Origin of the sequence: Chryseobacterium sp. ZHDP1, assembly GCF_018603435.1 — a bacterium.
Lineage (GTDB): Bacteria > Bacteroidota > Bacteroidia > Flavobacteriales > Weeksellaceae > Chryseobacterium > Chryseobacterium indicum.
The window spans coordinates 3,402,621-3,460,291 of the sequence record NZ_CP075682.1 but is presented as its reverse complement, the minus strand read 5'-3'; the positions used below and the strand labels follow the sequence as shown (position 1 = coordinate 3,460,291).

51 protein-coding genes (2 of these 51 cut by a window edge) are annotated in these 57,671 nt (G+C 36.0%); 32 read left to right on the top strand and 19 right to left on the bottom strand.

Features of this window, described 5'->3' with window-relative positions; translation table 11 throughout:
* Nucleotides 1-714, bottom strand: the 5' end (the start) of a protein-coding gene (mfd, locus tag KKI44_RS15780; protein WP_214588244.1) for a transcription-repair coupling factor. The gene continues 2,658 nt to the left of window position 1, outside the view; only the first 714 of its 3,372 coding nucleotides appear in the window; its start codon is at nt 712-714; the stop codon falls past the left edge of the window.
* Between the two features lie 231 nt (nt 715-945).
* Between mfd and KKI44_RS15775 the strand changes: the two genes are divergently transcribed.
* The gene (locus KKI44_RS15775; protein WP_214588243.1) at nt 946-1,335 is read left to right on the top strand and encodes a hypothetical protein; all 390 of its coding nucleotides are present in this window, start codon (nt 946-948) and stop codon (nt 1,333-1,335) included.
* A 56-nt stretch (nt 1,336-1,391) separates the two neighbouring features.
* On the opposite strand, the gene KKI44_RS15770 is transcribed toward KKI44_RS15775, so the two are convergent.
* Nucleotides 1,392-1,733, bottom strand: coding sequence for a hypothetical protein (locus KKI44_RS15770; protein WP_214588242.1), 342 nt, complete (start codon nt 1,731-1,733; stop codon nt 1,392-1,394).
* Between the two features lie 119 nt (nt 1,734-1,852).
* Here KKI44_RS15770 and KKI44_RS15765 point away from each other — a divergent pair, with 119 nt between their 5' ends.
* The 18 genes from KKI44_RS15765 to KKI44_RS15680 all read left to right on the top strand — a co-directional run bounded on the left by KKI44_RS15765 (nt 1,853) and on the right by KKI44_RS15680 (nt 24,905).
* Nucleotides 1,853-2,116 (top strand): hypothetical protein, encoded by a 264-nt coding sequence (locus KKI44_RS15765; RefSeq protein ID WP_214588241.1) that lies wholly within the window; start codon nt 1,853-1,855, stop codon nt 2,114-2,116.
* Between the two features lie 131 nt (nt 2,117-2,247).
* Nucleotides 2,248-3,762, top strand: coding sequence for a GH3 auxin-responsive promoter family protein (locus KKI44_RS15760; protein WP_214588240.1), 1,515 nt, complete (start codon nt 2,248-2,250; stop codon nt 3,760-3,762).
* 69 nt (nt 3,763-3,831) lie between these two features.
* Complete coding sequence (locus KKI44_RS15755) at nt 3,832-4,194, top strand: hypothetical protein (protein WP_087708697.1); 363 nt, start codon at nt 3,832-3,834, stop codon at nt 4,192-4,194.
* 95 nt (nt 4,195-4,289) lie between these two features.
* On the top strand, nt 4,290-5,525 hold the full coding sequence (locus KKI44_RS15750) for an MFS transporter (RefSeq protein WP_214588239.1): 1,236 nt from the start codon (nt 4,290-4,292) through the stop codon (nt 5,523-5,525).
* A 90-nt stretch (nt 5,526-5,615) separates the two neighbouring features.
* Entirely contained in the window at nt 5,616-6,260 is a 645-nt protein-coding gene (locus tag KKI44_RS15745) for a hypothetical protein (protein WP_214588238.1), read from the top strand.
* A 30-nt stretch (nt 6,261-6,290) separates the two neighbouring features.
* On the top strand, nt 6,291-8,381 hold the full coding sequence (locus tag KKI44_RS15740; protein WP_214588237.1) for a T9SS type B sorting domain-containing protein: 2,091 nt from the start codon (nt 6,291-6,293) through the stop codon (nt 8,379-8,381).
* A gap of 82 nt (nt 8,382-8,463) precedes the next feature.
* The gene (locus KKI44_RS15735) at nt 8,464-10,806 is read left to right on the top strand and encodes a T9SS type B sorting domain-containing protein (RefSeq protein WP_250902079.1); all 2,343 of its coding nucleotides are present in this window, start codon (nt 8,464-8,466) and stop codon (nt 10,804-10,806) included.
* A gap of 162 nt (nt 10,807-10,968) precedes the next feature.
* Nucleotides 10,969-12,564, top strand: a complete 1,596-nt coding sequence (gene dnaB / locus KKI44_RS15730; protein WP_214588236.1) for a replicative DNA helicase — start codon at nt 10,969-10,971, stop codon at nt 12,562-12,564.
* Nucleotides 12,565-12,597: 33 nt separating this feature from the next.
* Nucleotides 12,598-13,074: a ribonuclease HI gene (gene rnhA / locus KKI44_RS15725; protein WP_214588235.1), complete on the top strand. Its 477-nt coding sequence runs from the start codon at nt 12,598-12,600 to the stop codon at nt 13,072-13,074.
* A 162-nt stretch (nt 13,075-13,236) separates the two neighbouring features.
* The gene (locus KKI44_RS15720; protein ID WP_214588234.1) at nt 13,237-15,489 is read left to right on the top strand and encodes a T9SS type B sorting domain-containing protein; all 2,253 of its coding nucleotides are present in this window, start codon (nt 13,237-13,239) and stop codon (nt 15,487-15,489) included.
* A gap of 110 nt (nt 15,490-15,599) precedes the next feature.
* Nucleotides 15,600-16,226, top strand: coding sequence for an NAD(P)H-dependent oxidoreductase (locus tag KKI44_RS15715; RefSeq protein WP_214588233.1), 627 nt, complete (start codon nt 15,600-15,602; stop codon nt 16,224-16,226).
* A gap of 30 nt (nt 16,227-16,256) precedes the next feature.
* Nucleotides 16,257-17,828, top strand: coding sequence for an L-aspartate oxidase (nadB, locus tag KKI44_RS15710; protein ID WP_214588232.1), 1,572 nt, complete (start codon nt 16,257-16,259; stop codon nt 17,826-17,828).
* An 18-nt stretch (nt 17,829-17,846) separates the two neighbouring features.
* Complete coding sequence (locus KKI44_RS15705; RefSeq protein WP_214588231.1) at nt 17,847-18,488, top strand: hypothetical protein; 642 nt, start codon at nt 17,847-17,849, stop codon at nt 18,486-18,488.
* Nucleotides 18,489-18,498: 10 nt separating this feature from the next.
* Nucleotides 18,499-19,359 carry a carboxylating nicotinate-nucleotide diphosphorylase gene (gene nadC / locus KKI44_RS15700; RefSeq protein ID WP_214588230.1) on the top strand — a complete coding sequence of 287 codons (861 nt, stop codon included), beginning with the start codon at nt 18,499-18,501 and terminating at the stop codon, nt 19,357-19,359.
* A gap of 209 nt (nt 19,360-19,568) precedes the next feature.
* Nucleotides 19,569-22,298 (top strand): TonB-dependent receptor, encoded by a 2,730-nt coding sequence (locus tag KKI44_RS15695; RefSeq protein ID WP_214588229.1) that lies wholly within the window; start codon nt 19,569-19,571, stop codon nt 22,296-22,298.
* 91 nt (nt 22,299-22,389) lie between these two features.
* Entirely contained in the window at nt 22,390-22,821 is a 432-nt protein-coding gene (locus KKI44_RS15690) for a hypothetical protein (protein WP_214588228.1), read from the top strand.
* A 32-nt stretch (nt 22,822-22,853) separates the two neighbouring features.
* Nucleotides 22,854-23,846 carry an aspartate-semialdehyde dehydrogenase gene (locus KKI44_RS15685; protein ID WP_214588227.1) on the top strand — a complete coding sequence of 331 codons (993 nt, stop codon included), beginning with the start codon at nt 22,854-22,856 and terminating at the stop codon, nt 23,844-23,846.
* Between the two features lie 54 nt (nt 23,847-23,900).
* Nucleotides 23,901-24,905, top strand: a complete 1,005-nt coding sequence (locus KKI44_RS15680) for a cation diffusion facilitator family transporter (RefSeq protein WP_214588226.1) — start codon at nt 23,901-23,903, stop codon at nt 24,903-24,905.
* A 30-nt stretch (nt 24,906-24,935) separates the two neighbouring features.
* Here the strand turns inward: KKI44_RS15680 and KKI44_RS15675 are convergent, their stop codons facing one another.
* Nucleotides 24,936-25,352, bottom strand: a complete 417-nt coding sequence (locus KKI44_RS15675; protein ID WP_214588225.1) for an exosortase F system-associated membrane protein — start codon at nt 25,350-25,352, stop codon at nt 24,936-24,938.
* Complete coding sequence (xrtF, locus tag KKI44_RS15670; RefSeq protein ID WP_214588224.1) at nt 25,339-25,869, bottom strand: exosortase family protein XrtF; 531 nt, start codon at nt 25,867-25,869, stop codon at nt 25,339-25,341. Before xrtF ends, KKI44_RS15675 begins: the two co-directional genes overlap by 14 nt.
* A gap of 48 nt (nt 25,870-25,917) precedes the next feature.
* On the opposite strand from xrtF, the gene KKI44_RS15665 reads away from it, so the two are divergent.
* From KKI44_RS15665 to KKI44_RS15640, 6 genes are all read left to right on the top strand, one after another.
* Nucleotides 25,918-26,934 carry an aminoglycoside phosphotransferase family protein gene (locus tag KKI44_RS15665; RefSeq protein WP_214588223.1) on the top strand — a complete coding sequence of 339 codons (1,017 nt, stop codon included), beginning with the start codon at nt 25,918-25,920 and terminating at the stop codon, nt 26,932-26,934.
* A gap of 35 nt (nt 26,935-26,969) precedes the next feature.
* Nucleotides 26,970-27,374 carry a GxxExxY protein gene (locus KKI44_RS15660; protein ID WP_214588222.1) on the top strand — a complete coding sequence of 135 codons (405 nt, stop codon included), beginning with the start codon at nt 26,970-26,972 and terminating at the stop codon, nt 27,372-27,374.
* A gap of 93 nt (nt 27,375-27,467) precedes the next feature.
* Nucleotides 27,468-27,878: an RNase adapter RapZ gene (locus KKI44_RS15655; protein ID WP_214588221.1), complete on the top strand. Its 411-nt coding sequence runs from the start codon at nt 27,468-27,470 to the stop codon at nt 27,876-27,878.
* 116 nt (nt 27,879-27,994) lie between these two features.
* Nucleotides 27,995-28,708, top strand: coding sequence for a nucleotidyltransferase family protein (locus KKI44_RS15650; protein WP_214588220.1), 714 nt, complete (start codon nt 27,995-27,997; stop codon nt 28,706-28,708).
* Between the two features lie 7 nt (nt 28,709-28,715).
* A complete protein-coding gene (locus tag KKI44_RS15645; RefSeq protein ID WP_214588219.1) occupies nt 28,716-29,468 on the top strand; it encodes a TIGR00730 family Rossman fold protein in 753 nt (250 codons plus the stop codon).
* Between the two features lie 58 nt (nt 29,469-29,526).
* Complete coding sequence (locus KKI44_RS15640; RefSeq protein WP_235132554.1) at nt 29,527-29,997, top strand: DUF6702 family protein; 471 nt, start codon at nt 29,527-29,529, stop codon at nt 29,995-29,997.
* A 64-nt stretch (nt 29,998-30,061) separates the two neighbouring features.
* On the opposite strand, the gene KKI44_RS15635 is transcribed toward KKI44_RS15640, so the two are convergent.
* The 3 genes from KKI44_RS15635 to KKI44_RS15625 all read right to left on the bottom strand — a co-directional run bounded on the left by KKI44_RS15635 (nt 30,062) and on the right by KKI44_RS15625 (nt 34,946).
* Nucleotides 30,062-30,571 (bottom strand): hypothetical protein, encoded by a 510-nt coding sequence (locus KKI44_RS15635; protein ID WP_214588217.1) that lies wholly within the window; start codon nt 30,569-30,571, stop codon nt 30,062-30,064.
* Between the two features lie 75 nt (nt 30,572-30,646).
* On the bottom strand, nt 30,647-32,038 hold the full coding sequence (locus tag KKI44_RS15630; RefSeq protein ID WP_214588216.1) for a DUF5689 domain-containing protein: 1,392 nt from the start codon (nt 32,036-32,038) through the stop codon (nt 30,647-30,649).
* Between the two features lie 34 nt (nt 32,039-32,072).
* Entirely contained in the window at nt 32,073-34,946 is a 2,874-nt protein-coding gene (locus KKI44_RS15625) for a carboxypeptidase regulatory-like domain-containing protein (RefSeq protein ID WP_214588215.1), read from the bottom strand.
* 251 nt (nt 34,947-35,197) lie between these two features.
* Between KKI44_RS15625 and KKI44_RS15620 the strand changes: the two genes are divergently transcribed.
* Nucleotides 35,198-36,388: an endonuclease gene (locus tag KKI44_RS15620; protein WP_214588214.1), complete on the top strand. Its 1,191-nt coding sequence runs from the start codon at nt 35,198-35,200 to the stop codon at nt 36,386-36,388.
* A 48-nt stretch (nt 36,389-36,436) separates the two neighbouring features.
* Nucleotides 36,437-36,859 carry a DUF6146 family protein gene (locus KKI44_RS15615; protein WP_214588213.1) on the top strand — a complete coding sequence of 141 codons (423 nt, stop codon included), beginning with the start codon at nt 36,437-36,439 and terminating at the stop codon, nt 36,857-36,859.
* Between the two features lie 49 nt (nt 36,860-36,908).
* On the opposite strand, the gene KKI44_RS15610 is transcribed toward KKI44_RS15615, so the two are convergent.
* Nucleotides 36,909-37,505: a superoxide dismutase gene (locus KKI44_RS15610; protein WP_214588212.1), complete on the bottom strand. Its 597-nt coding sequence runs from the start codon at nt 37,503-37,505 to the stop codon at nt 36,909-36,911.
* Between the two features lie 498 nt (nt 37,506-38,003).
* Complete coding sequence (gene rho / locus KKI44_RS15605; protein WP_214588211.1) at nt 38,004-39,854, bottom strand: transcription termination factor Rho; 1,851 nt, start codon at nt 39,852-39,854, stop codon at nt 38,004-38,006.
* Between the two features lie 146 nt (nt 39,855-40,000).
* Between rho and KKI44_RS15600 the strand changes: the two genes are divergently transcribed.
* The 3 genes from KKI44_RS15600 (at nt 40,001) to KKI44_RS15590 (ending at nt 43,442) form a co-directional block, all read left to right on the top strand.
* Nucleotides 40,001-40,390, top strand: coding sequence for a DUF4293 family protein (locus KKI44_RS15600; protein ID WP_076391587.1), 390 nt, complete (start codon nt 40,001-40,003; stop codon nt 40,388-40,390).
* Nucleotides 40,391-40,525: 135 nt separating this feature from the next.
* The gene (locus KKI44_RS15595; RefSeq protein WP_214588210.1) at nt 40,526-41,446 is read left to right on the top strand and encodes a M28 family peptidase; all 921 of its coding nucleotides are present in this window, start codon (nt 40,526-40,528) and stop codon (nt 41,444-41,446) included.
* 157 nt (nt 41,447-41,603) lie between these two features.
* Nucleotides 41,604-43,442: an ABC transporter ATP-binding protein gene (locus KKI44_RS15590; RefSeq protein ID WP_214588209.1), complete on the top strand. Its 1,839-nt coding sequence runs from the start codon at nt 41,604-41,606 to the stop codon at nt 43,440-43,442.
* Nucleotides 43,443-43,630: 188 nt separating this feature from the next.
* Here the strand turns inward: KKI44_RS15590 and KKI44_RS15585 are convergent, their stop codons facing one another.
* The 3 genes from KKI44_RS15585 to KKI44_RS15575 form a co-directional block, all read right to left on the bottom strand.
* Entirely contained in the window at nt 43,631-45,427 is a 1,797-nt protein-coding gene (locus KKI44_RS15585; RefSeq protein WP_214588208.1) for a hypothetical protein, read from the bottom strand.
* Between the two features lie 167 nt (nt 45,428-45,594).
* The gene (locus KKI44_RS15580; RefSeq protein WP_214588207.1) at nt 45,595-46,569 is read right to left on the bottom strand and encodes a helix-turn-helix transcriptional regulator; all 975 of its coding nucleotides are present in this window, start codon (nt 46,567-46,569) and stop codon (nt 45,595-45,597) included.
* Between the two features lie 397 nt (nt 46,570-46,966).
* Nucleotides 46,967-47,971, bottom strand: coding sequence for a helix-turn-helix domain-containing protein (locus KKI44_RS15575; RefSeq protein WP_214588206.1), 1,005 nt, complete (start codon nt 47,969-47,971; stop codon nt 46,967-46,969).
* An 889-nt stretch (nt 47,972-48,860) separates the two neighbouring features.
* Here KKI44_RS15575 and KKI44_RS15570 point away from each other — a divergent pair.
* Nucleotides 48,861-49,211 carry a winged helix-turn-helix transcriptional regulator gene (locus KKI44_RS15570; protein ID WP_214588205.1) on the top strand — a complete coding sequence of 117 codons (351 nt, stop codon included), beginning with the start codon at nt 48,861-48,863 and terminating at the stop codon, nt 49,209-49,211.
* Nucleotides 49,212-49,363: 152 nt separating this feature from the next.
* Here KKI44_RS15570 and KKI44_RS15565 read toward each other — a convergent pair whose 3' ends face one another.
* The 6 genes from KKI44_RS15565 to rsfS form a co-directional block, all read right to left on the bottom strand.
* Entirely contained in the window at nt 49,364-50,944 is a 1,581-nt protein-coding gene (locus KKI44_RS15565; protein ID WP_214591209.1) for a hypothetical protein, read from the bottom strand.
* A gap of 315 nt (nt 50,945-51,259) precedes the next feature.
* Nucleotides 51,260-51,916 carry a phosphatidylserine decarboxylase family protein gene (locus KKI44_RS15560; protein WP_214588204.1) on the bottom strand — a complete coding sequence of 219 codons (657 nt, stop codon included), beginning with the start codon at nt 51,914-51,916 and terminating at the stop codon, nt 51,260-51,262.
* A 4-nt stretch (nt 51,917-51,920) separates the two neighbouring features.
* Nucleotides 51,921-52,793 (bottom strand): phosphatidate cytidylyltransferase, encoded by an 873-nt coding sequence (locus tag KKI44_RS15555; protein ID WP_214588203.1) that lies wholly within the window; start codon nt 52,791-52,793, stop codon nt 51,921-51,923.
* A gap of 24 nt (nt 52,794-52,817) precedes the next feature.
* Nucleotides 52,818-53,399, bottom strand: a complete 582-nt coding sequence (locus tag KKI44_RS15550; protein WP_214588202.1) for an LUD domain-containing protein — start codon at nt 53,397-53,399, stop codon at nt 52,818-52,820.
* A 136-nt stretch (nt 53,400-53,535) separates the two neighbouring features.
* Nucleotides 53,536-55,548, bottom strand: a complete 2,013-nt coding sequence (gene ftsH, locus KKI44_RS15545; protein ID WP_214588201.1) for an ATP-dependent zinc metalloprotease FtsH — start codon at nt 55,546-55,548, stop codon at nt 53,536-53,538.
* 23 nt (nt 55,549-55,571) lie between these two features.
* Nucleotides 55,572-55,934 carry a ribosome silencing factor gene (rsfS, locus tag KKI44_RS15540; RefSeq protein ID WP_214588200.1) on the bottom strand — a complete coding sequence of 121 codons (363 nt, stop codon included), beginning with the start codon at nt 55,932-55,934 and terminating at the stop codon, nt 55,572-55,574.
* 86 nt (nt 55,935-56,020) lie between these two features.
* Here rsfS and KKI44_RS15535 point away from each other — a divergent pair, with 86 nt between their 5' ends.
* Nucleotides 56,021-56,734 carry a biotin--[acetyl-CoA-carboxylase] ligase gene (locus KKI44_RS15535; RefSeq protein WP_214588199.1) on the top strand — a complete coding sequence of 238 codons (714 nt, stop codon included), beginning with the start codon at nt 56,021-56,023 and terminating at the stop codon, nt 56,732-56,734.
* On the opposite strand, the gene KKI44_RS15530 is transcribed toward KKI44_RS15535, so the two are convergent.
* Nucleotides 56,728-57,671, bottom strand: partial view of an LptF/LptG family permease gene (locus tag KKI44_RS15530; protein WP_214588198.1) — the 3' portion only. It continues 169 nt past the right edge of the window; 944 of the gene's 1,113 nt are visible here — the last part of the coding sequence; the start codon falls outside the window, past its right edge; the stop codon is at nt 56,728-56,730. The two genes, KKI44_RS15535 and KKI44_RS15530, sit on opposite strands and share 7 nt — an antisense overlap.

The following is a 57,671-nucleotide window of genomic DNA, read 5'->3' as shown; positions in this document are numbered from 1 at the left end:
CGTTACCGTAAAATTCATATTGGAAACTAGCTGAAAATCCTTCACTTTGTCAATCGAAAGCTGAGTTTCGATATCAAAAGTTTTAATACTTTCCACTTCATTTCCGAAAAATGTGATCCTGTATGGTTTTTCATTGGAGAACGAAAAAACATCAACAATTCCTCCTCTTACGGAAAATTCTCCTGGCTCTGAAACAAAATCTGCCTGCTGGAAATGATAATGATTCAGCAATTCATCCACAAAATCAAAATCCAGCTGATCGCCAACTCTTATATGATGCGAAATCGCTTTAAAATCTTCCTTTTTTAAAACCTTTTCAGACAAAGCTCCCGCATATGCAACAATAACACGCGGAGATTTTCCGGATGTGATTTTATTGATAACCTCTGTTCTCAGAACAAGATTGGCGTTCTGCGTTTTTTCCACCTGATACGGTTCCAGATGAGTCGCCGGAAAATAGAGTACTTTATCTTTTCCCAACAGATCTTCCATTTCTGTGTTCGCGTATAAAGCGTCTTCCTTATCATCCAGAATATAAAGAATGGTTTTCTTTTGGGTAAGAAATAATTCGGCTACAAAAATAGAAACCGAAGAACCCGCGCTTCCTTTTACAGAAATATGTTGATTATTTTCCAGTTGAATAAAAATCTCTTTTCCGAATTCTTTCTGAAGAAGCTCTGGAAGAAATTTTTCGCTGATGGTTTTTAATTGCATAGATAATTTGGTATGAACGCAAAAAGCGATTTCGGGAGTTTTCCGAAACCGTTTTGGCTGTACAAAGATAAGGATAAATATTTTTCTTTTAAGAAGTTGGAAAGTTTTTAAACGCTTCAAAATTCTTAATTTTTTACTAAAATTTTAAATTAAAAGTTAAAAAAAATTTACTCCTACCACATGGCACTTTGTTTGGATAAACCCTTCTACAACCACTAAAGAAATATTATTATGAAAAAAGCAATCAGAATTTTAGGAGCATTCCTGTTACTATTCTTTGTAGTCACGACCGTTTCATGCAGCGACGACGATGATCCTGCCAACAATGACTTTTTCGCAGGAACCTACAAAGGAAGTGTCGGTTATAGCGACAGCGACAACAACATCAGTTCCAATGACGGAAGTGTATTTGTAACAAAAATTGCGAGCGGAACAAAGTACAACTTTGCATTCTCCAACGGAATTCCGGATCTTAACGGAGTAGAATTTAACAAACAGGGTGATAACACGCTGGTTATGGTAGGATCTACTGCAACATCGTACATCAGGATTGATAATAACGATCTGAAAATTTTATACATAAAAGATGGAAAAACCTGGACAGCGAACTGCACCCGATAAACCAACTTTTCATACATATGTTAGAACCTGCTTTTTCTTCGGAGAAAGCAGGTTTTTTATTTTAAAGGAAGTAAATTGGGATTATTGAAATCCAATCTGACATACTTATCTGTATTTTTGATGATAAGTTCTGTTGATTGTTCAGGCTTAATAATTGAATCTCCAACACTTATGTATTGATCCAAACTTTCAGAAATCATGATACTGTCTTTTTCATAAACAATGTAATGAATGCCGTGGTTATCATAGTTAACAAACTTCTTTGCAACAACAGATTTTATCTCTTTTTTCTCTATTTCTTCTTCATACGTTTCATCTTTGTACAGAGATTTATAAATGATTACAAATCCGATAGCAAAAATTACGACTAAAGTATTTTGCGCCTGCCTTTTCATCATATCAAATGTATCATTTAATCTTTTTTTAAGCTGTAATAAACTTTAGTTAAGTTTAAAAAAATAGATTTTTCAGTTGGAATTTTCTCTACCTTTGATTCAACAAAACAAACAAATTCTCTATGAAAAAATTTTTAACTGCAATGTCTATCGTTTTAGGACTTGGACTTGCTTCCGCTCAACAGACGGCTCCGGCTGCAACAAAAGCTCAAACGGTAAAAACAGTAAAGCCAGCTAAACCTGCTCCGGCAGCTACTGTAAAACCTGCAACAGCGCCAACCGCAGCAAAAATGAAAAAAGACGGAACTCCGGATAAAAGATACAAGGAAAACAAAAAACTGAAAAAGGACGGTACTCCTGATAAAAGGTACAAGGAAAACAAGTAAACTCAACATTATTAGTTGTTATTTTCATAATCAAATTTCGAAGAACCGATGCACACTCATTCATCGGTTTTTTTTGTGTCTTATTTTCTGAAAATGACCGCCAGTTGTTCAGTTATTTATAAATTTGAACCATGGTAAACTTCCTAAAGAAATATGCAGCTTTGATCTGGGCGAAAAACCACGTCCGGAAAGCAGAAGAGTTCAAAAAAAATGCGGAAAACGATCAGGAAAAGCTTCTCTTATCCTTAACGGAAACGGCAAAAAAAACGCTTTTCGGAAGAGAACATGATTTTGAAAACATCAAAACGGTAAAAGATTTTCAGGAACGTGTTCCGGTTTCGGATTATGAAGACCTTAAACCCTATATTGAAAGGGTAAAAAAGGGACAGGCAAATATTCTCTGGACCGATACTCCTGAATATTTTGCCAAAACTTCAGGAACGACTTCCGGCTCAAAATACATCCCGATTTCAAAAGAAGGAATGCCTTTTCAGGTAAAAGGAGCTCAAAGTGCGCTGTTTCATTATATTGCCAAAAAAAACAACGCCGATTTTGTACAGGGAAAAATGATCTTTTTACAGGGAAGTCCTGAACTGGAAGAAGTGTACGGAATAAAAACCGGAAGACTTTCGGGAATCGTAGCCCATCATATTCCCGATTATTTACAGAAAAGCAGACTTCCAAGCTGGGAAACCAACATTATAGAAGACTGGGAAATGAAGGTGGATAAAATTGTAGTGGAAACGGAAAAAGAAAATATGACGCTGATTTCCGGAATTCCGCCCTGGCTGATTATGTATTTTGAAAAGCTGATTGAAAAACACGGCAAAAAGATAAAGCAGATTTTCCCGAATCTTCAGTTGATTGTTACAGGAGGCGTTAATTACGAACCTTACCGCGATAAAATGGAAGAACTTTTAGGAGGAAAAGTAGATATTGTTCAGACTTTTCCTGCTTCCGAAGGTTTTTTTGCATTTCAGGATGACTATACGAAAGAAGGCTTATTGCTTTTAACCAATCATGGAATTTTCTATGAATTTATTCCGCTGGAAGAATACGGGCGCTTCGACTCCGTTCAGCATACCACAAAAAGACTGACGCTAAAAGATGTTGAACTGAATAAGGATTACGCATTAATTTTAACAACCAATTCGGGACTTTGGGCGTATTCCATCGGAGATGTCGTGAGATTTATTGATAAAAATCCGTACAGAATTCTCGTGAGCGGAAGAACGAAACATTTCACCTCGGCTTTTGGAGAACACGTTATTGCTTTTGAAGTGGAAGAAGCCATGAAAGCCACGCTGGAAAAATATCCTGCACAGATTACAGAGTTTCATCTCGCGCCACAGGTAAATCCCACTGAAGGACTTCCTTATCATGAATGGTTTATTGAATTTGAAAAAGAACCGGAGAATTTAAATTTGTTCAAGAGCGAACTTGATGACCAGCTCAGAAAGCGCAATACGTATTATGATGATTTAATTTCAGGAAATATTCTGCAGAAACTTCACCTCACAGCTCTGAAGAAAAATGCTTTCCACGAATATGCAAAGTCTCAGGGAAAACTGGGCGGACAAAACAAAACGCCAAGACTTGCAAATGACAGAAAAATCGCCAATTTATTAGAAATTTATAAACTTTAGGCACATTTTTTTGATTCCGGAAACGTATATTCGAAAAAAATTATAAATTTGGAAAACTAAAAAATAATAATGAAAGCATCTGTACTTTTAAAATCATCTTTATTAACGTCGTTATTTGTAATTTCATCTTGTGCAACCACAAAATATAGTATGGATACTGCTAAAAATGATTATTCTAATCTGGAGGCAGGAAAAGTATATACTGTAATGATGAGAGATGGTTCCAAAAATCAAAAAATGTTATTCCGTAACGTGGAAGGAGATAATCTTATCGGAACGAAAGGAAAGAAAGACAGTACAGTAGTAACTATTCCTAAAGCTAATGTTGCAGCCGTGAGAGACAGCAGAAAAGCAAGAATTACAACCGGAGCCACTATTATCGGAGCAGCGGGAGTTGCAGCTTTGGTATTCAGTGCTTCAAGAGCAGACTAAAATAGATTTTATCTTTTAAGTCTCATTTAATTTTTCATTTAAAAAAATGACCATAACAATAGCCTCAAGTTAATATTTGAGGCTATTTTTGTCGGATGATTTCATTTACCCCGCTTCAGACATTGAAAAATGTCGAATTCAGAAACCTTCTTACAGGCAGATTTTTTATTGTTTTAGCTTTCAGAATGCTCGCTACTTTACTCGGATGGTGGGTGTATCAGTTAACAAAAGATCCTTTTTCAATCGGTTTAATCGGACTTTCGGAAGTAATTCCTGCCGTAAGTTGCGCTTTGTATGCCGGTCACGTTATCGATATGAATGAAAAAAAACGGCTGCTCCTGATCTGCAATTATGTATACATTTTTTTAATCAGTCTTTTGCTGATCCCTGCTTTTTTCAATGTTAAAATGCATTTTTCGGGACATGAAATCACATACTTCATTTATGGGGTTATTTTTTTTACAGGTATTGCAAGAGCCTTCATCGGACCGATTATTCCTGTAATGATTCCTAAAATCGTAAAAAAAGAAAATCTCCCGAATGCTGTTACTTTAAATCAGGCAATATTTCTGATCTCTTCTGTTTGCGGTCACGCTGTCGGCGGTTTTCTCATCGGCTATTTCGGTGTAAAATGGACGCTTGTTGTTATTATTTCTCTGATCTTTCTGGCTTCTTTATTCTTTTTTCAGTTAAAAAAACAACATTCCGAATACAAAAAAGAGAATATTAACGTTATGGATAGTATGCGGGCGGGAATTTCTTACATTTTTAAAACCAAAGAAATTCTCGGAGCGCTGTGTCTGGATATGTTCGCCGTCCTTTTTGGGGGAGCCGTTGCCATGATTCCGGTGTATGCAACAGATATTCTGAAAGTAGGAGCGGAAGGATTCGGGTTACTGAATGCCGCATCCGACATAGGTTCAATGTGCATCATTACCATTTTATCGGTTATTCCGCTAAGAAAAAATCAGGGTAAAATTTTGCTTGGTGTGGTTACAGGTTTCGGGCTTTGTATTATCGGTTTCGGACTTTCGAATTTATACTGGCTTTCATTCCTTTTCCTTGTGATGAGCGGAATGCTGGACGGGATTTCGGTAGTGATAAGAGGAACTATTGTTCAGCTGAAAACGCCGGACAATATCAGAGGAAGGGTTCTGAGTGTGAATTCTATCTTCATTATGTCCAGTAACGAAATGGGACAGTTTGAGAGCGGATTATCTGCAAAATTACTGGGTGTTGTACGTTCTGTAGTGTTCGGAGGAACCATGACAGTTTTGGTTGCACTGATCGTAGGAACAACAAATCCAAAATTGAGAAAAATGCAATATTAGAGTAATATAAGCGTTTTTATTAAATAAATCTTAAAAACTTCAAATTAAAGTTAATAATTTTTTATATTTGTCTACAAAATATTTTCTATTATGGTAAAAAAATTATCTATTCTCCTTTCTATGGTGGTGGCTGCCTACGGCTTTGCTCAAACCTCCGCTGAGAAAGGACTGGAGACTCAGATTGCAAAATTAGAGTCTGCTAAAAAAACTGAAGACTTTCAGCAGTCCAAAGAGTATTTCATGAAATATGTGAACACACTTTCCAGAGGTACTGAAACAAAAAAAGAAGACTGGAGAGCATATTATTACACTGCATTATCATTAGTAAGAGCAGAAATCAATGCTCAGAGACAAGGTAATGTACAAAATATTGAAGAAACTTCAGGGCTGGCAGAAAAATATCTTGCCGGAGTATTTCTGAAAAATCCGAATAATGCTGAAGCCAACATTCTTTTGTCTCAAATTTATCTACTTAAATCATCAGACAATTCCGCGGACAGTGTTGCCAATTTAGCAAAAGCGAATGAATATCTTGCTAAAGCAGAATCTGAAGACAAAAACAATCCAAGGATTGATGTAATAAAAGGTGAGATTGCGTTTACTTCCAACAAAGAATTGGCAAAAACTTATTTCAATTCTGCTGCGGCTAAATTTAAAACGTATAGTAAAAAATCTAATCTCGACCCGAACTGGGGGAAAGAAGACATCAGTTACTATCTTTCTATTCTTAAATAATCTGTCATAATCAAGATAAATTCGACTATTATGAAAAAAATCTACCTTATATTACTGTTAATCTTTTCTCAATTCTTCTTTGCCCAGTCCGATTGTGCCACTGCAATAAGAGTATGCGGAAACTCAGATATTTCTTATTTCCCTACAGGTTCGGGAAGCGTGGACGACCAGGTAAATGCCAACGGAAGCTGTTTAAGTGGGAACGAACACTATTCCGTGTGGTATGAATTCACTGTTGCAACAGCAGGAACATTAACTTTTACTATTACTCCGCAGGCGCCTTATACCGCAGATTATGATTTTGCTGTGTACGGACCTAATAAAACATGTGCTACAAAAGGTGCTCCGATCCGTTGTAATTACGCGGGTGCGCAGCCTTTTCCAAACCAGACCGGATTACAGGTTGGCCTTACGGCTAATTCAGGAGCGTGGAGTCCTGCGATGAATGTTCTTCCGGGAGAAACTTACTATCTTATTGTTGATAACTGGTCCGGAGCAAATGCGGCAATGGCTTTTTCATTAACATGGGGAGGTACCGCTACATTAACTTCGCCATTCAACGATCCGGCAATTCAGCCCAATCCGTTTAATCCTATAGGAATCCCGGGAGCTAATGCTTCAGATCCTAGAATCATCGAGGTATGTGATATTTCAGCACCTTACAACTTCCAGACTAATAGTGCTAATATTGTTAACGGTAACCCTAACTTTTATGTAAAATACTACAAAACGTCTAACGATGCTTTAGCGGATACCAACGCAATTACTTCACCAATTATTGTTAATACGACCAGTACTTATTATTATACAATCCGTTATCAGGATCCAACGAATCCTAATAACCCTACTAATAAATGTTTCAACGTTAATGCATTCAAGTTTAAAGATGTTACCTTTAAAGCAACAAATGCGAGTTTAACAGCATGTAATAACAACAATAACGGAGTTGCAGTGTATAACCTTACCACAACAACATTATATACTCCAAACCCGAATTATACATACGTTACAAAGTATTATCCAACATTTACAGACGCTACTAACGGAACTAATGAGATTTTGAATCCTACAGCTTACACTTCTGCAACAGGAGATGTTTATGCAAAGATTACAACCAACTTAGGATGTTCTGATATTGCAAAAATTACATTAAACTTTTACCCGGTAGTTGTAGTTACAGATGTCACATTAAGATCTTGTTATATTGATACAAATCCTGCAACAGCTTCTTTCGACCTTACTTTAGCACCTGTAACGACGCAGGCAGGAACAAAAACATATTATCCGTCTCTTACTGATGCTATCAACGGAACCAACGCGATATTAAATCCTAGTACTTATATTGCTCCAAACGGTGTAGCTTATATAAAAGTGACCAATGGAAACGGGTGTTATGCAGTAGCAAAAGTAACACTGGTTGTTCTTCCTCCGGTATATTCTAGTGTGCTTGAAGATAAGATTATCTGTATGGAAAATAAGACGACATTAGATGCAGGTCCTGGATTTACAGCTTACAAATGGAGTACAGGAGCTACAACACAGGCTATTAACAATGTAACTGTAGGAACGTATTGGGTTGAGCTTAAAACAGGAAACTGCGTTACAAGACAGACTGTAAAAGTTTACCCTTCTGAACAACCGGTAATTTCCAGCATTGATATTACAAACAATACAATAACTGTAAATGTAATCGGAGGAACTGCTCCTTACAAATATTCTTTAGACGGAATCAAATGGCAGGATTCTAACGTTTTCGAAAATGTTGCCAGAGGAGACAATATGGTTTATGTAAAAGACGGCTATAACTGCGATCCGCTTACGGTAACAGTAGTTGTTCCGAACTTAATCAATGTAATTACTCCAAACGGAGATGGTGTAAATGACGTGATCGACTACTCTGCTTTAGCCGGAAAACAAGGTCTTGTACTAAGTATTTTCGACAGATACGGAGTAAAAGTAGGTCAGGCTGATAAATCTAACGGATACAAATGGGACGGAACCACAAAAGGTAAAAAAATACCTACCGGAACCTATTGGTATACTGTAGAATGGAAAGAGAATGATAAAAAGAATACCCCATTCAAATTCTCAGGATGGGTAATGGTAAAAAACAGAGAATAAATATTGCTAACAGATAAAAAACCGCTTTTCTCAAGCGGTTTTTTTCACATCATAAAGTTTAATTTTTTTTAAAATCTTTCTAATGAAGAAATTATTACTGCTGACTATCTTATTCTTGTCGCAAATGGTTTTCTCACAATCAGATTGTATTTCAGCAATTCCTGTTTGTGGAAATTCAGACATTTCTTATAATCCGAGTAGCTCAGGAACTGTTCAGGAAGCTACTTCCGCAAGCTGCCTGGATGTAGAACACTATTCCGTATGGTACTATTTTACTGCTGCTACAACCGGAACCATAGAATTCACGATCACCCCCAATACCGTTCCGGGAGTAACGCATTATGACTATGATTTTGCCGTTTACGGACCTAATATCAACTGCGCCACATGGGATTTCGGGAATGCTATTAAATGTAACTTTTCAGGACTCAGTGGTCCTACAGGATTAAGTTCAACCATCACGGGAAGCCAATGGGAAACTCCGCTGAATGTAATTGCAGGAGAAACTTATTATCTGCTTATTGATAACTATATTCCGAGTAATCCATACGGATTTTCTTTAACGTGGGGAGGAACTGCTTCTTTAACTTCAGCATTCAACAATCCTGCTTTAACGCCGAATCCGTTCATTGCACCGGGAACACCTGCTGCAAACCCTTCTGATCCGAACGAAATTCTTAAATGTGCTTTACCATCCATGTTTGATTTCAGCACATTGTCTGCAGGAATTATTAACGGTAATCCGAACTTTTCTGTAACATATCATTTAACAAGTAACGACGCCATTACGGGAACAGCACCTATTACAACTCCGATAATGGTAAATGCTACCACCTATTATTACAGAATTAAATATGTAGATCCCAACAACGCAAATAACCCTGTAAATGGTTGTTTCCAGGTTGGAAAATTCAAATTCAGATCGGGTAATATCGTTGTAAATAATGCCACCATCACTTCGTGTAATTATGATAATACAGGAATCGGTTATTTTGATCTAAATTCTGCAAACGTATACGGACCAACCAATGTTGTGAAAAAATACTATCCTACAATGGCAGACCTTACCGCAGGAACCAATGAAATTACCACTCCTTCTTCTTATGCATCACAGGCTCCAAAAACAGTTTTTGTAAAAGTTACAACTACTGAAGGATGTAGTGCCAATGCAGAGATTACCCTGCAGTTTTTACCTGCCCTTGCTGTCGTTCCGGCTACAGTAAAAGCTTGTAACAACAATAATGCAGGAACAGGCGTCTTTGATTTAACAGCTCCTGATGTTTACCCTACATCTACAAACGTTACTAAAAAATATTATCCTACATTAGCGGACCTTAATGCAGGAACCAACGAAATTACAAATCCTGCGGCTTATACTTCTGCAGCACCGAAAACAGTGTATGTAAGAGTAAGAAATCCTCAGGGATGTACAGGTTACAACCAGATTAGTTTACAGTTTAATCCGGTAGTAACAGTAAATGATGCTTCTATTGAAGAATGTTATATCGAATCTAATGTAACCACAGCATCATTTAACCTGACAACGCCAAGTGTAACTACACAGACAGGACAAACGAAGAGATATTACAAAACTCAGGCGGACGCCATTGCAGGAACCAATGAAATCTTAAATCCTACAACATACATTTCAACAACAGGAGTAGTGTATGTAAAAGTAATCAGCATAGAGAACTGTTATGCCATTGCGAAAATCAACCTGAAAGTTTTACCTCCGGTACAATCCGCTGTTCTTAAAGACAAGATCATCTGTATTGAAGATAAAACAACACTAGACGCAGGACCTGGTTTTGATGCTTACGAATGGAGCACTGGAGCAACAACACAATCTATTTCAAATGTACCTGCAGGAACATATACTGTAAAACTGAAAACAGGAAAATGCTGGACATTACAGCAGGTAAAGGTTACTGCTTCGGTACAACCAGTTATTACAAGTATAGATATCAATAACGATTCATTTACAATCAACGTAACAGGAGGAAAAGCACCTTATAAATATTCTATCGACGGAGTAAACTGGCAGGATTCCAATGTATTCACAGGTCTTCCGAGAGGTGAAAATAAAGCTTATGTAAAAGATGCTTATAACTGTAGCCCGATTAGCGTTCAGGTAACTGTTCCTAATCTTCTGAATGCGATCACACCAAACGGAGATAACAAAAACGACTACATCGATTATTCTGCTTTGGCTTATAAAAAAGATCTCGTTTTCACGGTTTACGACCGATACGGAAACATGATTTATAAAGCAGACAAGATCCGAAATTACACCTGGGACGGAACTTCCGGTGGTAAGAAAATTGTTACAGGAACATACTGGTACACGATTACGTGGACAGAAAATGACAAAAGCAATACACAGACGAAATACAGCGGCTGGGTTTTGGTTAAAAACATTCAGTAATAATTCAATCTGATTTTCAGAACATTAAATCACCTCAGTTTTGAGGTGATTTTTTTTGCTCTTCGCAAAACCCTTCTGGATAAAGGTTTCAAAAGTTATCCACAATTTTTTGTTAGTTACTCCGTTTCATTTGCTTTTCAAAAAAACTATCTTTGCACTATTATGGCGCAGAAAGAAACATTATCTTCTTTGACGAACGGAAATTTTGCAAAAGAACTCTCCATTGCAGACGGGAAAATGCCTCCCAATGCTCTGGATTTTGAACGATTGGTGATTGGTACTTTTTTAATTGATAAAAAAGGACTCGATCATTCGATAGATTTGCTTACCCCTGAAGTTTTCTACGATCCGAGACATCAGGTCATATTTTCTACCATTTTAAAATTATACGAAGGCAACCAGCCTGTCGATTTAATGACGATTATTCAGGAGCTTAAAAAAGAAGGCAAGTTAAGCTCTGCCGGCGGAGACAGCTACATCATCGATCTTACGATGGGAGTAAGTTCTTCTGCCCATATTGAATATCACGTCCGCGTTATTCTTGAAAAATATATTCTTCGAAGCTTAATCAATGTTTCGGCAAACGTAATTGACGCATCCTATAAAGAATCAACAGACGTTTTTGAACTTCTGGATAAAGCCGAACAGTCTTTTTTCGAAATCACAAACGGAACCATTAAAAAAGGATTCGATACTGCCAATTCATTGGTAAAACAGGCAATCGACACCATTAAATCTCTAAAAGATAAAGAAGGACTTTCCGGAGTTCCTTCCGGTTTCCGCGATGTAGATAAAGAAACCGGAGGATGGCAAAACTCCGACCTTATTATTATTGCAGCACGTCCGGCGATGGGGAAAACAGCATTCCTTCTGTCGATGGCAAGAAATATTGCAGTGGGACACAAAATTCCTATGGCTCTATTCTCGCTTGAGATGGCATCGGTACAGCTTATCACAAGGATGATTGCTTCCGAAACAAGAATTTCATCAGAAAAACTCAGAAAAGGAACTTTGGATGATGAAGAATGGGAAAGACTCTTCTCCAATGTTTCCGAACTGGAAAATGCCCCTTTATATATTGATGAAACACCTTCCCTGTCTATTTTCGACTTCCGCGCCAAATGCCGAAGACTTGTCATGCAGCATGGTGTAAAGCTCATCATGGTCGATTATCTTCAGCTGATGACTGCCGGAAGCGGCGGAAAAGGAGGAGGAAACCGTGAACAGGAAATTTCCATGATTTCACGATCTTTAAAAGCCATTGCCAAAGAACTTAATGTTCCTGTCATTGCACTTTCGCAGCTTTCCCGTAGTGTGGAGACACGTCCGGGGAAAAGACCTCAGCTTTCCGATCTAAGGGAATCCGGAGCAATTGAGCAGGATGCAGATATTGTATCTTTTATTTTCCGACCGGAATATTATAAAATTACGGTTTGGGACAACGATGAAGAAGGACAGGAAACCTCAACAGAAAATCAGGCGGAATTGATTATTGCAAAACACAGAAATGGTGCAACTGCCGATGTGCGTTTATCTTTCTTAAAACATTTTGCGAAGTTCGGTGATATTGAGGCTGCTTTTGACGGAGGAATGAGCGGAGGACGATATCCTTCCAACTTTGGAAAGCAGGAACCTAGCGGTTTTGATAAAATTAAAACAACAATTCAGCCGGGTGCAGCTTTTGATCTTCCGGACAGTTCAAAACTTTCAGGATCTTCAATGAATGATTTTGATGATGACGACGATTTTCCTTTTTAAATTCAGGACTAAGATTAAGGTTAAGATTTAAAAATGAAAATTGAAATATACACCGACGGAGCCTGCAGCGGAAATCCCGGAAAAGGCGGGTACGGAATTCTCATGCGCGTCCCTGAAAAAAATTATCAGAAAACATTTTCTAAAGGCTTCCGGAAAACCACCAACAACAGGATGGAACTTCTTGCTGTGATCACCGCTTTGGAAAAACTGAAATCTCCGGACAACGAAATTCATATTTATACAGACAGCAAATATGTTGCGGATGCCATTAACCAGAATTGGTTAGCCGGATGGATCAAAAGGGGCTGGAAAAACGTGAAAAATCCTGATCTGTGGAAAAAATTTGTCGTATTATACAATCTGCATAAACCAAAAATGCACTGGATAAAAGGTCATGCCGGTCACTTTGAAAACGAACTGTGCGACAAACTTGCCGTAACCGCTGCTGCTTCAGATAATTTAGAAATCGATACTTATTTCGAAAATCCTGAAAGCAACACTTTATTTTAATTAACAATTACAGCTAATCTTCAGAAAAATTTTCAGCATTCTTTCAGTTTCTTTACCATTTATTATAAAATAAATACTAAATAAGGCAAATTTAATATTAAATACATATTATTTAATTAGGATTTAATATATTTACACGTCTAATTTTAAGTATGCTAATAAATGAATAAAAAACTACTCCTTTATTTATCCCTCTTCTTATTTTGCTGCTTCGGAAAAATTTCGTCGCAAACCTATCAGCTTACCGGAAATCCTGTAAACACCACAGGCTGGAACATCGTTCCTTCTGCGGTTGTAAATACAGACTTTATACAGCTTACCGCAGACCAGATCAGTCAGGTAGGAGGTATAAAATTAGACTCTCCTATCAATCTTAAATATTGTGATAAATGGAGAGTGGAATTTGATTTCAGAATCGACGGAAACGGTACAGCTGCCTACGGAAGAGGAGATGGTATTGCTTTTTGGTATCTGGCAAATCCACCCGCTTCTTACACATCTGGCGGAGGATTAGGAATTCCTGCAAACTCTACCGGCTTAATGGTGGGATTTGACATTTTTAATAATACCACAGAAGCACAGATGAGTAAAGTCCATATCTTATATGGAATAAACAACACGGCAGGATCAAATATCGAATACAATACAACTCCCGGAAGTACATTTCACTCTCCGGATCTGAATCCTACGCAGCCTTTCGTCGGAACTACTTTCAGACACGTTGAAGTAAACGGACAGGTAAATCCTGCAGCTCCTGCAAGCTGGATCATTACGCTTAAAATCGACGGAACTACCATTGTAAGCCAATCATTTGCCCCTTCCGGAGCTGCAGCTACCATGACGACCGGCTATTTTGGCTTTTCTGCTTCTACAGGAGGAGCGAGTGCAAGACAATCAATTAAAAACGTAAAAGTTTATATAGACAAAGTTGCGCTTAACCAGACGTTGGTAACAGATACTTTCTGTCCGAATCCTGCAACAGGACAAGGAACGGTAAATTTAACATCTTATCAGGGACAGTTTGTAACCAATCCTGCCAATTATACGTTCTCATACAGTGTAGGCGGAACTCCGATTACGAATCCTACCAACTATCAGTTCAGCGCAAATACTTCAGTTTCTGTTTTAATTAAAGACAATACAGGATTGCTTTGTGATAATCCGGACGGTAAAATTCAGTTAAACCTTTCTCCTTTCACAGCAACCCCTGCAACACTTACGGAATGTAATAACAACAATACAGGAACAGCCACATACAATCTTACGCTTGCGAATGTGAACGAACCAACGGGTTCTACCAAGAAATATTATAAAAATATGGCGGATCTAAACGCCGGAACCAATGAAATTACCAATCCTACAACCTACACTTCTGCTGCGGGAACCGTATATGTAAAAGTAACCACTCCTCTTGGCTGCCAGGGTTCTGCTGCAATTACCTTAGCATTTTACCCTCAAATTGCTACAACAGACGCTACTCTGGAATCATGCTTTATCGATAATGCACCGACAACGGGTTTATTTAATCTTACACAGGCAATTGTAACTTCTGCGACGGGAGTTACAAAGAGATATTTTAAAACACAAGCGGATGCTTTAGCCGGAACCAATGAAATTCTGAATCCTGCAGCTTACGTAAGCACATCATCCGTAGTGTATGTAAGAATTACGAATGTGACCAATTGCTGGACACTTGCAAAAATTACATTAAAAGTTTTAGCGCCGATTTATTCTTCTGTATTGAAAGATAAAATCATCTGTATTGATGCTAAAACAACTTTAGATGCAGGAACCGGATTCGACAGTTACTTATGGAGCACCGGAGCAACCACACAATCTATCACGAATGTAACGCCCGGAATTTATTGGGTACAGCTGAAATCAGGAAGATGTACAACACAGCAGACTGTAATCGTAAATCCTTCGCAGCAACCAGTAATTGCTACAATTGATATTAAAAACAACACGATTACCGTGAATGTGAAAGGAGGAAAAACACCATACCAATATTCTTTGGACGGAATAAACTGGCAGGATTCTAACGTCTTCACAGGTCTTGCAAGAGGTGAAGTTGTAGTGTATGTAAAAGATGCCTACAATTGTACACCTATTCATGTTCAGATAACGGTTCCTAATCTCCTGAATGCCATTACTCCGAATGGAGACAACAAAAACGATTACATCGATTATTCCGCATTAGCATATAAAAAGAATTTAGTATTCACGGTGTATGACAGATACGGAAATAAAATGTACGAAGCCGACAAAATCCGAAACTACAAATGGGACGGAACTACGGGAGGCAAAAAAGTAATGACAGGAACTTATTGGTACACCATTACCTGGAATGAAAATGACAAAAACAGTACTCAGACGTCTTACAATGGCTGGGTTCTGGTAAAAAATATAGAATAACACTTTTTAAAGATCATTCGAAAAACGGATGATCTTTTTTTATGCCTTATTTAGAAGAAATATTTTATTTTAAACTTATTTAATTCGCATTCAATTCTTAAATTTGAATTATGAATTATTTAGAGGCTTTAAGCAGAAGATACTCTGTAAAAAAATTTAATCACGAAATTATTCCTCAGGAAACCCTGCATAATATTCTTGAATCCGGAAAATTATCGGCAAGTTCTCTTGGTCTTCAGCCTTACGAAATTCTTATCGTGGAAAGTGAGGAGATGAAGCAGAAATTAATTCCTGCATTCTACAATCCGTCACAGATTTCCACCTGTTCTCATCTCGTTGTTATTGTTTCCAAAAAAATTGTGGACGACAATTACATTAACGGTTATTTCCGGCATATTTCTAAAGTAAGAGAAACACCGCTGGAAAAACTGGATCTTTTTAAAAACAGCATCAATCAGCATATTAATCAAAAAACACAGGATGAAATTTTCAGCTGGGCAGAAAAACAGTCTTACATCGTTCTGGCGAATCTCATGTATGCAGCCGCAATAGAAAATATAGACACCTGTCCAATGGAAGGCTTCCGTCAGGAACTTATCGAAGAAATTCTGGAGATAAATACTGAAACCGAAAAAGTAAGCGTAACGCTCGCTTTAGGCTACCGTTCGGAGGAAGATCATTTTCAGCACATGAAAAAAGTAAGAAAACCAAACGAAAAATTGTTTAAATTTATTTAACTATTTAGACAATTGTCTTAAACTAAGGATATGATAAAAGCGGATGTATTAGTAATCGGTTCCGGAATTTCGGGACTTTCCTATGCCATAAAAGTTTCTGAGCAGCTTCCTGATGCCAAAATAATCATCGTAACAAAATCGGACGAAGATGAAAGCAACACCAAATATGCACAGGGTGGTCTTGCAGTAGTTACAGATTCTAAAAATGATAACTTCGAAAAACACATTGCCGATACAATGCGTGCGGGAGACGGCGAAAACAAACGCGATGTGGTGGAAATGGTAGTTAGGGAAGCTCCTGCAAGATTCAATGAAATTGTAGACTGGGGTGCGAATTTTGACAAGAAAAACGGCGAATTTGCTTTAGGAAGAGAGGGAGGACACACCGAAAACCGAATTGTACATCACAAAGATATCACAGGTTTTGAAATCGAAAGGGCACTTTTGCAAACCGCAAAAAGCAGTCCGAATATTGAGATTCTCGATCATCATTACGTAATTGATATCATTACGCAGCATCATGTTCCCGGAAAAGAATTAAATGAAGGCGATATCCATTGCTACGGAGCCTATATTCTGGATGAAAAATCCAAAACCATTAAGAAAATAACATCAAAAATAACACTTGTTGCAACCGGAGGAGCAGGACACGTTTACAAAAATACCACCAATCCGACGATTGCAACAGGAGATGGAATCGCTTTTGTGGCAAGAGCAAAAGGAAAAGTTTCCAATATGCAGTACTATCAGTTTCACCCGACCGCTCTGTACAGTAAGCTCGATGGAATGTTGTTTTTAATTTCGGAAGCCGTTCGTGGAGACGGAGCCAAATTAAGAACAAAAAGAGGTGAAAAATTCATGCATAAATATGATGAACGTGAAGAACTCGCCTCCAGAGATATCGTTGCAAGAGCCATTGATGCAGAAATGAAAATCACCGGAGACGAATTTGTAGGGCTCGATTGCCGTGAAATGGATCATGAAAAATTTCTTGAACATTTCCCGAATATTTATAAAAAATGCAAAGACGAAGGAATTGATCCTTTCAGCCAGCTTATTCCCGTTGTTCCCGCCTGTCATTATCTGATGGGAGGAATTGAGGTTGACCGCGACGGTCAGTCTTCCATCAGAAATCTTTTCGGAGTGGGAGAATGTACCAATTCCGGACTTCACGGAGCCAACAGACTAGCTTCCAACTCTTTATTGGAAGGATTAGTTTTCGGACACAATGCTGCCATGAAAACCGTTGAACTTTTAAACGAAAATAATTTCAACTTTGATGATCTGAAAGCCGTTCCGGAATGGAATGAAGAAGGAATGAAAATCATGGATGAGATGGTAATTATATCTTACCTCAGAAAGCAGCTTCAGGAAATGATGAGCGATCTGGTAGGAATTGTACGAAGCAACCGCCGTCTGAATATGGCTTTGCAAAAACATCAGGAAATCGCTGCCGCAGTGAACGAAATTTACCACTACTCTATTCTTTCGCCACAGTTGTCAGAGCTTAGAAACTTAACAACCGTTGCCCACCTCATCATTACCCAGTCTATGGAAATGACGGAGAATAAAGGTGCGTTTTATAATAAAGATCTGGCTTAAGAATAGCAAATACGGAGTATGGAAATCTTCAGTCTGAGAATTTTAACCATCATGAATCTTTTAAACTTTTTAAGAGTCATGTTGATTTTTATCGTTCTCATTGTACTTGGTTTTCTTATTTTTGGAAGCAAGCATCATGATGAAATCTATTTTCTGGGCTGGATGTTCATTTTAGCGGCTGTATCTTTTGGGGTTCGATTCTTTAATTATATCAAGAAAATTATCATTTCAAGAGCAAAATATCCTCTTCCATTAAATCTATTGTGCAATATACTTACAATGGGAAAATCTTATTATTTCGGAAAAGATCAATTCGATCTGGATGAAATTATAAATGATAACAAACTTCCTCAGACATTTTATTATATCAACAATCATCAACATCCGATTTTAGAATTTAAAAGAGATAAACTTCTTTTTCATGGGACAGAATATCAGTGGAAAAATATGAACTGGAAATATTTTCTGTACATAGAAAATCCTGATGCTTACAAACCGCGAGGAAAATATTTAATAGAATTTACAGCAACCAATCAAGACAATATCCGAATAAAAAATAAAATTGAATTCGAAAAAATAAAAGCTGATGAAAATGAAGTAATTTTGCTTTTTGTGATTCACGATTTGTTATTCGGAACAAAAGCATCTTATTATTACTAAAATTAAAAATATGAAAAGACCGGCATACGTAACCGATAAAGTTTTAAAACAGTTTATTAAAAACGCTCTTGAAGAAGATATTCAGGATGGCGATCATTCTACGCTTTCCACTATTCCCAAAGATTTGGAACAAAGTGCAAAACTACTGGTAAAGCAGGATTGCATTCTTGCCGGAGTGGAACTGGCTGAAATTATTTTTAAAACTTTTGATAAAAATTTAAACGTTGAAATTTTCGTAAAAGATGGTGATGCTGTAAAGGTAGGAGATATTGCTTTTATTGTAACCGGAAGTGCAAGATCTATTCTTTCAACGGAAAGACTGGTCTTAAACTGTATGCAGCGAATGAGCGGAATTGCAACATTAACGCATGACTGGGATTCCAGGCTCATCGGTACAAAAACAAAACTTCTGGACACCAGAAAAACAACTCCAAACTTCAGGGTATGCGAAAAATGGGCAGTTGCCATTGGCGGCGGAACCAATCACCGATACGGACTTTATGACATGATCATGCTGAAAGACAACCACATCGATTATAACGGAAGCATTACCAATGCCGTAAAAATGGCAAAAGACTACATCAAAAAGAATAAGAAAAAGCTTAAAATAGAAGTTGAAACCAGAAATCTGGATGAAGTTCAGGAAGCTATTGATGCGAAGGTAGACCGAATCATGCTGGATAATATGGACGTAAAAACTATGAAAAAAGCAGTAAGCTTAATTAATGGTTCCTGCGAAAGTGAAGCTTCGGGAGGAATTACCCGCGATCAGCTTAAAGAAATTGCTTCTACAGGCGTTACCTACATCTCTGCAGGAGCACTTACTCACTCAGCAGAAAATATAGATTTAAGCCTCAAAGCCGTGAAATAGCATTGAATTTTTGTTAAAAATGATCCCCTTTTGTTAAAAAATCAATAATGTGATTTTTTTCATGCGAAATATCAATTATTATTCAATACATTGTAAACCAACATTTTAAACCTTATTAAGAACCTTTAAAAATTAACATACAGTTAATATTAGTTAAAATAAATTTCCTCAATTTTGCAGAAAATTAAATCTAACTATTACTAACGATTATGAAATTAATCAACAAATCAATGCTAACTGCGATAATTACATTATCTACAGCTAGCGTTTATTATGCTCAACAGGTTAAAGACACTGTAAAAGATACAAGGTCTAAAGACATTGACGAGGTAGTGTTAATTGGAGTTGCTGATATCGCAAAAGATAGAAAAACTCCTGTAGCAGTTTCAACAATCAAAGAAGCACAAATCGTTGAAAGATTAGGAAATCAGGAATTCCCTGAAATCTTAAATACAACTCCATCTGTATATGCAACAAAAGCTGGTGGAGGTTTTGGAGATTCTAAAATTAACATTAGAGGATTCGCACAGGAAAATATTGCCGTTATGGTAAATGGTGTTCCTGTGAATGATATGGAAAACGGAGCTGTTTATTGGTCTAACTGGGCTGGACTTTCCGATGTAACTTCTGCAATGCAGGTACAAAGAGGTCTTGGTTCTTCAAAATTAGCTATCGCTTCCGTTGGAGGTACAATTAACGTTCTAACAAGAGCTGCTGATAAAAAACAGGGAGGAATTGTTTCTCTAGGTCTTGGTAATAATGATTATCTAAAAACATTATTTGCTTACAATACTGGTAAATCTGCAAAAGGATGGTCTTCTTCATTCTTAATGAGCAGAACTGCCGGATCAATGTATGCAGACGGAACTGAATTTGAAGGATATAACTATTATTTTGCCTTAGGATATCAGCCAAATAAAAAGCATGATTTCCAGTTTACAATTACGGGAGCTCCTCAATGGCACAATCAGAGAACAACCTATTCTACTATTCAAAATTACATCAAATATAATTCTGATAATGACGGAACTCCTAACAGAAGATATAATGCAGATTGGGGCTGGAGAAATGGTGACGTTTTATCAAACAGAGTAAACTACTATCATAAACCAGTAATGTCTTTAAACTGGGATTGGAATATCAGTTCAAAATCTAAATTAAATTCAGTATTCTACGCTTCTTTCGGTAGAGGTGGCGGAACAGGTGATTTAGGTAGAATTCCAACAGGTGTAGGTACTGCAACAGGAGGAGTAAATTCTTTCGTTGATGCAAACGGACAAATTGCATATGACAGAATTTTCGCTACAAATGCAAATGTTAATATGAATACTTCAGCTGCGGGTGCTACTTTAGTAAGAAGATCATCAATTAACTCCCATAACTGGTTTGGAGCGATTATTAGTTTCAATCATAAAATTAATGATAACTTAAACTTCACAATCGGTACAGACGACAGATATTATTACGGATATCATTATCAGGTAATTTCTGATCTTTATGGTGCTGCAGGATACAAAGATAATACTAACAAAAACTTTTATACTTCGCCAGGAAACTTATATACTGTAACTCCTAGAGTAGTTTCTAATGCTTTTAAGGCTGAGCCTACTTTCAATCCGTTCGGAGGAAAGAGAAATAGTATGGATGATATGGTAGGATATAATAATGATGGTGAAGTTCTATGGTATGGAGGATTCGGTCAGTTAGAATATTCTAGTGATAAATTATCTGCATTTGTTTCAGGAGCATTATCTAACCAGTCATTCCAGAGAATCGATCACTTTATCATCGATGGAGTTACCCTTTTAAATGGTCAGCAAGCAGGTTTCAGAAACTCAGCAACATCTACTGCTATTGCTCAGCCAACCGCTACAAATCCATTATTGTATGAAAAAACAGGCTTTAAAGATATTGTAGGATATAATGTAAAGGCAGGTGCTAATTATAACATTAATGATCAGCACAACGTTTTTGTAAATATCGGATATTATTCTAAGCAGCCTTTCCTTAATGCTGTTTACCCAAATAATAAAAACTACTTAAATCCGAACTTAACGAATGAAAAAATCTTCGGTGTTGAGGCAGGATATGGATTCCGTTCTGGTATCTTCACAGCTAATTTGAACCTTTACAGAACTGAGTGGAGAGACAGATTCTTAAGAAGAGGTAATCTATCTTATACTTATCCTGATCCGGCTAATCCAAGTTCAACAATTTCAACAACGACTGCTTATTCAAACCTTCAGGGAATCACAGAAATCCACCAAGGATTTGAAATTGAAGCAAATGCTAACGTTCACAAAATGTTAAGCCTGTTCGGTATGCTTTCTGTAGGTGACTGGTATTATAAAGGTAATGCACAAGGAAATGTATTTAGTGAAACAAATGAACTAATCAGTGCAGATACTCAGACACTTTATATAGATAAAGTTAAAGTTGGTGGAGCAGCACAAACTTCAGCAGCAGTTGGATTTACATTCAAGCCAACAGACTGGTTCTCATTCGACGGAACATATAGAGGGATTAAAAATTTATATGCTAACTTAAACCTTCTTAACTTCTCCAATCCGGATGCAGGAAACCAAGGTGCTTTAGAATTACCTTCTTATGGTTTAGTTGATTTAGGAATATCTTTTAAAATTAAATTAAACAATCCTAAACAATTCTTTACGATTAGAGGTAATGTTTATAACTTGCTGGATAAGACTTACATTGCAGAATCTAATACAAACATCAAAACCGGATTAACTTTAGATCAGTACATTGCGGTAAACAGACCTCTTCAATCAACCCCATTAACCACTGCTCAGATTGCAACATTAACGTCTAACTATCAGGCGTACCAAGCAGCAGGAACATGGAATGGAGTAAGCCAACAAAACCAAGTTTATTTCGGATACGGAAGAACATGGTCTGCAACACTTTCATTCAACTTCTAATAAATACATAAATTAGATTTTATAAATATCAATCCCGGCTTTTCGCCGGGATTTTTGCTATATTTGTGTCTGAAAAACAGAAAAAATAAATATGGACTTTTACAACATTTTACTTAATGCTCACAAAGGATTCGGATATCTGGAAATTCTTTTGGTGACGCTGTTTGTTATTGCACTTTTAGCAACCATGTTCGGATTCAGTGGAAAAGTAAATAATTTCCTTAAAAAGACTACTCTTTTCACAATGATCTTTTTCCACGTTCAGTTTCTATTGGGGATTGTGATGCTGATCATTAATTTCTCAAATGGTCTAAATATGGGTGAAGTGATGAAAAACTCAGCATTAAGATTTCAATATGTAGAACATCCGTTTTCTATGCTGATCGCCGCTGTTTTAATGACGATCGTTAACAAAAAAGTAAAAACAAACCCTACGATTTCTTTAGGAGTCGTAATTATGGGATTAATTGCCGTAGGTTTATTTGCATTCGCGTTCCCGTGGGCGAGAGTCTTCGGGGCATAAATATATTAACAAAATAATTTTTAATTAAATCAATGAAAGTAGCTGTAGTAGGTTCAACAGGAATGGTTGGACAAGTTATGCTTAAAGTTCTCGAAGAGAGAAACTTCCCTATCACCGAACTAATTCCGGTAGCATCCGAAAAATCTGTAGGTAATAAGGTGAAGTATAAACAGGAAGAATTTACGATTGTAAGCATGAAAGACGCTATAGCTGCCAAACCGGATATTGCTATTTTTTCTGCCGGAGGCGGAACTTCTCTTGAATTCGCTCCTCTTTTTGCAGAAGCAGGAACAACAGTAATCGACAATTCTTCAGCATGGAGAATGGATCCTGATAAAAAACTGGTGGTTCCGGAAATCAATGCAGATGTATTGACGAAAGAAGACAAAATTATTGCAAATCCGAACTGTTCTACTATTCAGTTAGTAATGGTTTTAGGACCTTTGAACAAAAAATACGATTTAAAAAGAGTCATTGTTTCCACTTACCAATCCGTAACAGGAACCGGTAAAGCTGCTGTAGATCAGCTAAACGGAGAAATCAGCGGAGACGATTCTATCGTAAAAGTATATCCGTACCAGATTTTTAAAAATGCATTGCCGCACTGTGATGTTTTTGCAGATGACGATTATACGAAAGAGGAGATTAAATTAATGAAAGAACCTAAGAAAATCTTAGGGGACGATACCTTTAATTTAACAGCCACCGCAGTAAGAGTTCCGGTTCAGGGAGGACATTCTGAAAGTGTAAACATCGAGTTTGAAAATGAATTTGATCTTGACGAAGTAAGAAAAATCTTATCTGAAACTCCCGGAGTTGTTGTTGTAGATAACGTAAAAAACAACGAATATCCTATGCCGCTGTATTCCGAAGGAAAAGACGAAGTTTTCGTCGGAAGGATAAGAAGAGATCTTTCGCAGCCCAAAACCCTTAATCTCTGGATTGTGGCAGACAATCTGCGGAAAGGAGCCGCAACGAATGCGGTACAGATTGCAGAATACCTTGTAGAAAACAACTTAGTATAAACTAACAAAACCAGAAAGAGTCTCAGAAATGAGATTCTTTTTTTTATCAAACCTATGAACCTTCATAAAAATAAAAGTAAAGATAAATTAGCCTTTCAGAAACTGATTGCCGCCTTTGGGATCATTCTATTCATCGGAAAGATTATCGCCTGGAAACTGACGAATTCCGACTCTGTCTTTTCTGATGCCATGGAAAGTATCGTAAATGTTATCAGTGCATTTATGGGGCTTTATTCGCTCTATTTGGCAGCAAAACCTAAAGACGAAGACCATCCTTATGGACATGGTAAAGTGGAATTTGTAACTTCCGGAATAGAGGGTGCTTTAATTGCCATTGCCGGAATCATGATTATCTACGAAGGGGTTCACAGCTTAATTGTCGGGAAAGTTTTAAATAAAATAGATCTGGGGATCTGGATCATTGCTGCAACCGCTATTATTAATTACCTGTTGGGTTATATTTCCATTAAAAAAGGAAAAGCAGAAAACTCTGTTGTTCTGATCTCTTCCGGAAAACACCTTCAATCTGATACATTAACCACACTTGGCGTAGTTGCAAGTTTAGTTATTGTCTATTTCACGAAAATTTATTGGCTGGATTCTGTAGTTGCACTGGGCTTTGGAGGATATATAATTGTTGTGGGCTATAAAATTGTCCGGAAATCGCTGAGCGGAATTATGGATGAACAGGACCCCGATCTTCTGGAACAGATCATCCAGATTTTGGAAGAAAACCGGAGAACGGAATGGATTGATGTTCATAATATGAAAATACAGCAGTTCGGGGCGAATCTTCATATTGACGCGCATATTACTTTACCTTGGTATTACAGCCTTCGTGACGCGCATAACGAAATGGAAAAAATGATTATTCTTTTAGCAAAAAATACAAAAAGAAGTGTAGAATTTAATTTTCATATGGACGATTGCAGACCAATTTCCTGCCCTGTCTGTCAGATATCCGATTGTCTGGTACGCGAAAAAGAGTTTGTAAAAAGAGTAATCTGGACACCCGAAAATGTAACTTCTGTGGATAAGCATACCATAGAAGATCATTAGAATATGATTCTATATATCTTTTTGTACCATTTATTTTCTATAATAAAACATCGGGATAATAAGAAGTAAAGTCAGTGGCTGGATTACAAATCTTCTCATGTAAAAAGAAAAAAGATATCCGATTTCAAATCTGTCATAAATACAGTACAAATAAATCGGAAATGTAATCGCAAAAATAATCGTAATTAAAACAGCTCCCTGAATTGTCCACTGCTTGTTTCTGAACCAAAAGTGAATTACAATGCATGAAAATAACAGATTCAGAATAAACCGGAAAATATAGCCGGGAATTAATTTTACCCACTCAAAATCCGGAAAAGGAAGATTCTTATTTGCTTCATGAAAATAATTGAGAAAAGGATCATAGAAAATTTTGTCTTCAAGTATTCTTACACTTATAAGACCAAAAACCCCTATTATGACTAAAATCCAATTAAGATTTTTCATTTTTTAAAGCAAAAAATTTAATCCAGACCAGCCAGAGTAAGACTACCGTTCCGTAAATAACCGCAGGAAAAATATAATCATGAGTTGTTTTACTGTATGCTTTGTAATCTAAAACAACAATATTAAGCCCCACAATTCTTAAAACATTAATAATATAAAGCAAAATAAGCCCCAGAATAACAAAGATGAAAGTTTTTTTTCCTTTGTAGAAGGCAAAAACAAATGCTACAAAAAGAATCATCACAGAAACGGCATTGCAGCCTTCCACCATTCTTGTAGGATATTCGTTCCGGACATAAAAATAAACCTGCTCACCTTTGATATCATTATACAACTGCGTCGGGAAACCCATAAAGTTCTGGATATGTCTCACCTGCTCCGCAATCATTCTGGAAAACGGATCGAGACCTTCTTTCTGAAAACTGTTCAGAAAAAACTGATAGGCTAGAAGCAGCACCATATAAATGATGATGAAACGCAGCAGAATGCTCAAAACAGGTTTAAAATCCTTTAGCATAATGCAAATATAGAAATTCGCCTGTAAATTATTATATTTGTGACATCTATGATTTCCGAATACGCCCAAAGATTTTTTGAAAATTATACAGGAAAAAAGCCTTCTGAGTTTATTACTTTAGCTCAAAGCGGCTCCGCAAGAGTAAATTTTATCGCAAAAGCAGATAAAAAGTATATCATTACCTACAACGAAAACATCGCAGAAAATGAGAGTTTTTTGTATTACTCTTATTTATTTTCAGATTTAAAACTCAATACTCCCGCAATTTTTGCAGTTTCGGAAGACCGGAAAATGTATATTCAGGAATTTTTAGGAGAAAATACACTTTCAGAAATTATCTCCAAAGAAGGATTATCAGAAAATGTAAAATCTCTGGTAAAGCAGACTTTGGAAAAGTTATATCAATTACAGATTTCAACACAGAATAAGGTAGATTACAGTAAAACTTTCGAATATGAAAGCTATGATGAGCTTCCCGTAATGCACGATCTGTATTATTTTAAAAATTTCGTGGCAGATGTTCTGGAATTAGAATACCATAAATCTACTCTACTGAAAGAATTTAAGAACATCGTTTTTCTCATCGAAAATCTGGAGCCGAAAGGTTTAATGATCCGCGATTTTCAGGCGAGAAATATGATGGTAAATGATCAGAAAGAAGTATCATTTATCGATTATCAATCAGCTATGAAAGGTCCGTTGATGTATGACGTGATTTCTTTTCTGTTTCAGGCAAAAGCAAATTTCAATGAAAGCTTTAAAAGTGAGATGCTTGATTATTACATTCATCAATTTGAAGATCAGGAAATTAAAAATCAACTAAAAATTTCGGTAAAACCAATTCAACTAATGAGATTCCTGCAGGTTTTGGGAGCTTACGGTTTCCGAGGACTGATCCAGAGAAAACAGCACTTCATTTCAAGCATCGAAAAGGGAATCGAAAATATTACAGTTTTTGCACAAAACTGGGAAAATATGAAAGATTATCCCGAACTTGAAAAAGTGATTAAACAATTGAGTTCAGATAAAACAAAATTGAAAATTGAAGAAATCCTAAACCATTAAGAATATATTTAAGAAGTTAAGCATCGTTAAGTGTTATGACGAAAAAAGAAATCACACAATTATCTTATGAAATTACCGGTTTTGCAATAAAAGTTCACAAAACACTTGGACCCGGCTTACTTGAAAGTATTTATGAAGAATGTTTAAAAATTGAACTCATTAAAAATGGATATGATGTAAAACAACAACTTTATACAACCATTAATTATGAAGGAGTTGATATTAAAACAAAACTGGTTGTTGATCTGCTCGTAAATGATACTATTGTTGTAGAATTAAAAGCAATTGAAGAAATTTTGCCTATACACGAAGCTCAGTTATTAACTTATATGAAAGTTTTGAAAAAGCCTCAGGGTTTATTAATAAATTTCTTTACCGATAATATAACCAAATCTTTAAAACCTTTTATTAATGAGTACTTTAAAGAACTCCCAAACTAAAATTTTGATTTATCAAAATCTTAAATAAACTTTACTTCTTAAATATAAATCTTAACGGTTTAAGAATAAATAAATAATTATAAAATTAAAAAAATGCTACACATCGACATACACAGTTTTTCGTATAAAAAAGGAGGAATTCCAAAGGATGAAACAGGAAACGGAGGCGGTTTTACGTTCGACTGCCGCGGAATCCTGAATCCCGGAAGAGTGGAAGAATATAAAAGCCAGACCGGAAATGACATCGGCGTTCAGGAATATCTGGAAACAAAAACTGAAATGCCTAAATTTCTGGAATTAATTAAAAATCTTATTTCCATTAATATTGATAATTATCTGGAAAGAGGTTTTGAAAATCTTCAGATCAATTTCGGCTGTACAGGAGGGCAACACAGATCGGTTTATTCTGCGATAAAAATCGCTCATTTCATTGAAGAAAAGTATGGTGAAAAAGTTGAAATCAGCCTTCATCATGACGAACAGCATCAACTTAATCATAAGTAATGAGTAATGTGCAATAAGTAATATTTTAAATTCGTTGATATTTTATTACTTATTGTTTTTAATTTAAACACGGTCATTTTATTACTCATCACCAATTACTCATTACCCATAAAAAAATGAAAGCACTTATTTTCGCAGCCGGAAAAGGAACCCGATTAAAGCCATTTACCGACCATCATCCGAAAGCTTTGGCAAAAGTGAATGAGATTCCGCTTCTGGAAAGAAATATTAAATATTTAAAAAATTTCGGAATCAACGATTTTGTCATCAACATTCATCATTTTGGAAATCAAATAGTTGATTTTTTAAAGCTGAATGATAACTTCGGATGTAAAATTGAAATATCGGACGAAAGAGAAGAACTGCTGGAAACTGGCGGCGGCTTGGTTTTTGCAAGAAAATTTCTCGATCATGGGGAAGACTTTCTAATCATGAATGCAGATATTCTTACCAATATTAATATCACAGAATTTGTAAAATACCATAAAAAGATAAAAGATTTTGCTACTTTAGCTGTATCGGACAGAGAGAGTTCGAGAAAACTGCTTTTCAATGATGATATGGTGTTAAGAGGCTGGCTGAATGTACAGACCGGCGAACAGAGACTTGCTGAGTTTAACAAGGGATTTAAAGCTCTGGCTTTCAGTGGTGTTCATTGTATTAATCCCGTTATCTTTGAAAAGATAAAAAGAACAGGTAAATTTTCTGTAATGGAAGAATATCTGGATCTTATGCAGACGGAGCATATTCATGGTTTTCTGCACGACAGCATTTTAATTGATGTCGGCAGACCGGAATCTGTAACGGAAGCCGAAAAACATTTTAAATAATTGTACAATGGGAATTGAAGGAACGAGAGATGAAAGTCTGGTAAATCCTGAATTGGATAGTAACGAAACAAAACTACAAAACAGTCTCCGGCAAAAAACCTGGGACGAAACCATTACAAAAGACAGCTGGATGGTTTTCAAGGTGATGGCAGAATTTGTGGACGGCTATGAAAAACTAGCTAAAATTGGTCCGTGTGTTTCTATTTTCGGATCGGCGAGATTAAAGCCTCAAAGCAAATACTACAAAATGGCGGTAGAAATTGCGGAGAAAATTACAAAACTAGGATTCGGAATTATCACCGGAGGTGGTCCCGGAATTATGGAAGCAGGAAATAAAGGAGCTTTTAATACTCAGGGAAAATCAATCGGTTTAAATATTGATCTGCCTTTTGAACAGCATTTTAATCCTTACATCAATAAATCATATTCGATGAATTTCGATTATTTTTTTGTAAGAAAGGTAATGTTTGTAAAATATTCTCAGGGATTTATCGTAATGCCGGGAGGATTTGGAACACTGGATGAGCTTACGGAAGCTTTAACGCTGATTCAAACCAATAAAATCGGAAGATTTCCCATCGTTCTGGTAGGTTCGGAATTCTGGAACGGATTATTAGACTGGTTTAGAACTACTTTACTGAAAGAAAAGATGATCCATGAAGAAGATCTTGAACTTTACAGAGTGGTAGACAGCGCAGATGAAGCGGTAGCACACATTAAGGCTTTTTATGATAAGTATTCTGTAAATGTGAATTTTTAATTGGCATATTATTTGTGACTTAAAACTAACAATCATGATTGTAAATTTATTATCTAAGATGAAAAAAATTTTATCTATATCAGGAATTTTAGCGCTTTTTGTGCTATTGAGTTTCACGTATGTAGACTTTTTCTCTTCAATGACTAAGGTGGATTATATTGATGGAAGCAAAACATTGAAGTTCACTACAAAAATGAATACAAATCACATTTCCGATGCTATAAAAATTAACCCGAATACGGCAGGATTTGAAGCAGAAGTTAAAAAGTATGTAAACAATAATTTTGATGTGTATGTCAATGGCTCACCGAAAACAATTACATTTACGGGAAGTCAGGTAAGCGGAGAAACAGTATGGGTATATTTTGAAACGGGAGGCGTTTCGGATATCAATACCTTAAGAATAAAGAATACAATCCTTTTAAGTGCTTTTCCAAAGCAGATTAACCTTGTTAATATTGCGTATCAGGGAATTCAGAAAACAATGAATTTCCAACGCGGAAAAGAGGTAAATGAAGTATCTTTTTAAAGACAATGAAATTAACAACGAAACCATCGCAAAAGCGGTGGTTTTTTGTTTGAGCTATATTCATTTATTGTTCCCAATAAAATCCGGTTGTCCAGTGCATTGCATTTAATTCCACTTCATCAAGAATAAAATCGTCCGGGAAATCTTTAAACCCAGATTTATTTTTTAATTCATTCATCACCTTTTGAGCTTTTTCATAGCCTGAAAATATTCCGATAAATCTTTCATCATCCAAATAGGTATTCAGTGTATAAGTATGGCTCAGGCAAAAAACAGAGTCTATTTGCAGCTCTTTTACCGATACTATACTTGCATCAACCTCATCTCCCGATTCCAGATAATCACGTCCTGTTTCTCCTATAGTTTCTGTAAATCCATCCTGCCAATGAACTTTATCTAAAATATATTTTTGAATTACAAAGCATTCCGGAAATATTTTAAAACCCGGTAATTGAACAGCCTTACTCTTTACTTTTCGCAGTTCTTCTAAATTCTTAAAATATCCTAATCTTTTAGATTCTGTATGGAAATCATCTGTATACGTATGATCTAAAACATAAACAAAATACTGCATATTCTATAAGTTTTGGCAAAAATAAAAAGGCTGCCTAAAAAGACAGCCTTTATACTATTTAAATTTTCAAAATTCTTATTGAACCTGAATGTTATCCAATTGGATTGTAGTGGTAACACCACTTCCGTTTCCTGTGTATTCGAATAATACAAATCCGTTACCCGTTAAAGAAGTCGGGAAAGTGTACATTCCTGCAGGAGCAATTGTTCCATAAGCACCTGTAGGAGCCTGTGGAATTGTAAATGCAGAAGTAATATCTGTTTTGGTAGCCTGAGTAATATCTCCAAGAGGAGTATAATTGGTTGTATAATATACTTTTAAAGCATTACCGTTAAAAAATCCTACGTTTACGTCAAATTTCAGTGTGTTTGCTGCTGTAAAATCAACAGGTACTGCAAAATAAGTTACGTAAGGACCAGTTCCTGAATTAGCTCCCAACTGGATGTATTTGTTTCCGCTGAAAGTTTTTAATTGCCAGTATCTGTTTCCTAGAAGCGGATCGTTTACATATTTAGGAAATACTTCAAGGTTAGCCGGAGATGTAGCATAACTCTCAAAGTTTTCAAGGAAAGCTCCTGAATAGGTAATTGCAGTTCCTCCTTTCGGCGGTGTAGCATCTACTCTTGTTCCTTTGAAGTTAATATCATTTGTATTTCTGATCAGCATCTGCCAAGTTGTATTATAACGGCTTACTACAAAAGTAATATCTCCGTTTCCTGTTGGTAATGTTTTAGATCCTTCAGAGAAGAAACCTGAATTTCTTAAAGTTACACTATTTCCTGAAGCATCTTCCAAAGTTCTGTCTGTATCTACTCCTGCTCCTGCCACATAATCGATAAATGTTTTAGCAGTAGGATAAATATCTGCAATGGTAAACTGTGTATTAGCAACTTTTACCAATGTATTGATATACTGGTCACTTTTTGCAGCAGCAAGGTTTGGTAATTCTAAAGGTTTAATTGTAACCACCTCAAGACCATTCCCGTTACAAACTCCGGAAACATATCTGCTTAATAAAGAAGCAGGAATTCTTCCGATTGAATACGTAGGATCTACAGAACCGATTTTTACAGTACCTCTGTCTAAACCTAATCTTAAACCTTTCGCATTAATTCTGATGTGCGCACCAACAGGAAAATCTGCATAGTTGCTGGATCTGTCAACCTCAATTTGTAAACCTGCAGTCGGATTTTCCGGCTTATCCTGGAAAGAAATTGTTTTATAGAAGTTTCCATTTTCATCTGAAGAAACTACATAACCATCAAAAATCTGGTCGTTTGAAATTAAAACATATCCTGTAGAAGGAGCCTGAGCTTTGAAAGCAGCCAAAGTCATTGTAGGAGCCGGGAATTTATTCTCACACTTGATTGGCGGAGTTTCCCACTCGTCTTTCTGAACACAAGATGTAATAGAAATCGCCGCAAATGCAACTCCTGCTACTAAACTTAAGTATTTCTTTATTGTCATTTTATTAATTTTTAAAATAATTAGTGAATTGATATTAAAATCTGAACTGTAAATTTACAAAATATGATCTTCCCTGAGTATACCAGTATTTTGGTGCAAACAAAGTGTATTCTCTATTCAAATCCTGAGAGAAGGTAGGATACACCGCATTTCTTGTTTGTTCAAATCCTCCTGTAATATATTTTCTGTTATTTAAAATATTATTAACTGTAGCAGAAATTAAGACATAGTATTTACCGATTACCCAAGATTTTCCTGCATTAGCATTCAGAAAGAATGACGAAGGCAATTTGTTTGGCTGAAGTACTTTTCTAAGATCACTATCTGTAAGCCCGTAATATGGAGTTCCGGTAACATTGTTCTGAACAAACGATTCTGTTCTCACCAAAGCTGCAGGATCTAAATAATTTTCATCAAAATAATTCCAGTTGGCACCTACCCACCAGTATTTCGGGTTGTTGTAACGGAAACCTACCGAGTAAGCCTGTTGAGGAGTTCCTCCCTGACGATAATTGTTAATGTATGCTTTTCCAAGATCTACATACGGAAGACCGTTTGCAAAAACACCTACTGCATCTGATGCAAAATAAGTTTTTGGATCATTCTTATAAGTATACTGTCCGATGCTTGCTAAACCTTGTAATGATAATGTTGGTAACACTTTAACATCAACCCCAAGTTCAACTCCCATATTTCTCTTCTTAACATCCGTCATTACCTGAGATACAAAAGCACTCTGAACATTGGTCTGGTTACCGTCTGCATCCACACTGTTTAATGGAATACCGTCTGCAAAGAATCTCTGAACTGTTGTTTCATTGTCTGTATCAACCAAATAACCTGTTAATCTTAGTTTTAAGAAAGGAGAAGAAATAACATAACTAAGGTCATTTGCATTTACCGTCATGCTCTTCACGTTGGGTGCTACAGATCCGTTTACTCTTGGATTTACAAATAAATCTTCCAGATAAGGGGCCTGATTATAATACGCTCCGTTATAAACAAAGAAGTTTCTACCGTTCAGTCTGTAAACGATCTGTCCTTTCAGACCGTAGTTCCAGTAGTTATAATCCATCCCTTTTCCATAAGAATCTTTGTATAAGTAATGATTGAAAAGACCTTCTCTGTTTGAAGAAGAATATCCTGCCAATGCAGATACGAATACATCAAAAGCTCCCGCTGTGAATCTTACACCCGGATTTACTTTTACTTCCTGTCTTCTGAAAATGTAGTCGTAAGTCATTTTATCACCTACTTTTTTCGTTACATTTTCTTCACCCTGATTGTATAATCCTGATTTTCCCGGCTGGTTTGTTGCAGCAAAAGGATCTCTGTTCAGTACAAAATCAGCACCTAAAAGATCGTTTACTTCTCTGTACTGCTCAGAACGGTAATTCTGATAAGATACGTTTAATAAGAATTTCGTATTATCATTAAAGTTGTGAACAAAGTGAGTAGAAGCATTCCAGATTTTATCATCACTTACATCGTTTACCAAATAATATAATGCTCTTTTACCTGTCTGCCCATAATAGGTTCCTGCAGGCTGCTGCATATTTCTCTGGTATAATCTGTCCCAGTTAAGCTGTGTAAAGTTCGGATCATTGGAAGTCCATCCGTTCATTGCTGCCTGAAAAGCCTGCTGAGCTGTTGTTCCTGTTACTCCTGTAGGAAGAGTTACAGAAGCATTAGGATCTAATGAATCGTAATAACTTGGTAAATTTCTGTAGTATGTAGGAGATGGATTCTGTACATTCTGCCAGTCCAGACGAGAACCTTTGTCTTTTCCGAACTGATAAGATACAGAAGTCCAAAGCGTATTGTTTTTATTGATTTTCCAGAAATCCTGAATCTGGAAGATCGGCTGGAATCCTTTTCTTACTCTTTCACTTCTCTGCTCTCCGTCCTGATATCCCCAATAAGAATTGTAATGAACACCTCTGTAGTTGTATACTTCCTGAGTACTTGGACTTGCAGTAGATCTTCTGTAAGGTGCACCGATGAAATTGAACGTCATCGTGTGCTTATCGTTAAATTTCTTTTCAATTCCTAAATAAGCTCCGTAAGCATCATAGAACGTTCCTTCCTGAATACCTTCTTTCGCCCATCTTCTTGCTCCCATTGCAGTAAATGCCCATCCGCTCTTACTCATTCCTGAGCTGTATCTTAGAGATGTTCTGTTTCTGTAATTTCTGTTGGTTAAAGACTGAGTAAACTGAAATCCTTTTCTATATTCACTCGCTTTAGTATTTTTATAAACCACAGAACTGTTTCCTCCAAATGCATATTCGGAAGGTGAATGATTTGAAGAAATTTCCGGGTATCTTGTAATTTCGTTAAGTCCTCCCCAGTTTCCAAAATCCACATTACCGTTATCAGACTTGATCATGGAAACACCATTTAACATAGTTTCTCCAAATCTTCCATCGATTCCTCTTGGGCGGAACCAATAAAATCCTAAATCAAACGCTGCGATTCTGCTGAAAATGTCCTGAGATGACTGCAGTAAACCGACTGTAGAAGCCTGTCCGCTGTTGCTATCCTCATCGTCTCCATCACTGTCAATGATTGCTAAACCTTGATCCGCGCTTGTAAGTGCAGAATATAGGGTAATCGTCCCTAAATCCTTTTTCTTCTCACTGTCCATTACATCAAACTCCATTACTTTGGTTTCGTAATTCGGTTTTGTAATCACAATTTGGTAATGCCCCGGCTTTAGGTCTACAAACTGGAAGTATCCGATTTTGTCAGCCGTTACATCATTGTCATTCCCTTTAAGATCTACTTCTGCCCTTTCAACGGGTTTTCCTTCGGCATCTTTTAAATAGGCAGAGACCGTAGTCTGTGCAAAATAGTATGACGCTGGAAGTAAAGTAAATAAAGAGACTAATGATAGTTTTTTAATCATGAGTATATTTATTTTTTAAATACTTTTCTTATTAATTCTCAACAGTTTAAAAGTTGGGGACGCAAATTTAGTCAATTTTTAGAATTTACAACTTTTTTTACGTTATTTTTTCTTAACATTGCAAGCTTTTAAGAATCATTATAAATAAAAACGTAAATACCACATTTTAAATTTACAAATATTTAAAATAGCGGGAAGTTAAAAAAAAGTAAATTTGCAGATTAAATAATATTAATAATAACTCTAAGAGAATGAAGAAATTTTTGAGTTTTTTTGCCATCATTTTTTCGATAATGGCATTTTCACAACAGCAGGGTAAACTGAGAAAAGTGGCCACTGTAGGTTTTTTGAATGTGGAAAACCTTTGGGACACGATTCGCTCAGCAGATTATATCGACGGAACTAAAGACATTAAAAACCCGGCTTTTCACAGAAGCATTCCATTGGATTCCGTTAAGTTTTTAGAAGCTGAAAAGTACGACGGACCGTGGAGCGACGGCGCTCTAATTGGGAAAAAAGTTGTAAGATACCAAGGAGGTTCAGAAGAATTTACTCCAAAAAGTGCTAAAAACTACAACACCAAAGTTTACAGAACAAAATTAGCAAATGAAGCTAAAGTAATTTCTGAAATGGGAGCACAGTATACCAAAACAGCTCCTGCAGTAGTAGGCTTAATTGAGGTTGAAAACAGACAGGTTATTCAGGATCTTATTAATGAACCGGCACTGAAGAAATATGATTACGGAATTATCCATTACAATTCTTACGATTACAGAGGAATTGATGTGGCTTTGATTTATCAGAAAAGAAGGTTCACTCCAACAAATTCTTTGAAAAAAGAACTGAAAGTTTTCGGTGATGACGGAAAAAGAGAATATACAAGAGATATCCTGGTTGTTACAGGCTTCCTTGATAATGAGAAAGTGGCATTCTTCATGAATCACTGGCCTTCAAGAAGAGGAGGTGAAGCTATTTCCCTGCCAAAAAGAAATGCAGCAGCAGCTTTACTAAAACAGCAGATGGACAGTGTAAGAGCTGCAGATCCTTCTACTAAATTATTTGCCATGGGAGACTTTAACGACGATCCTGTAAGTTCAAGCTTAAAAAATTATCTGAAAGCTCAGCCAAGCCCGAAAGATTTAAGTGATGCTAATCCTTACCTGAATTTAATGTATCCTTTGTACAAAAAAGGAGTTGCTTCATTAGCATATCAGGACGCACCCAACTTATTTGACCAGATCATTGTTTCTAAAAATTTAATTCAGGATCAGGTTACAAAAGATTATTCGGTTTATAAGGCTGAAATTTTCGCTCCGGCTTACTTAGTGAATAAAGAAGGAAATTACAAAGGCTACCCTTTCCGATCGTGGAACGGCGACCAGTTTACCGGCGGTTACAGTGACCACTTCCCGGCATTTGTAGTTCTCCAGAAAGAACCATAAAAATATAAGGCACTCAGATTGAGTGTCTTTTTTTTGTAACTTTATAAGATGAAAAATTTAGTTTTACTGTTAACACTTTCTTTATTTTCATTCAATTGTTCTGCACAGAGCAATCCTAAGAATGAAAAAGAAAAGTCGGAAATGAAACCATCAAAAAATGATGATGGCGAATGGGATCTTACGGTAATCGATACTCAGTTTGACTATTTTCTGAATGCGGTTGCAAAGCCAATCAGCCAATATTCTGAATCTTATCTAAAGAACAGAAATACTTTTCTTGTTACAGAATGGAATTCGTATTACAATTCCGGACGATACAGAAACGTCATTGAATCCTCGATTGATTATGATCCGAAGGAAAAATACGGTATTAAATTCGAATACAAACTGTATCAGGTTTTTGCATACGTAAACTGGAAATACGGTCTGAAAATGAACGGACTATCGGGAAGTGACACCACAAGATATTAAAAAAGGTTCAGAGCGATTCTGAACCTTTTTTTATGAAATAGTTGAATAATTATTTGTTGAATAATTCTTCTACTTTATCCCAGTTTACCACTTCGAAGAATGCAGATACATAATCCGGTCTTCTGTTTTGGTAATTTAAATAATAAGCGTGTTCCCAAACATCAAGTCCTAAAACAGGAGTTCCTTTTACGTCTGCAACCGGCATTAACGGGTTATCCTGATTTGGAGTTGAAGAAACAGCAACGGAACCGTCAGCATTTTTTACCAACCAAGCCCATCCTGAACCGAATCTTGTTTTAGCAGCATCAGAAAAATCTGTTTTGAATTTTTCGAAACCTCCGTAAGCATCAATAGCAGCTTTTACGTTTCCTATCGGTTCTTTGCTTCCGCCCGGAGTTAAAATTTCCCAGAATAAGGTATGGTTAAAGTGTCCTCCTCCATTGTTTCTTACCGCTGGTTTATCAATTCCTGTCTGGCAGATTTCTTCGATAGTTTTTCCTTCAAGATCAGTTCCTTTAATCGCATTATTTAAATTGTCTACGTATGCTTGATGATGTTTTGTATGGTGGATTTCCATTGTTCTTGCATCAATTGTCGGCTCCAATGCATCGTAAGCATATCCTAGTTTTGGTAATTCAAATGACATAATTTTATTTTTAATGTTATTACCCAAATTTAGCCATTATTTAATCTATATTCAAAAAATGGGGATTACTTTAATAAATCTTTAACATTGATATATTGATTTAGAATGAATTAAATTTTTATGGTAAGAAAGTCTAACGACATAAGGTTTATCAATTTTGAAAAATTTATTTTTGAATCAAAGCTGATAACAAATCAAAGGGTTCAAACAAGAATTTTTTCAGACTTTATTTTAATGCTATATTGAACTTTTTCAGGATCCCAAATTTTGTGGATATAATGAAGTATTGAAATATCATACAAAAACCCTAGCCTCGATTGCAGCAATTGTCTGAGCTCATTTAATGATTTCAGCGGCGGCTTCGCCGCCGCTGAAATCATTAAATAGCGAGTGCGGAAAGCGAGATAAAGCTTCAAAAGAATAATTTAATTTCAAACTAAAAACGAAAAAGCACGAACATTAAACGTCCGTGCTTTCTCTTAACAAATTAAATTCAATTTATTTATTCATCGACATCAGGAATTCTTCGTTATTCAACGTTCCTTTGATGTTTTTGTCTACAAATTCCATTGCTTCAATTGGATTCATTTCAGAAAGGTATTTCCTAAGAATCCACATTCTCTGAGAAGTTACCTCATCCAGAAGCAGATCGTCTCTACGGGTACTTGAAGCTACCAAATCAATAGCAGGATAAATTCTTCTGTTGGCAATTTTTCTGTCTAACTGAAGTTCCATGTTTCCAGTACCTTTAAATTCTTCAAAGATTACCTCATCCATTTTAGACCCCGTATCGATAAGAGCCGTTGCAATGATTGTTAAAGAACCTCCTCCTTCAATCTTTCTTGCCGCTCCGAAGAATCTTTTCGGTTTATGGAGTGCATTTGCATCAACACCTCCCGATAAAACTTTACCTGAAGCAGGCGTTACGGTATTATAAGCTCTTGCCAATCTTGTGATGGAGTCTAATAAAATCACCACATCATGACCGCATTCCACCATTCTTTGTGCTTTCGCCAGAACAAGGTTAGCCACTTTTACGTGCTTTTCTGCCGCTTCATCAAAAGTAGATGCAATAACTTCTGCATTTACGCTTCTTTCCATATCGGTAACTTCTTCCGGACGTTCGTCAATCAGAAGAACCATCATATACACTTCCGGATGATTGGCAGCGATAGAATTGGCAATATCTTTCAGCAACATCGTTTTACCGGTTTTTGGCTGTGCAACGATCATTGCTCTCTGTCCTTTCCCGATCGGAGCAAAAAGATCCACTACTCTTGTAGAAATGGTAGAGCCTTTTCCGGCAAGGTTGAATTTCTCCTGTGGGAAAAGCGGGGTTAAATATTCAAAAGCAACACGGTCTTTAATAAAAGCAAGATCGCGTCCGTTAACTTCTGTTGGTCTTAATAAAGAGAAATATTTTTCGCCTTCTTTCGGTAATCTTACAATTCCTTTTACAGTGTCTCCGGTTTTCAGACCAAAATTTCTGATCTGCGCCGTAGAGACATATACGTCATCCGGAGAAGAAATATAACTGAAGTCTGAAGAACGTAAAAATCCGTAATTGTCGGGTAAAATTTCCAGAACTCCTTCAATACTTACCATTCCGTCGAAACTGAATTCCTTTTTAGGAGCTTCATGCTGTTCCTCCGTTCTTTCAGAATGCTGCTGTTGCTGCTTATTCTGATGCTGGTTTTGGTTTTGATTCGGGTTTTGGTTATGATTTTGATTTCTATGCTGGTTTCCGTTGTTGTTCGGATTGTTGTTTTGTCCTTTTGGGGATCTAGCCTGATGTTGAGGGGAATTATTCGGCTTTTCTTCTGCTGGAGCAGATTCCTGAGATTCTGTGTTTTTTGGAGCTTCTGTTTTTTCCTGAGGCGCTTCTGTGTTGGCTGTATTGGCAGGAGAAACTCTTTTCCTCTTTTTCTTAGTCTGCGCCGCTGCAGTCTGTTCTTCTGTTGCTGCTGCAGGTTCTGTTTTTGTTTCTTCAGCTTTAGGTTCTTCGGAAACGGGTTCTTTCACCTCTGCTTCAGTTTTTTCCTCTGCTTTAGGTTTTGTTTCTTCCGCAGGTTTCGCTTCAGCTTTTGTTTTAGCTGCCGTTTTTTTAGGAGCAGCTTTTCTGGCAGGAGCCTTCGCAGGTTTCTCTGCCGGTTTTTCCTCAGTATTCATACTGGTTTCAGTAGCGTTGAAATATTCTTTTGCTACTTTTGGATTGGAGGCCTGAAAGTCAAGAATTGCAAAGATTTTGTCATTTTCAGTGCTGTTTCTTGCCACTTTAACGCCCAAATCCTTTAAGATTTTAGTCAGTTCCGTTACGGATTTTGACCTTAACGTTTCAATGTTAAACATATTTAGTGTAAAAAATGTAATTAATTGTGAATAAGAAAAGTAAGTCAGGTGACTGTTGTTTTCAAGTACATTCGTATAATGCAAATCTACACTTATTTTTGAATTGTGCAAAATTTATATTACTTTTGCGTAGAATTTAATATTCAATGCTACAAAGAATACAGACTATATGGACTTTTTTAGCAGTGTTGGCTGCTGTGTTTCTGTTCATTACAGGAGAAGATGTTGTTATTTCAGACAGCTTTCCTGTGATTAATATCGGATGTATTGTCCTTGTTTTGGTGGGAGTACTCAGTATTTTCAGTTTTAAAAACAGAAAAAGACAAATTCTGCTGAATAACATCAGCATTATTATAAACGCTTTGTTGATTGGTGTATTGATGTACTGGTTACTAAAATTATCCGGAGGAATAGATTTTCCTGAGAAGGGTATTGAGCCGGTTTTCTCATTAATTGCGGTGATCTGTCTGCTTATAGCAAACATTTACATTAAAAAAGATGAGAGGCTCGTAAAATCTGTAGACAGACTTCGATAACCTTACAACGATTTTTTGAGTGAGAACAGCTTCTTTTAAGGAGCTGTTTTTTATTTTGTGTAATTTTTCATTTAAAAACATTCGCATGCAACATTTCCGCTTATATTGCGACAGATTGTTTATAAATTATTAAAAATGAAAAAACTTACTTATCTTACCTTTTCACTTTTCTCTATATTTTCTTTCGCACAGGAAGTTTCTACGGAAAGAATACAGACTGTTCTTTCAACTCTGGCTTCTGATGAAATGAAAGGCCGCGAAATCGGAACTGCTGAAAATGATAATGCAGCCAATTATATCGCCAAATTATTTAAAGAAAACAATTTAGAGTACTGCACAGGAAATTCTTATCTGGTTCCTTTTGACTACAAAGGAAAAACAGCTTATAATGTTTGTGGCGTTAAAAAAGGAAAAACAGAAAAATTTCTAGGATTTTCGGGGCATTTTGATCATATCGGAACTAGCAACAATCCTCAGGACAATATTTATAATGGTGCAGATGATGATGCAAGCGGAATTACCACTCTGGTAGGAATTGCAGATTATTTCAAAAATAAAAATCCTGAGTTTTCTTTGGTTTTCATGGCATTTAACGGTGAGGAAAAAGGAATGTTGGGTTCCAGAGCCATTTCAAAGGATGAGAATCTGAATCCGATTTATGATAAAATGACAGCGCTGTTTAATTTCGAAATGGTGGCAACAGAATCTGCTTTCGGAAAGAACGCTTTGTTCATGACGGGTGATGAATTTTCGGATCTTGATGAATTATTTAATAAAAATGCCGCGAACGGCTTAAAAATAAATCCGGATCCTTATGCTTCAGAACAGCTTTTCTACCGATCAGACAACGTGAGTTTTGTAAAAAAGAAAATTATCGCCCATTCTTTTTCAACGGTTGATATGACGAAAGCGACGCATTATCACCATGAAAATGACGATATCCACGTTGTGGATTTTAATAATTTAACAACAATAATCAATAATTTCGGGAAAACTTTAGACAAACTTTCGCCCAAGAATTTTGCACCGAAGTATAATGATAAAGTTAGATTTTAAAAGTTAATATAAAAGCTGCCATTCTTCAGGCGGCTTTATTTTTTCCGAAAACTGTAACAAAATAAATGCTGCAGAAACTTATTTTATAAAGTAAAAGGCGATTAAAAACGTCTTATCATTTAAATTACGTAATTTTGCTATCCAATTTTTTCATTGAATGAACGAATATAAAAAAATATTAAAATTCGCAAAACCTCATCAGAAATATATTTTCGGAAGTTTATTTTTCAACTTATTATATTCTGTATTTCAGATTGCTTCATTAGGAACGATTCTTCCTGTTTTGGGCATGCTTTTCGGAACTATTAAAAGAGAAGATTTTGAATCTGCTCCTGTATATTCCGGAAACCTTACAGATTTATTTCCGTACCTGAAAAATTATTCTAATTATTATATTCAGACTTTGGTGGATGATTATGGTACGCTGAATGTTTTGGCATGGCTCTGCGTCATCACGGCATTTATGTTTTTGCTGAGAAACCTTTTCAGATATTTAGGATCTTTTCTGTTGATTAATTACCGTGTCGGTGTTACAAAAGATCTGCGCGGAGAAATGTATCGTAAGGTTTTAGCTTTGCCGGTTTCATTTTTTACAGAGAGCAGAAAAGGAGATATGATGTCGCGTATGTCCAATGACGTAGGCGAAGTGGAAGGCAGTATTTTAGGAAGTTTAGTGGAACTGATTAACGCTCCGTTTATGCTTGTGAGTACTTTAATAAGTTTGTTTCTGCTAAGTTCTGAATTAACGCTTTTTTCTCTTCTGGTTTTACCGGTTATGGGAACTTTAATCGCGTTAATCGGGAAAAGTCTTAAAAAAGATTCTCACGAAGCGCAGAACGAAATGGGAACGATATTTTCTATTGTTGATGAAACTTTAAAGTCTTCAAAAGTAATTAAGATTTTCAGTGCAGAAAAGATTATGGATAACCGTTTTATGGGTTCTATGCAGAGATGGATCGACAGTTCGATACGATTGGGAAGAAAGAAAGAACTCGCGTCGCCAATCAGCGAATTTCTGGGTTCTGTTACTTTTTTAATCATTGCATGGTATGGCGGGAAACAGATCGTTGTGGAACACAGCATTGCTCCTCAGGATTTTTTGGTTTTTTTAGGAATGTTCTTCCAGATTTTACCTCCGGTAAAGAGTTTATCTCAATCAATTTCAAACGTACAGAAAGGAGAAGCTTCTTTACACAGAGTATTGGAAATTCTTGAAGCAGACGTGAAAATTGAAGAAGTTGCTAATCCTGTAAGTATTTCAACACTTAATAAAGCTATTGAATTTAAAAATATCGGTTTTTACTACGATAAAGACCATGCTATTCTTAAAAATTTCTCTTTAAGTATTCCTAAAGGAAAAACGGTAGCTCTTGTCGGACAAAGCGGAAGCGGAAAAACAACGATCGCGAATCTTCTGGCAAGATTTTATGATGTTTCTGAAGGTGAAATTCTGATTGATGGTGTAAATATTAAAAATTTAAGATTAAAAGAATACCGTAAACTTCTCGGGATGGTTACTCAGGAATCTGTATTATTTAACGATACGGTTTACAATAATATTCTGATGGGGAAACCTGAAGCAACAAGAGAAGAGGTAATTGCTGCTGCCAAAATTGCCAATGCAGATAACTTTATTACGAATCTTCCTGACGGATATGATTCTAATATCGGAGATGACGGAGGAAAGCTTTCCGGAGGTCAGAAACAGAGGGTTTCCATTGCGAGAGCTGTATTGAAAAATCCACCGATTATGATTCTGGATGAAGCAACTTCTGCTCTGGACACGGAGTCGGAAAGATTTGTTCAGGATGCACTCGAAAAAATGATGGAAAACAGGACGTCTCTTGTTATTGCGCACAGGCTCTCCACTATTCAAAAAGCTGACTGGATTGTGGTGATGGAAAAAGGAGATATTGTAGAACAGGGAACGCATCATGATCTTATTGCGAAAAAAGGAGTTTATCACAAACTTGTGGAACTGCAGAACTTCGATTAATATCATAAAAAATATATCAAGAAAGAGTATTTCGAGAGGTTTTAAATTCCTTTGGAAATACTCTTTTCAAGTTAAAAGATTTGATACTTTTCAGCTATACTAAAGTGTATTCAATGTCTTAACTTACAGCAGAAAAGCCTCAGTAAAACCAATTACTGAAGCTTTAGATGTATAGTAATTTGTGCTTATTATTGGGTATTTATCCCATTGGTTTCTGCCTGCTTTATTGCCCATGCTAAAGCATTTGCAAAGATGATAGAATTCTGTACCTGCATTCCTCCCAATGCATATCCGTTGCCTGCATATCCATACGTCGACTTTTGTACCGGCAAATATCCTCCTGAACTTGGCGCAACAAATGGCTCAATAGTATTACTTGGATATTGATTACCATTGGCATTTTCGTTACTTAAAAATCCACCGTCTCCAAACCAGATAAAATTAAGCGAACTGTGTCTTAATCCTGAAATTCCCGTTCTGGGAGTTGTGCTGTTAATTGGCTGTGCATAACTGTAAGGAATAAATCCACTGGTAAGACCTGTAATATTAACCGTTGTAGAAGCGTCTTCTCCCCAGTTCTTTCCTCTCACATCTCCGAAAGGTCCGTTAAGTATCGGATCATTTGTATTTACAAGAGCATATACCGAACCAGCTCCTGCTCCATTAGCTGCTGAAATAGTAGGATCAGAGAAAATTGCACGCATCATATTTTGGGAAGAAGCAGCATCATCCTCAAACGCAATTACAACCCCTTTATTATTTAAATAATTTGCAATATACCCCGAAGCTGTTGCATCTGGTGTATAAGCATAGCTGATAATAACAATATCCGGTTTGGTGTTCAGTGCTGCTAATAATGTTGCATTAGAAGGTGCACCGCCTAAAGAAGTATGAGTATAGCCGCCGGATTTTACAACACTGGCTGCTGAAGTTCCAAAGTTTGTCGGAGAATCCATTAAACTTCTCGATGGCCCTGTAAAAGCACTGTAGCCGTAAACTGTTTCTAATCCGATGTGTAAAATTTTCTTCGATGGTATTGTCATTACTACCGTTACATTACAGGTAGATTCACCATCCGCACTGTTGGATGTAATCGTCATTACTTTATCAGCTGTGGATGTTGGTTTGCCCGTGCCGGATAATGTTATGTTCTGATTTCCTGTGGCAGTAAATATTCCTGATCCGCTGAAAGAAATTCCGTCTACTGTATTTGTTGTGATAGAATAACTTCCCAACGCCGTTACTGTAACAGGTAGTGTTATCGTGTTGCCTGCACCGAGAGCCGTTCCTTTTGTGTAAACGCCATTTACTGTTGCGCTTCCGCATGAGACAGAATAGGTTGCTGCTGAACTCAGTACATTCACCGTTACTGCCGGTGTACAGCTTACACTTACACCGTTTGCAAACAACTGAACAGTATCAGACTGAACCGCAGAAGGTGTTCCCTGCCCTGCAACCTGCACTGTCTGTATTCCTGTGTTTAGAAAAACACCTGTTGCGTAAAAATTATAACCATTGGTTGTGGTTCCCGTAATCGTATAGCTTCCTTTTTTGGTGACATTTACGGTTACTGTAAGATAATGTGATGTGTTAAGTGTTTTTCCCTGAATATAAGTACCACTGGCTTTTGTATTCGCACAATCTATTGTAAAAACAGACTTTCCTATTTGCCCGCAGACGCTTTTCCATTCATTGTCTGCAAGACTCCAGTAATTAAGACAGTCTTCTGTAGTATTGTAAACCGTAAGACCGTCATCATTCGCGGGATTGATGGTAATTGCATCCCGCTGTGTTACTGTAAGACGGGGAATTAAAATACCTTTGTTATTATTGACGGAAACAACGTCTAATACAGAATTTGGGTTGGGAGAAGCAGTATTAATCCCTACAGCACCATTGTTTTGGGCGAAAAAGTTTCCGAAAGAGAAGAACAGGGCAAAAAACAGAGTTCTTACCAGAAATTTTGTAGATTTTGTATTCATCATGTTTTATTTATGGATTAAAATTTGAAATAAAATATTTATTTTATAAGCAGAAGCAAAGTTATCATCTATTAGCTCGTTTATTAGCAAATTGTGGCACGCAATATCACGCGTACGTAGTAAAACTTACTGTTTTTCAATATCTGAAGAGAAATCATAATGACGAATAGTTATATCTTCATAAGAAAACTATTAATATTGACATCCGAAGGAATATTCAGTTTTTTCCGTATTCTGTATTTTTTACTCTCTACTGCTCTTATGCTGTTATTAGTACACTGAGCAATTTTTTTCGTATCGAAATCCAGTTTCATTAATGCACAGAAATACAATTCAGAATGAATAAGATTAGGGTTAATCTGTAAAATTCCCGGAATAAAACCCGGAAAGAAAACCTGAAACCTCTCAAAAAACATTACCGAATTTTTCTCTGCCAGTCTGAATATTTCATCAATATTTTCATCGGTAAGCTGATTAGCCTGCATCTGACTTTTCATTAATCTAGAATTGGTCTTCATCAAATCTTCAATGGTTGAATCTTTAATTTGTGTGTTTTCGAGAAGTCCATTTATTAACTCGTCTTTTTGGCTTATAAAAACAATATCCATTAAAAAAGAAACGACAGAAAATAAAATGTTAAGCAGCTTTATGGTAGAGTAATCCTTTTCTTTCAAAAACTTACTTCTCGGTAAAAAGCTGAAATCAAAATAAAGGCAGGCAATAAAATTAAAACTGATAAAAAAAGTCAGAAAATAAATTTCTTTTTTGTTTTTTCTGTAATTTAAAAAGAAAGGAATTGCAAAGAGAATACTGAAATAAAAGTATTCTACTCCAACGTTTTTTGAACTGTAAATATTAAAAAAACTTACAATAAGGGTAAGTAAAACCAAAATGCCTACCACTCCGAATTTGAGGGTTTTACGAAATGTTGTGGTTTTATCTTTAATTGAGATTAAAAGAATCCAGAATAAGGTAATAGTAATAAGGAATATAGAAATAATAATATCCCTGAAAAAAGTAATGATAAAGATAGCATAGAATAGAAAAAGAAAAAAAAGAAAAAATAAATAACGATTGATAAGTTGGTTATAATCATTTTCAAAATTACTTCTCTCTCCTTTATTGAAGATAAGCTTGTAAATCATTTTATGTTTTTTTATTTGTAGTTCAAGTAGCTATTTGTACAATTATTCTATACAATACCCAAATTATTCTTAGTTATAAACAAATTTTACAGAAAACAACGAATTGATTCTGAAAATATCAATCTTAAAATGATTTGTATTTAAAATAATTGAAGATCAGCTATTTAATTATATCAAAACTCTACATTACAAATATAAATAATTAAATATTTACTATAATTTTGAAAATATTATTTTTTATTTCTAGCAAATCAAAAAAACAACTAATGAATTTTTCTGCAAAATTAGCTATTGCAGTCAGTTTTTAAGTTTTTACAAATACTCAATTCTACTCACGCGTAGTAAAGCGTAGCCTTTTAAACCTTTACAGAAAGTGTTTTGACTTTTAAAATTGATTTTAGCCGTTTATCTCTTTTAAATATTCTCTGGGAGATTTGCCCATAATTTTTTTAAAAGCTCTGTTAAACTGAGATTGATGAACGAAGCCTGCACTTGTATAGATAACCTTTAAAGTGTATTTTTTATGAATATCTTTTTCAAATTCCTGTATAACAAAATTTATTCTGTAGGAATTGATAAAATCATTAAAGTTGGTTTTCCCTTTTTGGTTCAGAGCTGCTGAAATATAAGTTCTGTTGGTGTTTAACGCCTGTGTTAAGTCATAAATACTGGCATTAGAATTCAGGTAAAATTTATCCTTTTCGGTATAATCAATAATCCGTCTGTATAAAAGCATTAATTTATCTTCTTTTACTTCGGAGACAGGTAATAATGGAGTTTCTTTCTCTAAAGTTTCATTTTTCTGTTCAAAATTGTTCTGAATTTTTACACTATTAAATTCTATTGCATAATAGATATGGAATGTTAACAGAAAGAGGAAGAAGAAAAAGTGGAAGTATAAAGAAAATAAATTATAAATCCATAGAAAAAAAACAGTATTAACGTCCTTGCTTTTCCAACTCGGGAAGCTGTTCCATTCGAAAGAGCTGTACACCAATAGAAATACAACAAAAAAAAATGCAGAATAAAGAAAAGTATATTTAAAATTATTTACATAAGAAAAAGATATAGGGAATAAAATTAAATAAATAAGAGTAATTGGAAAATCCGGAAATTTAGATATTGAATTATATACGATCATTGCCATCTGAACGCAGTTGTTAAAATTAACAAGATGTTTGAATTTGAAATTATTTAAAAAATCTATTTTCCACAGCAAAATCAAAGACGATAAAAAACTTACTAGCGCAAGCAGGGTATTGTATTTGGTAACAATACCATAGAAATAAAAATCTAAAATTTTTATCGTTATAATTACTAAATCTAAAAATAATTTAATCCACAAATATTGTCTGATGAATACCTGACGTTTATTATACAGAATTTCCTTACTATAATTCATAAATATTAAGTGCCTATATACTTTATTAAATAAACAGAAAATTTAAACATAAAATTTTAGTGAAATGGAGTTCTTATTAATGTCTATCAGTATTATAGTATTTATTTTTATTTTTTTCTAATCTATATCTTAATAACTGCTACTTATCTGTTCGATATAGAATGTCTGTAAATTTAACTGCAGCTCACAGCCTCTACAATTTATGAAAGAATCATTTTTAGAGTTTGCTCCAATAAAATATTTCGGATTACATGTATTAATTCCTACTTGAGCGAAAAAGACCGTTGAAAATATTAAAATAGAGGGAATAATATTTTTTTTCATTGTTGTTCTTAGTGTAAATATTAAATAGTTCTGAAATTATAAATAAGCAAAACAAAAATAACAGTTTTAAAATTATGTCACCCAAATGAAATTTTTCCAAGGTAATAAATTAAACTATTTAGTAAAAAACAAAGATAAAAAATGCTACTTTAACAAAACGAAATATTTACAAAAACTACTGTTTTACAATATTTTAGACAGTAAATGAACTCATTCATCAATCCTCCGTTTATTTTTACATTTTAGTTTTTATTTGTATTTACTTTTACAAATGGATCAAACAATGAGGTTAACTCAAGTGTATGTATAATTTCAATATTAAATACTGCCGTTAAATAATTTCCACTTTTCATATCAATATATTATCAAAACTACAATTGTATTTTACCATATAATTCGTGTTTTAATGAAAGTATTGTGAACTTTATTGAGCAAAGTTTAGACTTTCTTTTATAATAATTTGGTAATAAATAGTCTGCGCTGTTTTTGTTTCAGAATATGCTTGCAAAATCCATTTGGCTCTATCATTTCATGCGCAATGGCTATCAAAAAAAGTCAAAAAACAATGAGCAAAAACATTAAAATAAAAGGTAAATTATATCCTTCTACCATAAGTTTAGTAATGGATTTGGTAGGCGGTAAATGGAAAGCTTTAATTTTATACCATCTAAAAGATGGTGAAAGACGCTACACTGAACTTAAAAACGAGATGGATTTTATTACAGATATGTCCTTAAGCTTATATTTAAAACAATTACGGGATGATGGTCTGGTTTCAAGAAAAGTTTACGGAAAGAAACCTCCATTAAAAGTAATCTACAGTTTAACCGATTTTGGTAAAACACTTATTCCTTTACTGGAAGCTATGGATAACTGGGGAAATCTTATATTAGAACAACAAAATAAAAACATCTGATGAAATTTTACCGACCTTCTTCCACGAAATTCAGCAGAAAGATTGACAATACATTGATCTCGGGATTTCCTTCAACGTTATAGTCTTTCACGGAAAAAGCTCTTAAGGATAAACATTAAGAGCTTATATTTGTTTTCTAAGAACTCTGAACATTATGGAACTCTGAACTGTTCAATTCTGAGATATGCTTTTGTAGTTGAACAGGTACCATTAGGACATGTGGTTGCATCTAAACCAATCGCAGCAGCATCATTATTTGAAAACATACACGTTAATACGTAGGCAACCTGAGCATTATCATTTGTGGTCCATGTGTAGGTTCTGAATTCAGGCTTATTTCCGTTATAAAGATTCGAAATTCCCCAAGCTGCTAAAACACCTTCCTGAAAAGGACCTCCGAAAGCAGTCCCATCACCTCCATACCATTTTCCTGCCTGAGGAAAAGGATTATCGTTATAAGCAGATACAGTCTCTGGATTACTGGAATTAGCAGTTGTACGTTGGGTTGAACCATTCCAGAAAATACTTGGTGTACCGGAGTTACTTCTTATCTGTAAGTTTACGCCTGAATTTAGGTTACTAACTCCATCTTGTACAAATATTCTGACAGAAAATTTTCCATCGGGAGAGGTAACATATTTGTGATATCCGGGAGCCGGATCATTTGTTGAAACCAAAGGTCCCAAAGTGATCGATTGGCTGTATTCAGCGGCAACCTGATCGCCTACTGCAGCACTGCAATTCTGACCACTGGTAAGAAACGGCACTAAACCATTGCCGGAACTCCCTTGTATAGGAAAAGTAATTGCTGTAGGGGAAGAAACAGAAGGTGTTCCCCAGACTGAGAAAGAAAGCTGGCCACTGCCTGTTGCAAGCTCTCCCGGAAGAAGTTTTATGTTCAATCCATTTACGGTAACTGTAGTTCCTTCCTGATAGAGACCGCCGTTACCTCCTGTATACGGGATTTTTAAAATCCCATTATAAGCTACCCCGCTGGTATAGGTTGCAGGAGATAAAGTCGCAGCGTTGCAGGTTAAAGAAGTTATGGTAGGCGCTTTTGTAGATTGATTATTAATTGTTCTCCATTCGGTTCCATTCCAAAAAACAAATCCTTTATAAGTTAAAGCTGCTGATCCGTTATTATAGACTAACATACTGGTTAATGGATTAGGGATGGTAACAATATCTGTGGTACTTGTAAGAGCTACTCTAGGAATTAAAATACCTTTATCTGCGGCAGTTAAATCTAATAATGCCGATGTATTCGGAGTCTCAGTTCCAATCCCCAGATTTCCGTTATCTTTTATAACAAAGGCGGTATTTAATGGTCTTACGGTAGATCCGTCAGATTTAGTTCCCAGTTTTACCATCTGGTTGGTGTTGTCATTTACAAATGCATCATTTGTAAGATCTCCGGCACTTCCTCCCCCGCTTAAACCTACCCAGGAAGAGATTCCGTCCCAATAGTAAAATCCTTTATTATAAATGCCGGAATTGTTTATTAGATATACCAGCTGTCCATTCACAGTACCGTTTACATTCAGTGCTGTAACTCTGGGAACAAGAATACCATCTTTACCGTGTACAACACCGGGAACGGCTACCCCTGCATTTCCGGTATCGTTTTTTCCTCTGATATCCAGCGTCGCCTCAGGAGATGACGTATTAATTCCCACTTGGGCAAAAGAAGAACAACTCAGCCCGATCAGATAAAAAATATAAAAATTTCTCATTTCGTAGTGTTTAAGTTAAGGTTATTAAAAAAGCTGCTAATTACATAAAAGAAAATTAGATGAATTGAATCATGCCGTAATAATGCATAAACTCATTATTATTCACCTGATTATCTCACACTTAATGAGACAAAATTATAGTATATATCAATCTCTACCAATACCTATCATTTTTGATAGGTTAAAATATTTAAAGCTTTTTTTTAAATTTAAATTTCAAAAAAATTTGGAAATCCTTTCAGATATTGATTTTTGAAAAAGAAAAAGAGAGGCTGAAAAACCTCTCTTTGTATTATAATAATTTTGTATCAATTTCTATTCATCCTTCATTCTGGCGATTACATCAAGACCTCCTTTCGTGATATCACCAATTTTACATACAATTTCTGTATCTAAAGGAAGAAATACGTCCATTCTGGAACCGAATTTAATGAAACCGAATTCATGCCCTGCTTTTGCAGCATCGCCTTCATTACAGTAGAAAACAATTCTTCTTGCCACATATCCTGCAATCTGTCTGAAAACCACTTTATGATTGGTTAAACTTTCCACCGCAACGGTTGTTCTCTCGTTTTCCGTAGAAGATTTTTCATGCCATGCTACAAGATATTTTCCCGGATGGTATTTCTTATAAATTACATTTCCTGAAACCGGATATCGGCAGATATGTACATTAAGCGGAGACATAAAAATAGAAACCTGAATGGCTTTTCCTTTGATAAACTCATCCTCTTCAACTTCTTTTATCATTACTACTTTTCCGTCTACCGGAGCAATCACATTCTCTTTGTGATCGAGAATTTCACGATTCGGAACTCTGAAGAACCAAAATACTAAACTGTAGATTACCAATAAAGGCAGAATGATCACCAATGACCACATTTCAAGAAAATAAATAGCCAGCGCACCCAAAATGATGAACAGGATAGTCGCAACGGTAATAGTTCCTTTTGATTCTCTGTGTAATTTCATGAGATTAAATAAATTTTTCTAAAATAAAGTACAAATATACGACAGGAACACAAATAATGAAACTATCCAGTCTGTCTAATACGCCTCCATGTCCCGGAATGATGTTTCCGCTGTCTTTCACGGCAAAATTTCTTTTCAGCTGGCTCTCCACCAAATCCCCGATCGGCGCAAAAGCAGCCACCAGAAAACCTACCACCATCCAGTTTCCGCGAAGATCCGGATGATAATGTTCTACAAAGTAAGACAGGATTAAAGTAAGAACAACACCGCCAATATAACCTTCCCATGTTTTTTTAGGAGAAATTTTAGGCGCCATTTTATGTTTACCGAAGAATTTTCCGGTTAAATACGCAAAAGTATCACTGCTCCAGATCAGGATAAACAGAAACAGAACTTCTAAAGAAAAACTGTTATCATAGCTTCTAAATTTGGGAAGCCCCAAAGCAAAGCTGAAAGGTAGTGCCACATAAATTACCGTGAAAATAAGCTTTCCGCTGTCAAAATATAATTCGTTCGGGAATTTAAATAAAGTAACGGCAGCAATCACAATAAGAGCCATTGCAAGGATTTCACTCAGTCTGAAATCGAAAAAGAAATCAAAATTGAAATACCTTTTCGAGAATACATAAAAAATAAAAATTACCAAAGGGAAAACAACAAACCGTTCATAGCCTTTCCCGAATTTCATGATTTTAAAACATTCCCAAGAACCGACTCCCATTAAAAGAGTGATTAATCCGTAGTACAGATATTGCTGCTTCACGAGATCCGGCGAAATACTGTTGATTAAATGAGCTCCAAGCGGAGTGGTACAAAGAATAATAACTGCTACGTAAACAATTCCTGATAAGGTTCTTTGAATGAGATTTTTGTCCAAGATGTTAAATTTTAAATCTGATGCTTAATCTTCAAGCAACAATAAAAACAGTTTTGTGTTGGTATGGGAAGAAGTATCCATTTTCGACTGTCCACCGCTGATGGAAGTCAGATTTTTGATATTTCCGTTTCTTTTGATCTTTCCCATCGCATCATTCAGGTTGTTCACAATCTGTGAAATATTCGCCATGATGATAATTTTATCCGGCAGTCTGGAAGAATGATAATGAAGGATATTATTGTGAGAAAGCATAATTCTTCCGTCGTACGCAATAAGATATTCGCAGGTAATGAAACTTGCATCGTTATTGCTCTGGAGTTCGGAAGTATAAGGCGTTTTTACGACATTCAGGAAATTCTGAAGGTCTTTATCCCAACAGAACATATTATGTATCCCTTCAATTTTAATAATCTGGTTCAAAGTCTGTAACGCCTCCGCTTCATCTGCACAGTAATTAAAAAAACCTCCGGAATGCGTAAACAGTTGGGCAAACTTATAATCGAGATCCGCATTTTTCAGCGAATCCCCTAGCTTTTCCAGGCTTTGTCTTTCATCCTGCTCCGGCTGGTTCGTAAGTTTGCTTACAATCTTCTTAAATAAATTCAATTTGATCTATTTTTAGTCAACTTTATACAAAAATATAAATTAATCGTATAGAAATCCAAAAACATACCGAGAAATATAAAAAAACCCGACAATTTCAGAACTGTCAGGTTTTGTGTTATTTAAATTTAAAGAAATTTTAAAGCTGTGTCGGGCTTTCAGGAGCCTGAATTTCACTGTCTCCTTCTTTTTCTTTAGTCAGAATCTGTTCTTGCGGTTCCTTAGCATCCGGAATCGTATTGGTAACAGGTTTCTCTGTTAATTCAGGATCCCATGCTCTCTTTCCGAAAATTTCTTCAAGGTCTTCGCGGAAGATTACTTCTTTTTCTAAAAGCTTATTTGCCAGAGCATCAAGCTTATCTTTATTTTCAGTTAAAATCTGAACCGCTCTGTCATACTGATTTTCGATAATTCCTTTGATCTCAATATCAATTTTCTTCGCAGTTTCTTCAGAATAAGGTTTTCCGAAAGAATATTCAGACTGACCTGAACTGTCATAATAAGAGATATTTCCAATATTCGGACTCAAACCATAAATAGTTACCATTGCCTGAGCTCTTTTGGTTACACTTTCAAGATCAGAAAGCGCTCCGGTGGAAATATTATTGAATATCACCTGCTCTGCTGCTCTACCTCCCAATGTTGCACACATTTCGTCCAGCATTTGTTCTGTAGTTGTTAACTGTCTTTCTTCCGGAAGATACCAAGCCGCACCTAAAGAACGTCCTCTCGGAACAATCGTTACTTTCAATAGTGGTGAAGCGTGTTCTACCAGCCATGAAATCGTAGCATGTCCAGCTTCGTGATAAGCAACTCTTCTTTTTTCAGAAGGTTTGATGGCTTTATTTTTCTTTTCAAGACCACCGATAATTCTGTCTACCGCATCAAGGAAATCCTGTTTCGTTACCGAAGCGTGGTTATTTCTTGCTGCAATTAAGGCAGCCTCATTACAAACATTCGCAATATCTGCTCCACTGAATCCCGGTGTTTGTTTTGCCAGGAATTCTCTGTCTACAGTATCATCAAGTTTGATTTTCTTTAAATGAACATCAAAAATCTGCCTTCTTTCGTGCAGTTCCGGAAGGTCTACATAAATGGAACGGTCAAAACGTCCGGCTCTCATTAACGCTTTATCCAGAATATCCGCTCTGTTGGTAGCAGCCATTACGATAACATTGGTATCGGTTCCGAAACCATCCATTTCAGTTAAAAGCTGGTTCAGCGTGTTCTCTCTTTCGTCGTTTCCGCCAGAGAAATTATTTTTTCCTCTTGCACGTCCGATGGCATCGATCTCATCAATAAAGATAATCGCAGGAGATTTTGCTTTTGCCTGAGCAAAAAGGTCTCTTACTCTTGAAGCTCCTACCCCAACAAACATTTCCACAAAATCTGAACCTGAAAGCGAGAAGAAAGGAACTTTCGCCTCTCCCGCTACTGCTTTTGCCAATAATGTTTTACCGGTTCCCGGAGGACCCACTAAAAGAACTCCTTTCGGAATTTTACCTCCCAGTTTGGTATATTTTTCTGAGTTTTTAAGGAAATCCACCACTTCCTGAACTTCTTCTTTCGCTCCTTCAAGACCTGCAACATCTTTAAATGTTACCTGAATTCTTTCTTTTTCGTCAAAAAGTTTTGCTTTCGACTTTCCGATGGAGAAAATCTGTCCGCCGGGTCCGCCTCCGCTTCCCATTTTTCTGAAAAGAAGGAAATAAAAGATCCCTAGAATTGCAATCCAGATTAATGCCTGAATTAAAAAGCTCGTTAACGGGCTTTCGCCTTCCGCATAATCTTTAGACGTTTTTATCGCCGGATTTTGCATTCTGATGGCATCAAATTTTTCAAGGAAAAGTCTAAGATCTCCATATTTAAGCGAGTAATCTGCCTTTGGAGCCATTACAAGCCCCGAAAAAGGATTCGATTTATCGTCTTTTTTTACAGTTGCTGTTTTCGCAGCCTGTGTTAAAAATACATCGGCTTTCTGAGCCTGTTTGTCAATTAAAACTCTCTGGACTTTTCCTGCCTGCATTTCTCTGAAGAAACCATCTTCATCGATTGTCTTACCGCTGCTGTCGCCCATAGAATTGGCTACAAAGAACAGCACAAGTGCCACAATCATGATAGGAAAAAACCAGTTAAATCCTTTATTGTTCATTTATACTTTTTAAAATTTAATAATTAATTTTCGATTTTCGTAATCACAGCATCTCCCCAAAGTTCTTCAATATCATAATACTCTCTTACTTCTTTCTGGAAAATGTGGACTACCACGGAAACGTAATCTACCAAAACCCACATAGAGTTTTCGGTACCTTCTACGTGCCAAGGTCTGTCTTTAAGGTCGTTTCTTACTTTTTTCTCTACACTTCCCGCTAACGCCGAAACCTGCGTATTTGAGTTTCCGCTACAAATGATGAACGTTTCTGCTACTGAATTTTCGATACTGGAAAGATCAAAGATCATGATATCTTCACCTTTTACATCCTGGATAGCCTCTACAATTTTATCTATTAGCGCTTGTTTTTCTACTGTTTTATTCATTAAAAAATACTATAATCTGCAAATTTATTGTTTTTCTTTTACTTTAGCCTTATTTTTAGCCTTTTAAAGTCTTAAAGTTTTCTTAAATGAGCGCACTGTTTTATCTGAAAGAATGTTCTTCTACTAATGACGAAATATCTAAGTTTTTACTTTATGAAGATTCAGATTTTATTGCACTTCACACATTCAATCAGACGAAAGGTCGCGGACAGTACGGAAATACATGGTCTTCAACGGCTGAAAAAAATCTGGCATATACTCTTGCTGTAAAAGCTGAACACTTTACAGTCTCGGATTTTATGTTCAATTATTATACCGCAATTGTCATAAGAGATTTCCTTGCCAATTTGACTGACAGCGATGTGAAAATAAAATGGCCGAATGATATGATTCTTAAAGGTAAAAAAATCGTCGGAATCCTGATTGAAAAGAAAAAATTTAATCAAAATCAATATTTCATTGCAGGAGCCGGATTTAATATTCTTCAGGAAAAATTTGAAATTCCCAATGCAGGATCGCTTTTAACGCAGACCGGAAGAAGTTTTGACCTGAATGATTTCACTTTACAACTTCATGATTTTTTAATCGAAAAACTGAAAAATATTCCTTCGGAAGAGGAAATTCTCAAACTTTTCAATGAAAACCTGTTTCGCAAAGACGAAATATCGGTGTTCGAACTTGAGAAAACACGCCAAAATGGCATCATCAAAAAGGCTGATGAAAATGGTGAACTCTGGATTGATCTTGAAAATGACGGACTACAATCTTTCTATCACAAAGAAATAAAATTACTTTACTGATTCGCTCTTTTAATGTAAAGAAAAGCAGCAAGCGGGAAAAAGATCATATTGGGAAGCCACATTGCCAAAGCCGGCGAAATACTTTTATTTTCCGAAACCACTTTTAAAGCTTCAAAGGAAAATACGAAAACAAAGGCTAAAGAAATCCCTAAAGCTAAATTAATCCCCAATCCGCCTCGTTTTTTCTGTGAAGAAAGCGACAACGCCAAAAACGTAAGAATAACGATGGAAAATGGCATCGAAGTTCTTTGGTGAAGCTCGTTTAAGTGCGCATTCAAGTTGCTGTTACCTTTTTCAGTTTCTCTTTTGATGAATTTTATCAGTTCCGGTGTTGTTTTATTTTGCCCTAAAAGTTCATTGGGGAAAAGCTCTTCCGGATCATGACCGTATTTTTTCTTCAGATCGAAACCGCTGGACAACTTTTCTGTATCGTCTTTATTGATGGTTTTTTCCGTGTAGGAATTCAGTACAAATTCTTTTTTGTCTTTATCCCACGAAACATCGGAAGCCTTTAACTCGTACGTCATTCTTCTATCCTTATCAAACTTCTGATAGACGAATCCCGAACCTCTTTTTTCTCTTTTATTCCATGAATTGATAAAGATATACTCCGTTTTGCTTAATTGCGCAGAAACGGGAGCCGTTCCTAAAACCTTCTCTTTATTGGTTGCATTGTAGGTATAGGCTTCAAGCTGATTTTTCTGAATATTCGCCCAGGGAAGTAAAAAGTGATTGATTCCCAATGACAAAACTGCAATAAACAGCGACGTAAGCAGATACGGTCTTGCAAACCTGTGAAAACTCGCTCCACTACTGATGACGGCAACAATTTCGGTATTATTCGCCATTCTTGAGGTAAAATAAATCACCGAAATAAAGACGAGAATCGAAAGGAACGTCATGACCAGATTCACGATCCAGAAAGGATAAAAATGAA

What these genes read in the sequence shown, in the direction of transcription:
- KKI44_RS15775 (WP_214588243.1), top strand. Translation starts at nt 946, where the DNA reads ATGAAAAAAGCAATCAGAATTTTAGGAGCATTCCTGTTACTATTCTTT.
- KKI44_RS15770 (WP_214588242.1), bottom strand. Translation starts at nt 1,733, where the DNA reads ATGATGAAAAGGCAGGCGCAAAATACTTTAGTCGTAATTTTTGCTATC.
- KKI44_RS15765 (WP_214588241.1), top strand. Translation starts at nt 1,853, where the DNA reads ATGAAAAAATTTTTAACTGCAATGTCTATCGTTTTAGGACTTGGACTT.
- KKI44_RS15760 (WP_214588240.1), top strand. Translation starts at nt 2,248, where the DNA reads ATGGTAAACTTCCTAAAGAAATATGCAGCTTTGATCTGGGCGAAAAAC.
- KKI44_RS15755 (WP_087708697.1), top strand. Translation starts at nt 3,832, where the DNA reads ATGAAAGCATCTGTACTTTTAAAATCATCTTTATTAACGTCGTTATTT.
- KKI44_RS15750 (WP_214588239.1), top strand. Translation starts at nt 4,290, where the DNA reads ATGATTTCATTTACCCCGCTTCAGACATTGAAAAATGTCGAATTCAGA.
- KKI44_RS15745 (WP_214588238.1), top strand. Translation starts at nt 5,616, where the DNA reads ATGGTAAAAAAATTATCTATTCTCCTTTCTATGGTGGTGGCTGCCTAC.
- KKI44_RS15740 (WP_214588237.1), top strand. Translation starts at nt 6,291, where the DNA reads ATGAAAAAAATCTACCTTATATTACTGTTAATCTTTTCTCAATTCTTC.
- KKI44_RS15735 (WP_250902079.1), top strand. Translation starts at nt 8,464, where the DNA reads ATGAAGAAATTATTACTGCTGACTATCTTATTCTTGTCGCAAATGGTT.
- dnaB (WP_214588236.1), top strand. Translation starts at nt 10,969, where the DNA reads ATGGCGCAGAAAGAAACATTATCTTCTTTGACGAACGGAAATTTTGCA.
- rnhA (WP_214588235.1), top strand. Translation starts at nt 12,598, where the DNA reads ATGAAAATTGAAATATACACCGACGGAGCCTGCAGCGGAAATCCCGGA.
- KKI44_RS15720 (WP_214588234.1), top strand. Translation starts at nt 13,237, where the DNA reads ATGAATAAAAAACTACTCCTTTATTTATCCCTCTTCTTATTTTGCTGC.
- KKI44_RS15715 (WP_214588233.1), top strand. Translation starts at nt 15,600, where the DNA reads ATGAATTATTTAGAGGCTTTAAGCAGAAGATACTCTGTAAAAAAATTT.
- nadB (WP_214588232.1), top strand. Translation starts at nt 16,257, where the DNA reads ATGATAAAAGCGGATGTATTAGTAATCGGTTCCGGAATTTCGGGACTT.
- KKI44_RS15705 (WP_214588231.1), top strand. Translation starts at nt 17,847, where the DNA reads ATGGAAATCTTCAGTCTGAGAATTTTAACCATCATGAATCTTTTAAAC.
- nadC (WP_214588230.1), top strand. Translation starts at nt 18,499, where the DNA reads ATGAAAAGACCGGCATACGTAACCGATAAAGTTTTAAAACAGTTTATT.
- KKI44_RS15695 (WP_214588229.1), top strand. Translation starts at nt 19,569, where the DNA reads ATGAAATTAATCAACAAATCAATGCTAACTGCGATAATTACATTATCT.
- KKI44_RS15690 (WP_214588228.1), top strand. Translation starts at nt 22,390, where the DNA reads ATGGACTTTTACAACATTTTACTTAATGCTCACAAAGGATTCGGATAT.
- KKI44_RS15685 (WP_214588227.1), top strand. Translation starts at nt 22,854, where the DNA reads ATGAAAGTAGCTGTAGTAGGTTCAACAGGAATGGTTGGACAAGTTATG.
- KKI44_RS15680 (WP_214588226.1), top strand. Translation starts at nt 23,901, where the DNA reads ATGAACCTTCATAAAAATAAAAGTAAAGATAAATTAGCCTTTCAGAAA.
- KKI44_RS15675 (WP_214588225.1), bottom strand. Translation starts at nt 25,352, where the DNA reads ATGAAAAATCTTAATTGGATTTTAGTCATAATAGGGGTTTTTGGTCTT.
- xrtF (WP_214588224.1), bottom strand. Translation starts at nt 25,869, where the DNA reads ATGCTAAAGGATTTTAAACCTGTTTTGAGCATTCTGCTGCGTTTCATC.
- KKI44_RS15665 (WP_214588223.1), top strand. Translation starts at nt 25,918, where the DNA reads ATGATTTCCGAATACGCCCAAAGATTTTTTGAAAATTATACAGGAAAA.
- KKI44_RS15660 (WP_214588222.1), top strand. Translation starts at nt 26,970, where the DNA reads ATGACGAAAAAAGAAATCACACAATTATCTTATGAAATTACCGGTTTT.
- KKI44_RS15655 (WP_214588221.1), top strand. Translation starts at nt 27,468, where the DNA reads ATGCTACACATCGACATACACAGTTTTTCGTATAAAAAAGGAGGAATT.
- KKI44_RS15650 (WP_214588220.1), top strand. Translation starts at nt 27,995, where the DNA reads ATGAAAGCACTTATTTTCGCAGCCGGAAAAGGAACCCGATTAAAGCCA.
- KKI44_RS15645 (WP_214588219.1), top strand. Translation starts at nt 28,716, where the DNA reads ATGGGAATTGAAGGAACGAGAGATGAAAGTCTGGTAAATCCTGAATTG.
- KKI44_RS15640 (WP_235132554.1), top strand. Translation starts at nt 29,527, where the DNA reads ATGAAAAAAATTTTATCTATATCAGGAATTTTAGCGCTTTTTGTGCTA.
- KKI44_RS15635 (WP_214588217.1), bottom strand. Translation starts at nt 30,571, where the DNA reads ATGCAGTATTTTGTTTATGTTTTAGATCATACGTATACAGATGATTTC.
- KKI44_RS15630 (WP_214588216.1), bottom strand. Translation starts at nt 32,038, where the DNA reads ATGACAATAAAGAAATACTTAAGTTTAGTAGCAGGAGTTGCATTTGCG.
- KKI44_RS15625 (WP_214588215.1), bottom strand. Translation starts at nt 34,946, where the DNA reads ATGATTAAAAAACTATCATTAGTCTCTTTATTTACTTTACTTCCAGCG.
- KKI44_RS15620 (WP_214588214.1), top strand. Translation starts at nt 35,198, where the DNA reads ATGAAGAAATTTTTGAGTTTTTTTGCCATCATTTTTTCGATAATGGCA.
- KKI44_RS15615 (WP_214588213.1), top strand. Translation starts at nt 36,437, where the DNA reads ATGAAAAATTTAGTTTTACTGTTAACACTTTCTTTATTTTCATTCAAT.
- KKI44_RS15610 (WP_214588212.1), bottom strand. Translation starts at nt 37,505, where the DNA reads ATGTCATTTGAATTACCAAAACTAGGATATGCTTACGATGCATTGGAG.
- rho (WP_214588211.1), bottom strand. Translation starts at nt 39,854, where the DNA reads ATGTTTAACATTGAAACGTTAAGGTCAAAATCCGTAACGGAACTGACT.
- KKI44_RS15600 (WP_076391587.1), top strand. Translation starts at nt 40,001, where the DNA reads ATGCTACAAAGAATACAGACTATATGGACTTTTTTAGCAGTGTTGGCT.
- KKI44_RS15595 (WP_214588210.1), top strand. Translation starts at nt 40,526, where the DNA reads ATGAAAAAACTTACTTATCTTACCTTTTCACTTTTCTCTATATTTTCT.
- KKI44_RS15590 (WP_214588209.1), top strand. Translation starts at nt 41,604, where the DNA reads ATGAACGAATATAAAAAAATATTAAAATTCGCAAAACCTCATCAGAAA.
- KKI44_RS15585 (WP_214588208.1), bottom strand. Translation starts at nt 45,427, where the DNA reads ATGATGAATACAAAATCTACAAAATTTCTGGTAAGAACTCTGTTTTTT.
- KKI44_RS15580 (WP_214588207.1), bottom strand. Translation starts at nt 46,569, where the DNA reads ATGATTTACAAGCTTATCTTCAATAAAGGAGAGAGAAGTAATTTTGAA.
- KKI44_RS15575 (WP_214588206.1), bottom strand. Translation starts at nt 47,971, where the DNA reads ATGAATTATAGTAAGGAAATTCTGTATAATAAACGTCAGGTATTCATC.
- KKI44_RS15570 (WP_214588205.1), top strand. Translation starts at nt 48,861, where the DNA reads ATGAGCAAAAACATTAAAATAAAAGGTAAATTATATCCTTCTACCATA.
- KKI44_RS15565 (WP_214591209.1), bottom strand. Translation starts at nt 50,944, where the DNA reads ATGAGAAATTTTTATATTTTTTATCTGATCGGGCTGAGTTGTTCTTCT.
- KKI44_RS15560 (WP_214588204.1), bottom strand. Translation starts at nt 51,916, where the DNA reads ATGAAATTACACAGAGAATCAAAAGGAACTATTACCGTTGCGACTATC.
- ftsH (WP_214588201.1), bottom strand. Translation starts at nt 55,548, where the DNA reads ATGAACAATAAAGGATTTAACTGGTTTTTTCCTATCATGATTGTGGCA.
- rsfS (WP_214588200.1), bottom strand. Translation starts at nt 55,934, where the DNA reads ATGAATAAAACAGTAGAAAAACAAGCGCTAATAGATAAAATTGTAGAG.
- KKI44_RS15535 (WP_214588199.1), top strand. Translation starts at nt 56,021, where the DNA reads ATGAGCGCACTGTTTTATCTGAAAGAATGTTCTTCTACTAATGACGAA.